Origin of the sequence: Psychromarinibacter halotolerans, from assembly GCF_029168315.1 — a bacterium.
GTDB lineage: Bacteria > Pseudomonadota > Alphaproteobacteria > Rhodobacterales > Rhodobacteraceae > Psychromarinibacter > Psychromarinibacter halotolerans.
This window is the reverse complement of sequence record NZ_JARGYD010000004.1, coordinates 451,615-507,269: the sequence shown is the minus strand read 5'-3', so window position 1 is coordinate 507,269 and position 55,655 is coordinate 451,615. Positions and strand designations below refer to the sequence as shown.

Below are 55,655 nucleotides of genomic sequence, written 5' to 3'. Positions count from 1 at the left end.
GCGGCGTTGATCAGGCGCAGCGTCGACAGGCGCGCGGCATCCTTGCTCTTCATCGCATCCTTCAGCGCAGAGCCGATCCTGGTGCGCATATCCATAGGTGCGGGTCCTCTCCCCTTGAGGTTTCGCAAAACCGTAACATACAGTGCCGCGCTGCGGCGCGCAACTGGCGGCATTTATTGCAAGTCATTGATTTTGCTAGATTACGCGAATCCCATCATGGGTTGATTCCCGCCACCGCTGGCCTTAGGTTCCGCGCGATCACGAACAAGGAGTCGCACATGCCCCTCTCGCGCGGACCGGACAATGCAACCGCGTGCCTTGCGCTCGCAGATGGCACGCTGTTCTACGGGCGCGGCTTCGGTGCCGCAGGCCAGACCACGGCAGAGCTGTGCTTCAACACCGCCATGACGGGCTATCAGGAGATCATGACCGATCCGTCCTATGCCGGTCAGATCGTCACCTTCACCTTCCCGCATATCGGCAACGTCGGGGTGAACCCCGAGGACGACGAAACGCAGGACCCGGTGGCCGAGGGCATGGTGGTCAAGTGGGACCCGACCGAGCCGTCGAACTGGCGCGCGACCGAGCGGCTGGGCGACTGGCTGGCCAAGCGCGGCCGCATCGCCATCGGCGGCATCGACACCCGGCGGCTGACCCGCGCGATCCGCCAGCAGGGCGCGCCGCATGTCGCGCTGGCGCACAGCCCGGACGGCGAGTTCGACCTGGAGGCTCTGGTCGCCGCCGCGCGGGACTTCCGCGGGCTGGTGGGGCTGGACCTTGCCAAGGACGTGACCTGCGCCCAGTCGTACCGCTGGGACCAGATGCGGTGGGCATGGCCCGACGGCTTCCCGACCCGCAGCACCCCGGGCCACAAGGTCATCGCCATCGACTATGGCGCGAAGCGCAACATCCTGCGCTGCCTTGCTTCGGCAGGCTGCGACGTGACCGTTCTGCCCGCGACCGCCACGGCGGAAGAGGTCATGGCTCACGAGCCGGCCGGTCTGTTCCTGTCGAACGGCCCCGGCGACCCGGCGGCGACCGGCGAATACGCCGTGCCGATGATCCGCGACGTGCTGGAAAAGTCCGACATGCCCGTGTTCGGCATCTGTCTTGGCCACCAGATGCTGGCCCGCGCCCTTGGCGCCAGCACGGTAAAGATGAACCACGGCCACCACGGCGCGAACCATCCCGTGAAGGATCTGGAGACCGGCAAGGTCGAGATCACCTCGATGAACCACGGCTTCACCGTGGACAGCCAGACGCTGCCCGCGGACGTGATCGAAAGCCATGTCTCGCTGTTCGACGGGTCGAACTGCGGCATCCGCCATCGCGACCGGCCGGTGTTCTCGGTCCAGTACCACCCCGAGGCGAGCCCGGGCCCCCAGGACAGCTATTACTTGTTCGAACGGTTCGTTGCGGCCATCGAAGGGCGCTGATCTGCCCGCAAACCGATACGGGTTAAGTCAAATTTAACGTAACGCCCGGATCTTCCGGCGAAGTCAGAACGAGGCTTCGCCGTGGAGAATCCATCCGGCCTTCGGTCTGTCCGGGGCGGCAGAGACCTGTCGCCGCGGACGCCGTTACCAGAAACCGAGCGCCCCCGTCTGGGGCAGATCCTGATCGACGCGGGCGCGCTTAGCCCCGCCGCGCGCGAGGACGCGCTGGCGCGGCAGGCGCGGGTCGACGCCCGGTTGGGCGACATCCTTGTGGCGGATGGCACGATCGACCGTCCGCTGCTGCACGCGGCGATCGCCGGACAGTTCGGCGCCGCGCTGGCCAACCTGACCGAAGAGCCGCCCGACCCGGTGCTGGTTGCGATGCTGGGGGCCGACACCTGCCTGTCGCTGGGCCTTTTGCCGTGGCGCCGCACGGCGTCCGATGTCGAGATCGCCAGCGCCCGCCCGGAAGAGTTCGAACGGCACCGCCCCCGGCTGGAACAGCTGTTCGGCCCGGTGCGGATGGCGATCACCGGCGAGCTTGAGATCCACGACGCGATCTGGCGGCTGCGCCCGGCAGAGCTGGTGACGCGGGCGGAGACGCGGGTGCCGGCGGTGGAAAGCTGCCGCACGCTGGCCTTCTCGCCGGCGCGGGCGCACCCGGTGACGCTGGCGGCGGTATTCGTGTGCATCGTGCTGGTGTTCTTCCACCCGATGCCGGCGCTTCGGTTCCTGACCTTCTGGGCGATCCTGACGCTGCTGGCCAACAGCCTGCTGAAGGGGGCCGCGCTGGCACGGCACCTTGTGCGCTTGCGCGCCGCATCCCGCGACGACGACCTGCCCATCGTCGCGCGACAGCCCCGAATCTCGCTGCTGGTGCCGCTGTTCCGCGAACGGCGCATCGCCGGGCGGCTGATCGCCCGACTGGACCGGCTGGATTACCCGCGCGAGCTACTGGACATCCTGCTGGTGGTCGAGGCCGACGACCGGGTCACGCGCGACACGCTGGCTGGGCTGGACCTGCCGCCGCATATGCGCTGCGTGACGGTGCCCGAGGGCAGCGTGAAGACGAAGCCGCGCGCGCTGAACTATGCGCTGGATTTCTGCCGCGGCAGCATCATCGGCGTCTACGACGCGGAAGACGCGCCCGACCCCGACCAACTGAACCGCGTGGTCGAAAGGTTCCACAGGCGCGGGCCGGACCTTGCCTGCGTGCAGGCCACGCTGGATTTCTACAACAGCCGGTCGAACTGGCTGGCCCGATGCTTCGCGGTGGAATACGCCGCGTGGTTCCGCGTGGTGCTGCCGGGGCTGACCGGGCTGGGACTGGTGGCGCCGCTGGGCGGGACCTCGTTGTTCTTCCGCCGACAGGTGCTGGAAGACCTCGGCGGCTGGGACGCCCACAACGTGACGGAGGACGCCGATCTTGGCGTCCGGCTGGCGCGGCACGGCTACCGGACCGAGTTCATCCTGTCCGTCACCTCGGAAGAAGCCAACTGCCGGGCGCTGCCGTGGATCCGGCAGCGGTCGCGCTGGCTGAAAGGGTACATGATGACATGGGCGGTGCACATGCGGCGGCCGCTGAAGCTGATGGCGCAGCTGGGGCCACGCCGGTTCCTTGGCTTCCAGATGCTGTTCCTCGGGACGATCTCGCAGTTCTTGCTGGCGCCGTTCCTGTGGCTGTTCTGGCTGCTGCCGTTCGGGATGCAGCATCCCTTCGCCCCCGCCTTCGGACCCATCATCATGGGCGGGCTTCTGGTCGCGTTCCTGCTGTCAGAGGCGATTTCGATCGCGGTGGGGCTTGTCGCGGTGCGCGGGCCCGACCACCGGCACCTGCTGCCGTGGGTGCTGACGCTGCACTTCTATTTCCCGCTGGCCGCGCTGGCCGCGTACAAGGGCCTGTTCGAGCTGCTGACGTGGCCGTTTTACTGGGACAAGACCGAACACGGCATATACCCGGAAACCGAACCGGGGGCGGATGCCGCGAAGACGGTGTCAGCCCCTGTGGAAAGGGCTTCTGAGACGGGCGGAGGACGCAGGAAAGCCGAGGACCGAAGCGTCCTTATGCGCCGTCGGCGTCGCGCCTGAGCCGGGTCTCGAACGCCTTCGAGATATGGGCCCGCAGGGCGGCGTAGGCCGCGTCGCCGTCCCCTGCCCCGATCGCATCCACGATCGCCTGATGTTCGCTGAGCGCGGTTTCGCCGCGCCCCTCCACCGCAAGCGACGTGGTCGCAAGCAACGCCATCGAGCGATGCACGAGGTCCAGTTGCTGCACCAGATAGCGGTTGTGCGACGCAAGGTGGATCTGCTTGTGGAACCGCTTGTTCGCCTGGCTCAGCGCCGCGGGATCGTTCAGCAGCGCGCGGTCATCGGCCACCATCTCGTTCAGCACCCGCACCTCTTCCGGAGTCGCATGCTTGGCGGCAAGGCGGGCGGCCAGACCTTCCAGTTCGGTCCGCACGACGTACAGTTCCGCCAGCTGGTTATGATCCAGCGACGCGACGATAAGCGACCGCCCGTCGCGGGTCAGCAGCGACTGGGTTTCCAACCGTTGCAGCGCCTCGCGGATCGGCGTGCGCGACACACCGAACCGTTCCGCAAGCTCGCTTTCGACCAGCCGGTCGCCGGGGCGGTACAGCCCAACGTCGATGGCTTCGAGGATCAGCGCATAGGCGTCCTTTTGCGGGGTCTTGGGGGCGGGCATGTCATTCCTTCCGGGTCGGTTCGATACGTTAGGCCCTGCCCGCAGGAATGTTCAAGCTTTCGCGGTGGACGCGCCCGCTTACCGCACCTAAATATCCCGCGATGGTAGCCGAACAGTTCTCTCATGTCCGTCACTGGGTGTTCGACCTCGACAACACCCTGTACGACCCCGCCGCCCGCCTCTTCGATCAGATCGAGGTGAAGATGAACGCCTACGTCATGCGCGAGCTTGGCGTGGACGCGACCGAGGCCAACCGGCTGCGCGGTGCCTACTGGCGCGACCACGGCACGACGCTGGCAGGTATGATGCTGCACCACGGGGTCGAACCGTGGCCCTACCTGCGCGAGGTGCACGACATCACGCTGGACCATCTCGATCCCGATCCGGTGCTGGCCGAGGCGATCGGCGCCCTGCCCGGACGTCGCATCGTCTATACCAACGGCGACGGCGAATACGCGGCGCGGGTGCTGGAACAGCGCGGGCTGTCGAAGGTGTTCGACGCGGTCTACGGCGTGGAACACGCGAACTGGCGCCCCAAGCCCGAACGCGCCGCCTTCGACCTTGTGTTCGCCGCCGAGAACCTGAATCCGAAGACCGCCGCGATGTTCGAGGACGACGTGCGCAACCTTGCGGTGCCGCACGCGCTTGGCATGAAGACGGTGCATGTCGCGCCCAAGGCGCTGCCCGACCCGCCAGAGCACGTCCATCACCACACCGCCGACCTGTCGGGTTTTCTGGGCCAACTGAAATGAGCGTGGTCCGGGCCGATGTGTTCGTCTCGGGCGGCGGCCTTGCCGGGCTTGCGGCCGCGGCTGCCTTCGGGCAGGCCGGGTTCTCGGTCCTGCTGGCCGATCCTGCCCCGCCCCCGGCCCCCGATGCCGCCACGCGCGACTTGCGCTCGACGGCGTTCCTTGGCCCGTCGCGCGACCTGCTCGACCGCATCGGCCTGTGGGACACCCTTGCGCCCCACGCCGTCCGGCTGGACGCCCTGCGCATCGTGGACACCGAAGGCTGGCCGCCCGAGATCCGTGAGACCCGCCTGTTCGAACCCGCCGAGCTTGGCGCCGAGACCTTCGGGTGGAACCTGCCCAACGCGCTGACCCGCCATCACATGATGGACGCCCTTGCGCGAATGCCCGAGGTCGAGATCGCGTGGGGCACCGGATTTCGCGGGCTGCTGACCCGGACGGGCGAGGCGCGCGTGACCCTGACCGACGGCCGAGTCGTCGCCGCCCGGCTTGCCGTGGCCGCCGATGGCCGCGACTCACCCCTGCGCGAAGCGGCGGGCATCACCGCCACGACGCGGCGCTATGGCCAACGCGCCTTCGCCTTTACCGCGACGCATCCCGTGCCGCACGCCGGCATCTCGACCGAGGTCTACAATCAGGGCGGCGCGTTCACGACCGTGCCGGTGCAGGATATCGACGGCGTGCCCGCCTCTGCCATCGTGTGGATGAACGACGGCCGCCGCGCCGCCGACCTTGCCGCGCTGGACGACGCGGAGTTCGCGCAGGAGATGACCGACCGCGCCTGCGGCATCCTTGGCCCGATGGAGCGCGCAAGCCCGATGGGTCAGTGGCCGGTGATCACCCGCACAGCCGACTGTCTGACAGCCGAGCGCGTGGCGCTGGTGGCCGAGTCCGCGCACGTCCTGCCGCCCATCGGCGCGCAGGGTCTGAACACGTCGCTGAACGACATCGCGCTTTTGGCCGGGCTTGCCGCGGACGATCCCGATGCGTTGGGAACCCCCGGCCAGCTGGACGCCTACGCCCGCCGCCGCCACGCCGACATCGCGGTCCGGGCACAGGTCATCGACCTGTACAACCGCGTCTGCCGCTCGGGCCAACCGCCGATCCAGGCCCTGCGCCGCGCCGGCCTGCGTCTGGTGCACGACACGCCGCTGCGGGGCCGGATCATGCAGGCCGGGCTGGGCGGCCGCTAGGCTTTGCGCGGCACATCAAGAACGCCCGACAACACACCCCACCACAACGAAAAACGCGCAAGGCCCAGCCCTGCGCGTTCCCGTGACCCGTATCTCTGGGCCGATCAGACTCAGTTGCGGTAGACGACCAGCTCGGGCTGTCCGTCCAGCGGGGCATCCAGCAGACGCAGCGCCGCCAGCGAGACCTGGCTGCCGCCGCCCGATGCGCCGCCCGACGGGATCAGCTGGACCTGCACGGTCCGGCCCGACGCCGGATAGAAAAGCCGGCCCGAGGCTTGCTCGCTGACCAGCGGGGTGCGGATCCAGAAGCCGGGCTCGTCCGCCGCGCCGATCGACGCCACCGTGGTGCCAAGCCGTCCGTCACCCGCCGCATCCGGGGCCGGCGCGGGGGCCGGTTCGGGCTCGGGCGTCGGTTCCGGCTCGGGGGCCGGCGCCGGTTCGGGCGTCGGGGCCGGAGTGGTCTCGGGCGTCGGAGCCGGCGCTTCGGGCGCGGGCGTCGTCGTCTCGGTGTCGTTCCCGGCGGCCGGATCGTCCAGCGTCGTGGTCTCGACGGTGTCGACCTCGGTATCCAGTCCAGTGGGATTCGCCGGGTCTGCGTCCGCTTCCGCAGCGGGCGGAGTGGTCTCGCCGCCAAGCGGGCCTGGCCCCTCGCCGGCACAGGCGGCCAGCAGCAGGAGCGTCAGTAGGGGGGTGATCTTTTTCATAGCTTGCAGGTTAGGCAGAACAACGGCGTTGATCAACACGATGCTGTGGCTTGCGGCAATGTTCTGCTGCCCTTAGGTGTGGGGAATGACACCGCGCCTGATTGACCCATTCCAACGCGCGATCACCTACCTTCGGGTCTCGGTGACCGACCGCTGCGACTTCCGCTGCACCTACTGCATGGCGGAGAACATGACCTTTCTGCCGAAGAAGGAACTTCTGACGCTGGAAGAGCTGGATCGGATGTGTTCCAGCTTCATCGGCCTAGGGGTCGAGAAGCTGCGGATCACCGGCGGCGAACCCTTGGTGCGCCGGGACATCATGACCTTCTTCCGGTCGATGACCCGCCATCTCGACACGGGCACGCTGAAGGAACTGACCCTGACCACCAACGGCAGCCAGCTTGCACGCTTCGCGGACGAGTTGTGGGACGCCGGCGTGCGCCGGGTGAACATCTCGCTCGACACGCTGGACGACGACCGCTTCGCGCAGATCACGCGCTGGGGGCGCCTGCCGCAGGTGATGAAGGGGATCGAGGCCGCGCAGAAGGCGGGCATGCGGATCAAGATCAACACCGTCGCGCTGAAGGGGTTCAACGAGGACGAACTGTTCACGCTGGTCGACTGGTGCGCGCGCGAAAACATGGACCTGACCTTCATCGAGGTCATGCCGATGGGCGACATGGGAGAGGTGGACCGCCTTGACCAGTACTGGCCCCTGTCGGATCTGCGCGCCCGGCTGGCAGAGCGGTTCACGCTGACCGACCTGCCCGAACGCACCGGCGGTCCGGCCCGCTATGTCCGGCTGGAAGAGACCGACCAGAAGATCGGCTTCATCACGCCGCTGACCCACAATTTCTGCGAAAGCTGCAACCGCGTGCGCCTGACCTGCACCGGCGACCTGTTCATGTGCCTCGGGCAGGAAGACATGGCCGACCTGCGCACCCCGCTGCGCAACTTCCCCGACACCGACGCGCCGCTGATCTCGGCCATCGAAAAGGCGATCGGGCGCAAGCCGGAAGGCCACGATTTCGACTATTCCCGCCAGCGGGCCGACGGTCAGGTCACCCGCCACATGAGCCACACCGGCGGCTAGGCGTCCCGCGCGGCCAGCGCCTTTCCTAGGCGCGGCAGCCGCGCCTTGCGCAACAGCTTGCGGATCTCCCACGGCTCGCCCGAAAGGCGTTCGGCTTCTTGCCGCACCGCTTCGGCGGCCGCTGCGACCGCCTCCGGGTGGTCGGCGTACAACCCCATCAGGAACGGATCGACGGCCTCGCGCCGCACCCCCTCTTCCGCCAGCACACCGCGCGGAAAGTCCTGCGCGTTCTCGGTCAGGATGATGTCGGCGCTGCCGGTCACCGCCGCCGCCAGAACGTGCACGTCCGCCGGATCGGGCAGCCACAGCCGCGCCTCCAGCCCCGCGCGCACCGGCACCTCGGCATCGGGCCAGTCGCGCCGCACCAGCGCCACCTCGGACCGCGCCTGCGCCTCGCCCTCGGGGCCCAGCTTGCGCGCGGCCCGCGCCCATTCCTCAAGGATGCGCGCCGACCACAGCGGCGTGAACAGCCCGGCCTTCGCGACGCCAAGGACGACCTGCCGCATCACCGTCGGATACAGCACGTTCGCGTCGATCAGGACCTTCATTCCGACAGCCGGAACACCAGCGATTTGAGATAGCCCGACTCGGCCAGCTGCGGCAGCTGCGGATGGTCCGGCCCGGCGAACCCGGTCCAGATGATCTGGCCGCGCCGCCCGCCCCTGCCGATCCCGCGCGCCGAGGCGTTGCGGAACTTCGTCAGGTCGGCGGCGTGCGAACACGAACACAGGCCAAGATAGCCGCCCTCGGCCACCAGCGGCGCCGCCAGCCGCGCGACCCGTTCATAGGCCCGCAAGCCCGCTTCCAGCGCCTGCCGGTTCGGTGCGAAGGCCGGCGGATCGCAGACCACCACGTCGAACCGCTCGCCTTCCTCGGCCAGCGCGGTCATCACGTCGAACGCGTCGCCCTTGCGAGTGGCGAACCGGTCGCCCGCGCCCATCGCGGCCGCGCCCTGCCCGGCCAGCTCCAGCGCGGGCGCCGAACTGTCGACCGCCAGCGCCTGCGACGCGTCGCCCGCCAGCGCAGCCAGCGAAAAGCCCCCTACATGGCTGAACACGTCCAGCACGCGCCGCCCCTGCACCAAACGCTGCACGAAAGCGTGGTTGTCGCGCTGGTCGAAGAACAGGCCGGTCTTCTGGCCGCCCGTCAGGTCCGCCATGTACGTCGCCCCGTTCATCGCCACCGGGACGGGCCCGTCCAGCGCGCCAGTCATCACCAGCGTCTCCTCGGGCAGTCCTTCCAGCCCCCGCGCCCGGCCGCTGCCGTTCTTCACGATGGTCGAGACGCCGGTCACATCGGCCAGCGCCGCGGCGAGGTCGTCCAGCAGCACCTCGGCCCACGCCGCGTTCGGCTGGATCACCGCCGCATCGCCGAACCGGTCGATCACCACGCCGGGCAGCCCGTCCGCCTCGGCATGGACCAGCCGGTAGAACGGCGCGTCGTACAGCGCCTCGCGATGCGCCAGCGCCGCGCGCAGCCGCGCCGCCAGCCAATCGCGGTCGATCACCGCCTCGGGGTCGCGGTCCAGCATCCGCGCGATGATCCGCGACTGCGGGTTCACCGCCACCACGCCCATCGGCGTGCGCGCGCTGTCTTCCAGCACGGCCAGCGCCCCGGGCGCCAAAGCCTTGGTGCGGCGGTCGGTGACGAGTTCGTTCGAATAGACCCAAGGAAACCCGTGACGGATCGCACGGGCCTCGGCTTTGGGCATGAGGCGTATGGTGGGCATGGTCATGCGCCTCTCCTATCCACTTGCGCCCCCCGGCGGAAGAGCCCACGACACACCCAACCGCCCTACCCCTTCTTCTCTTTCCAAATACCTCGGGGGAGTCGCGCACGGCGCGACGGGGGCAGAGCCCCCTCCGCCCTCCGACAAAGCGCACCTCCGGTGCGACGGGGGCAGAGCCCCCTCCGCGCTCCGACAAGGCGCACCTCCGCCCTCCGACAAGGCGCACCTCCGGTGCGACGGGGGCAAAGCCCCCACCACCCCCACCCGGCGCGTCAAACCTGTTGACCGCTGCCACCGCCCGGGCTAGCACATCCCCATGACCCGTCCGACGATCACCCTTCGCAATTTCTGGTGGCGCGCCTTCTGACAAGGCGGCCGGACGATTACCTTTCAGCATCATCCACCGGGCCGCCGCATGGGCGGCTCTTTTGGTTCTGCGTTCCCCCCGTGCGGTGTCCCATCACCCCGAAAAGGACCAGACCCATGACAGCTTCACCGAAACCCGTGATCCTCACCGGCGACCGCACCACCGGGCCGCTGCACCTTGGCCACTACGCAGGCTCGCTCAAAAGCCGCGTGACGCTGCAAGACAGCCACCGACAGTACCTTCTGCTGGCCGACACGCAGGCGCTGACCGACAACGCCCATGACATCGGGCGCATCCGTCGCAACGTGCTGGAAGTCGCCACCGACTATCTCGCCGTGGGCATCGACCCGGCCCGCAGCACGATCTGCCTGCAATCGCAGCTTCCGGCGCTGGCCGAGCTGTCGATGCTGTACCTGAACTTCGTCACCGTTTCGCGGCTGGAACGCAATCCGACCATCAAGGACGAAATCCGCGCCCGCGGGTTCGGGCGCGACATTCCGGCGGGCTTCCTGTGCTACCCGGCGGCGCAGGCCGCCGACATCACTGCCTTTCGCGCCACCATCGTGCCGGTGGGCGCCGACCAGGCGCCGCTGATCGAACAGACCAACGAGATTGTCCGCCGCATCAACACCACCGCCGGGCGCGACGTGCTGCCAGAGGCGACCGCGGTGATCCCCGCCACCGGCCGGCTGCCCGGCGTCGACGGCAAGGCCAAGATGTCGAAATCCGGCGGCAACGCCATCCCGCTTTCGGCCTCGCCCGACGAAATCCACGCGGCGGTCAACGCCATGTACACCGATCCCGGCCACCTGCGCGTCGAGGACCCCGGCCGGGTCGAGGGCAACGTGGTCTTCACCTACCTCGACGCCTTCGACCCCGACCGCAATCTGGTGGCCGAGTTCAAGGAACGCTACCGCTTCGGCGGGCTGGGCGACGCGGTGCTGAAACGGCGGCTGGACGACGTTCTGCAGGCGCTGGTGGCGCCGATCCGCAAACGCCGCGCCGAACTGGCGAAGGACCCGGGCTACGTGCTGGAAGCGGTGCGCGCCGGCACCGACCACGCCCGGTCGGTAACGCAGGAAACCAAGGAAGAGATCACCAGCGCGCTTGGCCTTTTCCGACTGGACCCGCTTGCGCTGGCCGAGGCCGGACCGGCCCTTCTGACCGCGTGACGGCGGCCTTTCGCGTTTTCTATCGGCAGGATCTTCCAGAAGATCCTGCCGTCCCGATCTTCTGAAAGGTCGGGACTACCGCGGCAAAGCCGCCGCGTCGCGGGCCAGCGCCTCGATGCCGGCCCAGTCGCCGGTTTTCACCTTGTCGCCCGGCGCCACCCACGAGCCGCCGACGCAGGCCACGTTGGACAACGACAGGTAATCCGCCGCGTTCGAGGGCGACACGCCCCCGGTGGGGCAGAAGGTGACCTGCGGCAGCGGCGCGCCGATCGCTTTCAGCGCCTTGGCCCCGCCCGCAGCTTCGGCCGGGAAGAACTTGCCGGTGGTATAGCCGCGCTCGATCAGGCCCATGACCTCGGTCGCGGTGGCCGCGCCGGGGAGCAGGGGCAGATCGTGTTTCTCGCACGCCGCGCACAGCGCGTCCGTTGCGCCGGGCGACACGGCGAATTGCGCGCCCGCCTCTTTCGCGGCGATCACGTCCGCCTCTGTCAGCACGGTGCCCGCGCCGACGACGCCGCCCGCGACGCCCGCCATGCCCCGGATCACGTCCAGCGCCTGCGGCGTGCGCAGCGTCACTTCCAGCACCGGAAGCCCGCCCGCCACCAGCGCCTCGGCCAGCGGCACCGCGACCGCCGCGTCATCGACCACCAACACCGGGATCACCGGCGCCAGACGGCACATCTCGAGCGTCTGAACGCTCATCTCTTTCGGTGTCATCATCTCGCATCTCCCCGAAACCCTGCAGGCTTCTTTGGTCTTCTAAATATCCCCGCCGGAGGCAAGAAGACTCTGGCGGGACATCAACTTTCAATGCCTCCGGCGGGGATATTTCCCGGACCAAAGAGGCATTTGTTCAAACCACGACCCCCGCGCCCGCCGAGGCGTCGCCAGCCGTTTGGCGGAACACCTCGAACAGGTCGCGGCCAAGGCCGAACTGGTTGGCCGTCAGGTCGGCTTCCGCCAGCGGGCGGGACGACAGGTCGACATCGACCGCCTCGAGCGTGCCGTTGGTCGCGTCCACGCGCACCATGTCACCGTCGCGCAGGCGGGCGATGGGGCCGCCGTTCGCCGCCTCGGGGCAGACGTGGATGCAGGCCGGAACCTTGCCGGACGCGCCAGACATGCGGCCGTCGGTGACCAGCGCGACCTTCAGGCCGCGGTCCTGCAGCACCGCCAGCACCGGGGTCAGCGAGTGCAGTTCCGGCATCCCGTTTGCCTTGGGACCCTGGAACCGGACCACGACGACGGTGTCCTCGGTGAACTCCCCCGCCTGAAACGCCTTTTTCACGTCGGCCTGGTCGTGGAAGATCCGGGCTTGCGCCTCGATCACGTGGCGCTCGGGCTTGACCGCCGAGACCTTCATGACGCCGCGGCCAAGGTTGCCTTGCAGGTCCTTCAGGCCGCCGGTCGCCTGAAACGGGTCCGACGCGGGGCGGAGGACCTTGTCGTTCAGCGTCTCGCCCGCGCCCTTGCGCCATGCCAGCGTGCCGTCCTGCAGCACGGGTTCTTCGGTGTAGCGGGCCAGACCCTCGCCCGCGACGGTCTTGGTGTCCGGGTGCAGAAGGCCCGCGTCCAGCAGTTCGCCGATCATGTAGCCAAGCCCGCCCGCCGCGTGGAAGTGGTTCACGTCGGCCAGACCGTTCGGATAGACCTTGGCCATCAGCGGCACGACCGAGCTGATCTCGTCGAAGTCCTCGGTATCGAGGATCACCCCCGCCGCCCTTGCCATCGCGGGCAGGTGCAGGACAAGGTTGGTGGAGCCGCCCGTGGCCATCAGGCCGACGATGCCGTTCACGAAGGCTTTCTCGTCCAGCACGTCGGACACTGGCGTGAACTCGTTGCCCAGCGCGGTGATCGCCAGCGCCCGCTGGGCGCCCGCCGTGGTCAGCGCATCGCGCAGCGGCGTGTTGGGGTTCACAAAGGACGCACCGGGCAGGTGCAGGCCCATGAACTCCATCAGCATCTGGTTGGTGTTCGCGGTGCCGTAGAAGGTGCAGGTGCCCGGGCCGTGGTAGGATGCCATCTCGGCTTCCATCAGCTTGTCGCGGCCGATCTCTCCGGCGGCGAACTGCTGGCGCACGCGGGCCTTCTCGTCGTTGGTCAGGCCGCTGGTCATCGGCCCCGCCGGAAGGAACACGCCCGGCAGGTGCCCGAACGAGGCGGCGGCGATGATCAGGCCCGGCACGATCTTGTCGCAGACGCCAAGATAGACCGCCGCGTCGAAGGTGTTGTGCGACAGCGCGACCCCCGCCGCCAGCGCGATGACATCGCGCGAGAACAGCGACAGTTCCATCCCCGGCTGGCCCTGCGTGACGCCATCGCACATCGCGGGGACGCCGCCCGCCACCTGCGCGGTGGCCCCGGCGGCGCGGGCCGCTTCGCGAATGATCTCGGGATAGGTTTCGAAAGGCTGATGCGCCGACAGCATGTCGTTGTAGGCGGTCACGATGCCAAGGTTCGGCGCCCTGCCCTCGGCCAGCGAAGACTTGTCCTCGCCCATCGCGGCATAGGCGTGGGCCTGATTGCCGCAAGCCAGGTGCGCGCGGCGCGGTCCGGCCTCGGCCAGCGCGGCCATCCGGTCGGTGTAGCGGCTTCGGCTGTCGCGGCTGCGGGCGCGGATGCGCTCTGTGACGGCTTCGATCCTTGCGTCGAGGGGCATGGCTGGGTTCGTCCTGTCTATGGCCGCGCGGCACGGCCGGTTCCGGGCTCGGCGAAAGGCTATCAGGTCTTGTTACCGCTAACAAGGTTGGCGCCGCGTCGTGCGGCGACCCTGACGCCCGCCCATTCTGCGTTGCAGCATGCGCATGGCGGAAATTCCGCATTGTCTGTGCAACTTCAATGTCGGGCGACTTAGGTTGTGGACCAAGGGAAAACAGGGGCCGCCCCAGCATTCGGCCGGAAATGCCCCGAAACCGAGCACAGGAAACGGTAAGATGAGCAAGTACGACGATCAGGGCCGCATCGACTTCGTGGAAATCGAACGCGAAGCACGCCGGATGCAAGCGCAGGCGATGGCCAGCGGCTTCCGCCAGATGGGCAGCTGGATCCGCGGTGGCTTCAAGCGCACCGAACGCGGCACCATCTGATCCACGGATGATGCAAGGTCGCCGAACTTTCGGCGGCCCGACGGGCCCGCGGCGTTGACCTTCCTTGCCGCCGGCCCCGTAACCAGCGGGTTTCGTTAACGAAATACACCCTATGGTTGTCCCCAAATCCCGGAAAGGCTCCGGGATTTTCTTTTTTTGGCCTCACTTGGTTAACAATGTCCGGTCCCGTCAGAGGACGGCCATTCCGGCCAAGGAGGTGGAAGATGATACTCGCCGCACTTCGTAACCCGCGTATCGTTCTGGCGCTTGGCGCCGTGTTAAGCCTGTCTGCCTGCGCGCAGGAAAGCGTGACCCGCGGACTGATGTCCGAAACCATGATCGAGCCGCCGTCGGTGGCCGCCAGCGCGCTGCCGCGGTTCGACATCGCGCAGATCAACGTGCAGGTCCCGCGCTCGCTCAAGGTCAGTGAAAAGAACACCTACAAGCCCGTGGCCGACATCGTCTGGCACGGCGACCCGCTGGGGGACCGGTACGAACAGGTCGCCGCCTTGGTGAAAGCCGGCTTTGCCGCCGGTACACACGCGATGAACAGTGGCCGCGCCGTCGTGATCGACGTGGTGGTTCAGCGGTTCCACGCGGTAACGCCCAAGACCTATTACACCGTCGGCGGCTGGCACGAGATCGAGCTGGTCATGATGGTGCGGGATGCCCGGACCGGGGCCGAACTGATGGCGCCGCACCCCGTATCGCTGAACTTCCGCTCGCTGAAAGGCGCGGATGCGGCGAATGCCGAGGCGACGGGCCGCACCCAGAAGTTGCGCATCGTCGACCACCTTGCCCGCGCGATCCGCGCCGAGATGAGCGTGCCCGCGAACTACTCGGGGTTCTGACCCCTTTCGTGACACCGCCAATCGCGTCTGCCGCCTCTGTGGGTCCGTCCCACGGGGGCGGTTGGCCGTCCGCGGCCTACCTGTGTTCCTCGGCGGCGGTAGCGGCCAGCGCCGAGTTGTACGCCTTCAGCGCATCAAGGTGGTGCAGCGCGCCCAACAGCTCGGGCGGGCGGCCGTCAGACCACAGCGTGACCACCGGCAGGAACGCGACGCCGCCCTTGTCGAACACCGGCATCGCGCTGGCCAGCGTCGCGGCGCCGTCGACATAGATCCCCTGCTCGATCAACTGCCAGCACGCCTGTTCCGTCGCCGGGCCTTTTTCCGTCGTGTCGCGGGTCAGGCTGGCCACCCGAACCATCGACAGAAGATAGGCTTGCGGGCCGGCGGCAAGGTGGATGTTCCGACGGTGCAGCTGGGTCAGGAAGAACGACCGCTGCACGATGCGGCTGGCCAGCGCGGTGGACATCGACACCGCGACCATCACCGCAAGGCCGGTCTGCCAGTCGCCCGTCAGTTCGAACACGATCAGCGTGGTCGAGATCGGCGCGCCCAGCACTGCCGCCGCCACCGCGCCCATCCCCGCCAGCGCATAGACCGTTTCCGACCCTGACACGTCCGGGAAGATCCCGGTGGCGATCAGCCCGAAGGCCAGCCCGGTCAGCGCCCCCAGCATCAGCGAGGGCGAGAACATGCCGCCCCCCATCCGCCCCGCCATCGTGACCGCGACAGCCGCCGTCTTGATGACCGCGAAGACCACCGCCTCCCACAGCAGAAGCTGCCCGGTCAGCGCGGCGGTCGTCGTCTCGTATCCAACGCCGATGATATGCGGGAAGAAGCAGGCGATGCCGCCCAGCAGCCCGCCCGCCAGCGCCGGGCGCAGGGCGCGCGGCAGGCGGATGCGCTGCTGGATCGCCGTACCGAAGCCATCGGCCCAGAAGATCGTCCGCATCAGCGTCACCGCGACCAGCCCGCACAGCAGGCCGAGGATCAGGTAGGCGGGAAGCTCGACGTAGAATTCCAGCGCGGTGTTGGTGGACAGGCTGAATTCCGTGACATCGCCGAAGGCCAGTCGGCTGACCACCGTTCCGGCGACCGAGGCGATGACGATGGGCGCGAAGGCGTTCACCGCGAAGTGGCGCAGGATGACCTCCATCGCGAACAGCGCCCCGGCGATCGGTGCGTTGAACGAGGCCGAGACCGCCGCCGCGACGGCACAGCCAAGCAGGTCGCGTCCGGTCACACCGTCCGCCGCGATCCGGTTCGACACCCACGTGGACAGCACCCCGGCCAAGTGGACCACCGGCCCTTCCCGGCCTGACGAGCCGCCCGACGACAGCGTGATCCACGAGGCGATGGCGGAAACCAGCCCCTCTTTCACCTCGACCCGCCCGTCGTTCAGCGCCGCGCCCTGGATCACGTCGGACACCGACCGGACCCGGGCGTCGCGGGTGAAGCGGTCCAGCAGCAGCCCGACGACAAGCCCGCCCGCAATCGGGATCAGGACGATCCAGTACCACGGCAGGGTCTGGGCGAAGGTGTGGATGTGCAGCGTATCGTCGGTGCCGTACAGCGCCGACTGCAGCGCGGTGATCGCCAGCCGGAACACCATCGCCACCAACCCGGCCGCGGTGCCCAGAACGAGCGCGATGAACCAGAATTGAACCTGCCCCGGCCCCTTCTCGCGCAGGACCCGGCCCGTCTCGCGGAGGCTGTCGCGCAACGCGGCAAGCCGTGTCGCCAGCCAGGGCGCGCTGTCGGCTTCGGCTTCGGCGCTTTCCCGTCCGCCCGCCGAACCCTGCGGATTTTGGGGCGTTGAGCGGTTCCGCAACGGTCCAACTTCCTTTATCTAGGGCCGGTCAAATGGGAGACCGGGGATTTATTATGCGTAACGCGGCGGCTGTGGATGAGTTGGCCACCTTACTAGGCAATCGGCTTAGCCGATCCAAGTCCGATCTGGACCTGCACGGGCGCTCGGAGTCGCACTTCCCGCTGACCCCGCCCGATGCGGTGGCCTATCCCGAGACGGCCGAGGAAGTGGCCGAGATCGTGAAGATCTGCGCCCGCCACGGCTGTCCGGTGGTGCCGTGGGGCGTCGGCACCTCGCTGGAGGGTCACGCGCTGGCGCTGACCGGCGGGGTGTCGGTCGATTTTGCTCGGATGAACAAGGTTCTGAAGGTCAATCAGGAAGACATGGACGCGGTCGTTCAGCCCGGTGTCACGCGCGAGGATCTGAACGTCGAACTGCGCGCGACGGGGCTGTTCTTTTCGGTCGATCCGGGCGCCAATGCGACGCTGGGCGGCATGGCGATGACCCGTGCGTCGGGCACCACCGCCGTGCGCTATGGCACGATGCGCGACAACGTGCTGGCGATGGAGGTCGTGCTGGCCGACGGCCGCATCATTCGCACCGGAACGCGGGCGCGGAAATCGTCGGCGGGCTACGACCTGACCGGGCTGATGGTCGGCTCGGAAGGCACGCTGGGCTTGGTCACCGAGATGACGGTGAAGCTGCACGGCCAGCCCGAGGCGGTGTCCTCGGCCGTCTGTTCCTTCGACGACATGGAAGCGGCGGTGAACGCGGTGATCGCGACGATCCAGATGGGCATCCCGATGGCACGGATCGAGTTCGTCGATCCCGCCGTCGCGGCGGCGTTCAACGCCTATGCCGGGTCCACCCTGCCAGAGACGCCGCACCTGATGGTGGAATTCCACGGCTCGGAACAGGGCGTGGCCGAGGATGCCGAACGGTTCCGCGAGATTGCCGACGACTTCGGCGCCACCGGCTTTGAGTGGGCGACCCAGCCCGAGGACCGCAAGGCGCTGTGGACGATGCGGCACAACGCGCATTTCGCCTGCCTTGCCTCGCGTCCCGGCGCCCGCGCGATCGTCACCGACATCTGCGTGCCGATCTCGAAGCTGGCGGAAGCGGTCGAAGAAACCCGCGCCGACGTCGCCGCCGCCTCGATCCCCGGCCCCATCGTGGGGCACGTCGGCGACGGCAATTTTCACTGCATCCTGCTGTTCATGGAGGACGATCCGAAAGAGCACGCCGAGGCGAAGGCCATCGCGCACCGCATGGTGGAACGCGCGCTGCGGCTGGGCGGCACCTCAACCGGGGAGCACGGGATCGGGGCCGGCAAGCTGGACTACATGGCCGAGGAACACGGCGAGGCCTGGGACGTGATGGGCACGCTGAAACAGGCGATGGATCCGCAGAACATCCTGAACCCCGGCAAGATGGTGAAACCAAGGTGAGCCTGACGTCGCCGGAGGACATGCCGGCGGCCTTTGCCCGCGCGTGGATGGCCCGCGACGCGGGTGCGCTGGCGGCTCTGTTCGCCGAAGACGCGGATTTCGTGAACGTGGTCGGCATCTGGTGGGAGGACCGCCCCGCCATCGAGGCGGCGCACGGCTATGCGCTGGGATCGTTCTTCGCGGACAGCCGGCTGGTGCCGGGGCGGGTGAAACTGCGGCGGCTGGGCGACAACGTGGCGGTGGTGCACTGCCGGTTCCTGCTGACCGGGCAACGCCGCCCTGGCGGGGGCGCCGCCGGGCGGCGGAGCACGATTATCTGCTTCGTAATGCAACGAACCGCCGAGGGCTGGCGTTGCGTCACCGCACAGAACACCGACATCGTCCCCGGCGCCGAGACCCAGCTTGCGGACGAGACAGGATTGAAACCGCAGGACTACAGATGATCCGCGAAAGACTGAGGCGGGCGCTGCGCATGGCACGGGCCATCGTGCTGCGCGGCCAGCGGTGGGCGCGCCGCCATCTGCCGCCGGGGATGCGGCTGGTGGTCGGCCTGCTGCTGATGATCGGCGGTGTGTTCGCCTTCCTTCCGGTCCTTGGGTTGTGGATGCTGCCGTTGGGCATCGCAGTGGCGGCGGTGGACGTCGCCGATTTTCGGGCATGGCTGGCGGCGCGGCGGACGCGGAAGCGGTGAATTGGGGGCGCTGCCCCCGCCGCTGCGCGGCTCCCCCGAGGTATTTTGGAAGAGAAGAAGACGCGGTCAGCGCCGGCGGCCGAGGGCGCCGCCGCGGCGGCGGGGCCTATGACCGGGACTGTGACCGGGGCCGTCCCCGGGGCCGAGCGCCTCTGACAGGATGGCGGTCATCGGGTGACCGGGTTCGCCGTACCGTTTCAGCATCTCGGCCGCCGCTGCCGCGACATCGGTGCGGTCGGGCAGCCGGAGCGCCCAGTCCATGAAGATCGCACGGCATTCGGGGGCGGTGATGCCCGCGATCCGGTAGGATTCGCGGATCAGCCCGGCCGGATCGAGATCGGGCGCGGTCATGGCGCGGGCTCAGCCGATCCGGTCGGGAGGCGTCCAAGGGCGTCCCCGATGATCCGGTCCGCCGCGTCGGCGCAGTCGGCGAGTTCCGCCGCGAGGGCGTCGATGCTTTCAGCCCCCGCCTGCCGCAGCAGGAAGCCCTGCGCGCCCTCGCCCAGTTCCTCGACCTTCAGCTGCGCGCCCGTCAGCAGACGCGACGCGGCCTGCACCCGCCAGAACAGACCGTGGGCACGGGTCAGGACCTCGACCTCGCCGGGGGTCAACCAGCCGATCCCGGGCCCGGCGGCAAGCTGATCCGGCGTGGTGCGGGCCGGGCTGCCGGACAACAGTGCGGATGCCTGCGCCAGAAGGTCGATGTCCTGCATCCGCCCGTGGCCGCGCTTGGTGGCGAAGGGGCCTTCGGCGGGGTGTGCCTCGGCCAGACGGCGGCGCATCTCGGCCACGTCTTCCAGCACTTTCGCGGGCGGGTGCTTTTCTTCCAGCAGGTCGGTGCGGAATGTCTCGATCTCGGACCGCAGGGTGGCGTTGCCCAACAGGACACGGGCGCGGGTCAGCGCCATGTGCTCCCATGTCCACGCCTCGGTCTGCTGGTAGCGGCGGAACCCTTCGAGCGACGTCGCGACCGGCCCTTGCCGCCCCGACGGGCGCAGGCGCATGTCGACCTCGTACAGCGTCCCCTCGGCGGTGGGGGCGGTCAGGGCGGTGACGAAGGCCTGCGTCAGCCGGGCGAAATAGGTCGGCGCGGTCAGGGGGCGCGGGCCGTCGGACGCGTCCTGGTCAAGCGGGTCGTAGATCACGATCACGTCCAGATCGGAGGTCACCGACAGCTGCCGCGCGCCCAGCGAGCCCATGCCCACAAGCGCAGCACCCCGGCCCGGTGCCGCCCCGTGCTTGCGCGCGAACTCGGCCGTCACCGGCCCCTGAAGCGCGCGCAGCACCGCCTCGGCGAGGTCGGCGTACTGGCGCCCGGCCTCGTCCGCGTCGATCACCCCGCGCAGGTGATGCACCCCGATGCGGAAGCGCCATTCCTTCTGCCAGCGCCGCGCCGCGTCGAGCTTGCGTTCATAGTCGTCCTCTGCCGCCAGCGCCGCCGCGAGCCCGTCGGTCAGCGCGTCCACCCCCGGCCATGCCGCGAAGAAGGCGCCTCCGATCACCGCGTCGAACACCTGCGCGTTGCGCCCGAGGTAGTGCGCCAGCCCCGGCGCGGTGGCGGCGATGTCGACGATCAAGTCGATCAGCTGCGGGTTCGCCTCGAACAAGGCAAAGACCTGCACCCCGGCGGGCAGCCCGCGGAGAAAACCGTCGAACTGTTCCAGCGCCTCGCGCGGGCGGTCGGCCTTGGACAGGCCGGACAGAAGGTCGGGCTTCAGCCGCTCGAAAATTTCCTGCGCGCGGGCCGACCGCAGCGCCGGGTAGCTGCGCCAGCGGTCGACGATCTCTTGTGCGCCCTCTCCCATGTCTGGGGCGTCGCCCGCCGCCTGCGGGGCGAAGAAGCCTTCGGTCAGGTCGTGCACGGTGGATAGACGGTCGTGCAGTTCAGCGCGCAGGTCGGCGGTGTCGCGATCCATGAAGGCGGCGAGCCGGTCGAAGCCCTCGGCGTCGCCGGGCAGGTTGTGGGTCTGGGCGTCGGCGATCATCTGCACCCGGTGTTCGACCTCGCGGTGGAAGCGGTAGCAGTCGGTCAGCGTGTCGCGCGCGTCTTCGGGGACCCAGCCCTTGTCGGTCAGCCGCGCCAGCCCCTCGACCGTGCCGCGCACCCGCAGCGACGGGTCGCGTCCGCCCGCGATGATCTGGCGGGTCTGGGTGAAGAACTCGATCTCGCGGATGCCGCCGCGCCCGAGCTTCATGTTGTGGCCTTCCAGCGTGATCGGCCCGTGCAGCCCCTTGTGCGCGCGGATACGCAGGCGCATGTCGTGCGCGTCCTGGATCGCCGCGAAGTCGAGGTGCTTGCGCCAGACGAAGGGGGTCAGCCGCCCGAGGAATGCGTCGCCCGCCGCGATGTCGCCGGCGCAGGGGCGTGCCTTGACGTAGGCCGCGCGTTCCCACGTCCGGCCCACGCTTTCGTAATAGGTTTCGGCCGCGTCCATCGACAGGCAGACCGGCGTCACGCTGGCATCCGGGCGCAGCCGCAGGTCTGTGCGGAACACGTAGCCCTCGGCGGTGATCTCGGACAGGGTCTGCGCCATGTCGCGGGTGGCGCGCACCAGCGCCGAGCGCGCCTCGTGATAGTCGGCGTCGCCGTAGCGGTCGCCGTCGAACAGGACGATCAGGTCGATGTCCGAGGAATAGTTCAGCTCGTGCGCGCCCATCTTGCCCATCGCCAGCGCGACCACGCCGCCTGCCGTGGCGATGTCGTCTTCGGTGGCGCCGGGAAGTTTCTTGCGGGCGATCTGCCGGGCGACGGCGGCTTTCAGGGCGCGGTCGGTGGCAAGGTCGGCATAATCGGTCAGCGCGCCAGTCACCCGTTCCAGCGGCCAGACGCCGCCCAGATCGGCCAGCGCCGCCAACAGGGCGACGCGGCGCTTGCCCCGCCGCAGTCCGGGGCCGACCTCGGCGTCGGACAGCGCGGCGGCATCGGACAGGATCACGGCCAGCGCGTCTTCGGGGCTGCCGGACAGGGCCTGTTCCAGCCATGCGCGTTCCTTGCCGATCAGGCCGCCAAGATAGGGGCTGCATCCAGCGGTCCCGGCCAGCAAAGCCTTCAGTTCGGGGGCAAGGTCGGGCAGCAGCGCCTCGGCCTCGCGGGCGCGGTCGGGCTCGAAAGGGCGCGGGGTTCGGGTCAGGCGGCTTGCGAAACTCATGTGCGATACCTGAGGCGCGGCGCGGGCCGGGTCAAGACGGCTTGGCGCCCTTAGACCGGTGCCGGGTCGGCGGCGTTGCTGTCCTGACTGAAGGTGTTCAGCCAAGCGTCGCCGCGCCGTTCCCAGATCGACGAGACGTACATCGCCTCGGGCACGGTCGCGCCGGTGCGGCGATAATCAGCGCGGTAGGCCAGCAGCACCCTGCCCTCGCCCAAAGCCACGGTGCGCGCCTGCGACAGCGCGAAGTCGGCGACGGTCGGGCCGCTCGACAGTTGGTCGACATGGCCGTCACGACCGTAAAAGCCGGTGGAGTAGACGCCAAGGAAATCGTCGGCCAGCAAGGCGGCGTCGGCAGCGGCGTCGCCATCGACCAGCGCCTGCCAGACGCGGGTTTCAAGGTCGGTGAAGAAGGCGGTGTCCGTCATGAGCCGCAGGTTGCACCCCGGAGCGTCGCGCGTAAAGTGCTCCGCCAAAGCACCGGAGGCAGGAATGAGCAAAAGCCTGAAGCGGGTCCGCGCCGCACTGGAAGCGGCAGGCGCCCCGATCGACATCCGCGAGGTGGACAAGGCCCGCACCGCCGCCGAGGCGGCGGAGGCGGTCGGCTGTCATCTTGACCAGATCGCCAAGTCGATCATCTTCCGCGCCGAGGACAGCGACGCGGCTGTCCTGTTCCTGACCGCGGGCGGCAACCGGGTGGACGGCGACAAGGCCAGCGCGCTGGCGGGGGAACCGCTGGGCAAGGCGGACGCAACGCTGATCCGGGCGCAAACCGGGTTCGCCATCGGGGGCGTGTCGCCGGTGGGACACCTGAACCCGATCCGGGCGTGGCTTGATCCCCGGTTCCTTGATTTCGACGTGGTGTGGGCGGCGGCGGGCACGCCCCGGCACCTGTTCCCGATCGCGCCGGACCTGCTGGTGCGTCTGACCGGCGCGGTTCAGGCGGATTTCGTCGGCTGACCGCAGGCGCGGTGCAGACGATTAAAAAGACCTGACGCCCTCTGTACCTTCAGAAAGGTCCTAACCGCCCGACTTCAACCGCGCCTCGACGCCCTTCAGCACGGCGCCCGCGCCCCAGTCCTGCTGCTTCAGCGCGTTCAGCAGGGCCACGAGGTTGCCGTCGCGGATCTTCTCCAACTCGGGGATCTCGTAGGCGCCGGATTGCGCGTCGGACTGGGTGGCGATGGTCTCGACCAGTTCCTCGTCCATCTCGGGAACGTCGGTCAGCTTGGTCCACGGCCACTGTAGTGCCGGGCCGAACTGGTGCAGGAACTGCCGCATCCCGCCTTCGCCGCCGCCGAGGCGGTACGTCTCGAACAGGCCCATCTGCGCCCAGCGCAGGCCGAACCCCATGCGGATCGCGTCGTCGACCTGTTCGGTCGTGGCGATGCCGTCCTTGACCAGCCACAGCGCCTCTCGCCAGACGGCTTCCAGCAGGCGGTCGGCGATGTGGGCGTCGATCTCTTGCGCCAGCCGCAGGGGATACATGCCGATGCCGGTCAGGAAGTCTTCGGCTGTGTCCAGAACCTCGGGAGGCGTAATGTCGGACCCGGCGATCTCGACCGCGGGCAGCAGATAGACCGGGACGAAGGGGTGCGCGACGATGATCTGCTCGGGCCGCCGCGACATGGCCTGAAGGTCCGACGGCTTAAAGCCCGACGTGGACGAGGCGATCACCGCCGCCGGGTCGACGTGGCTTTGCAGCGTCTGGTAGATCGTCTGCTTCAGCTCCAGCCGCTCGGGCACGCTTTCCTGAATCCAGCGGGCGCCGGTCACTGCCTCGGACATGGTGGTGGTGAACACCACCTCGCCCTCGGGCGGCAGCGGCGCATCCAGCACACGGGGCAGCGCCTCGCGCGCGCCGGCAAGCACCTCTTGCACGCGGCGCGCGGCTTCGGGCGCGGGGTCGAACACGCGGACCTCCCAGCCCATCAGCGCGAAACGGGCGGCCCAGCCGCCCCCGATCACACCTCCGCCGATAATCGCGACATGTCCGGCCATGATCAGTTCACGCACACGTTCTGAAGCGCCCCGGAGGACGACAGGATTTCATTGCAGCCGAACAGCGGCTTCACCGGCGCGCAGGTCTTCGACCGGGCAAGGCAGTAGCCTTCGCATTGCGTTGCTGCGGTGCAGGCCTTGTTGGCGTCCCGTGTCGGGAACACGCAGGCGTAGGCCGACGAATTGCCCGCGCGGCTCCAGCGGCCGCCCTTTTCCTCGCAGATCACCCTTTCGCTATCCAGCGCATCAAGGTTCGAGGGGTCGATCACCGGGTTGCGCGCAGGCGTCATCAGCGGCGCCTCGGGCGGCGGCGGCTCTGCCTGCACCTCGGGGCCGGGTTCACCGTCGCCCGGCATGTCGGGATCGGGAAGTTCGCTGTCAGGCTCGGCGGCGGCAGCGGGCGCGGTGTCGCGCATCCCGCCGAACGGGAACACCCGTTCGACCTGACCACAGGCGGCGGTCAGACCGAGCATCGCGAGAAGGATCAGAGTACGCGGCGTCATGGCTTCAATGGACCTTTCTACCGTTTCTTCAGGTTCAGCTTGCGGCGCACGTCTTCGGGGCCGATCACGGTCGCGCCGATCCCCTCGATCACGCCCACCGCGCGTTCGACCAGCTGGGCGTTGGTGGCCAGCACCCCGCGATCCAGCATCAGGTTGTCTTCCAGCCCGACCCGCACATTGCCGCCCGCCAGCACCGAGGCGGCGACGAACGGCATCTGGTGGCGCCCCAGCGCGAAGGCCGAGAAGGTCCAGCCGTCGGGGATCGCGTTCACCATCGCCATGAAGGTGTTCAGGTCGTCCGGCGCGCCCCACGGCACGCCCATGCACAGCTGCACCAGCGCGGGGTCGTTCAGCACGCCTTCGTCCACCAGCTGCTTGGCGAACCATAGGTGGCCGGTGTCGAACGCCTCGATCTCGGGCTTCACGCCAAGCTCGGTCATGATCGCGCCCATCGCCCGCAGCATTCCGGGGGTGTTGACCATCACGTAATCGGCTTCGGCGAAGTTCATCGTACCGCAGTCGAGGGTGCAGATCTCGGGCAGGCAATCGCGGATGTGGGCGACACGCGACTCGGCGCCGATCATGTCGGTCCCTGCCCCCGGCGGCAGCGGTGCATCGGTCGAGCCCAGCACCAGATCGCCGCCCATCCCGGCGGTGAGGTTCAGCACGACATCGACGTCCGAGGATCGGATGCGATCGGTCACTTCGCGGTACAACGCAGGATCGCGCGACGGCGCCCCGGTGTCGGGGTCGCGGACGTGGCAATGGACGACCGCCGCCCCGGCCTTGGCCGCATCGATGGCGCTGGACGCGATCTCTGCCGGTGACCGCGGGACATGCGGCGACCGGTCCTGCGTCGCACCGGACCCGGTCACGGCGCAGGTTATGAAAACCTCGCGGTTCATTGCCAATGGCATCGGTCGTGCCCCCTTTGTTCCACTCAAGCCCCAGAATCCACGACAATACAAGGCACTGCCTTGTGTGGCCCTCCGGATTAACGGGTGGGTGTGGCAGGATGGCGATGACCGCACGGGGCGTTTTCAACGCTGCGGTTCGCCCGGCGTCAGCGGCCACAACCGGGGGCTGTGGCGTGGGCGCTGAAGCTCTCGCGTCAGGCTGCCAGCGCGGCGGGGAGGCGTTCGCGTCCGGTCGTGCGGGACAGGCTGGCTGTCACGCCGACGAACAGGGCCAGCAGCACCAGCGCCCCCAGCGCGGCGCGGGGGAAGTCGCCCGCGACGTTCATGCCGACCAGCAGGAAGAACGGCCAGCTCAGGAACACCAACCCGCCGCCAAGGCAGTACAGCGCCGGGCGCAGCGGCAGAAGCCCCACCAACGCGGGCAGCAGGAAGATTTGCGGCAGGAAGTAGAACACCCAGCCAAGCGGACCGAACAGCCCCACCAGCAGGCCCAGCAGGAACAGCCGCGCCACCAGCCTTTGCCGGCGGTCCAGCGGCGCCGTGACGTGGTAACCCCACACCAGACCGGCCAGCATCGCCAGTTTGCCCAGCAGGCCGAACACCAGCGGCGTTTCCCCGATCCGCACGTTGCGGGCGGTCATGTCGATGGTCTCTGCCATGCCCAGCGCCGACGCGATGCCGTTCAGCACGACCTCGGCCGAAAAGGTCACGCCGGTGATCTGCGTGCCCGCCACAGCGTTCGTGACGCTGGCCAAGAAGGCGTGATGCAGGTCGGGGCCGGCCAGCACAAGGCTAAGCGCCGCGCAGCCCAGCGCCGCCGTCGCGAACCCGCCCAGCGCGCGCCAGTCGCGGTTGGCAAGGAAGATCAGGATCAGCGCGGCGGGCCCAAGCTTCAGCGCCGCCGCGATGCCCAGCAGCGCGCCGCCCAGCCATGACCGCCCGGCGCCGTAGCGTTCGAAGGCCAGCAGCGTCAGGAACACCACAAGGATATGCGGCTGCAATTGCACCATCGCCATGAAGCTTGTCAGCGATGTCAGAAGCGCCACGGCACTGACCGCGATCCATGCCCACAGCGGCATGGCCCAGCCGCGCGCCATCCGCCACGCGACAAGGCTGCTGGCGGCCAGAAGGCAGACCAGCACGATATCGGCGGCACGGAAGAACGTCTGCGGCTCCAGCGCGCCCGCCAGCGGCGAGACCAGCGCGGCCCACAGGGGCGGGTAGACGTAAGGCAGCACCTCGCCGCCATACAGGCCGATCTCTTGCAGCGCGGGCATCCATGCCGGGGGGGTGCCGCCGAAGAAGCCTTCAGGCGCGGCATAGACAAGGTCGAACCGGTCGTGTGCGAACAGCCAGCCGGCCATGTAGATCGCTGAAAGATCAGGGGGATGCGTATTCCACATAAAGCGGATGCCGATGGACATGACGGCGCCCAGAAGGATCAACGCCGCGCCAAGGCGAACGCGGGTGTCCGCGGTCTGCGTCGTGTCGTTCGAGAGTGCCACCACCGCCCCAGTTCCCACCCGGTCGTTTCCGTTCCCGATACAGTGGGAAGGGAAAAGGGCAGGAATGCGGCTTTTGCCTAGGCATTTAAGTGGTTTTTAGTCGATCCGAAGGGATCGGCCGGGGTCTGCTTTGGGCGATCAGGCGCTTTTCAGCTTGGGACGCGCGCCGCACGCGGCCCAGTCGCGAACCGCGTCGCCGAAGGCGCCGAACAGCTTTTGCGACACCGGGTCGTTCTCGGCGTTGTATTCCGGGTGCCATTGCACCGACAGCGTGAAGCCAGAGGCGCCCTTGACGTACAGCGCCTCGGGCGTGCCGTCGTCGGCCACACCGTCGATCACGATCCGGTCGCCGGTCTCGTCCACGCCCTGCCCGTGCAGGGTGTTGGTCATGACGACCGTGTCGCCCATCAGCGCCGCGAAGGGGCCGCCGTCCTGAAACGTCACCTTCTGGCGCAGGGCGAAGACCTCTTCCTCGGTGCCGTCGGGCGGCATCCGGTGGTTCATGCGGCCCGGAAGCTCGCGGATCTCGGGGTGCAGGGTCGAACCGTAGGCCACCGCGACCTCTTGGAACCCGCGGCAGACGCCAAGGTAGGGCTGCCCGCGTTCGGTCAGGGCGCGCACCAGCGGAAGCGCGATGCGGTCGCGATCCCGGTCGAAGGTGCCGTGCGCTTCGGTTTCGTCGTGGCCATATTCGTTCGGGTGGACATTGGGACGGCCGCCGGTGAACAGGAAGCCGTCGCACTGGTCCATCAGTTCCTCGACCGACACCAGGTCCGGGTCGGTGGGAACGATCAGCGGCGTACATTGCGACACCTTGGCCACGGCGCGGCTGCAGTGAAGCCCTGCCCCGTGCACCCGGTAGCGGTCATTGATCAGGTGGCTGTTGCCGATGATGCCGACGATGGGCCGTGCCATGTGTCTTCCTGCTCGCTGTGTCGCTGACAGACGATACATAAGCCCTGAACGGCCGATGGTCGAGAGCACAGGCGCACAGGCCGCCCGCCCCGTCAGCACATGCCTGCGAAACGGGCAGTCGGTGAGGGTTGGGTGGAGTGAGGCGTGCGGTGCGCGGGCGGTGCGCGGGTGGCGTGTTGTGTGGTGATCCACGGGGGCGGCGAACCCGAGGCGATCCGCAGGGTGCGCGGTCCACCGCGCACCGGATGCAAGCGGCAAGCCAACCCGTAGGGTGCGCGGTCTCCGCGCACCCCATGCATGCGGGGATCGCGCGCCCTACCCTTTGGCCTTCAATTGCAGGCGGCGGGCGTGCAGCACCGGCTCGGTGTAGCCCGAGGGCTGGTCGACCCCCTTGAACACCAGATCGCAGGCAGCCTGGAACGCGATGCCGTCGAAGTCAGGCGCCATCGGGCGGTAAGCCGCGTCGCCTTCGTTCTGACGATCCACGACCGCGGCCATCTTCTTCAGCGCGGCCATCACCTGTTCGCGGCTGACGACACCGTGGTGCAGCCAGTTCGCCAGCGCCTGACTGGAGATCCGGCAGGTGGCGCGGTCTTCCATCAGGCCGATGTCGTTGATGTCGGGCACCTTGGAACAGCCGACGCCCTGATCGACCCAGCGCACGACATAGCCAAGGATGCCTTGGGCGTTGTTCTCGATCTCGGCGGCGATGTCCTCGTCGGACAGGTTCTGACCCGTCATCACCGGCACCGTCAGCAGGTCCGACAGCGTGCCGCGCGGACCGCCGGCGGCGATGCCGTCCTGCACCGCGAACACGTCAACCTCGTGGTAGTGGGTGGCGTGCAGCGTCGCGGCGGTCGGCGACGGCACCCAAGCACAGGTCGCGCCCGCCTTCGGGTGGCCGATCTTGGCCTTCAGCATATCGGCCATCAGGTCCGGCATCGCCCACATGCCCTTGCCGATCTGCGCCTTGCCCTGAAGCCCGCAGGCCAGCCCGATATCGACGTTGCGATCCTCGTAGCTTGCGATCCACTTGGCGTTCTTCATCTCGCCCTTGCGGATCATCGGCCCCGCTTCCATTGCGGTGTGGATCTCGTCCCCGGTGCGGTCGAGGAAGCCGGTGTTGATGAAGGCCACCCGGTTTTTCGCGGCGCGGATGCATTCCTTGAGGTTCACGCTGGTGCGACGTTCCTCGTCCATGATGCCCAGTTTCACGGTATTGGCCGGAAGGCCCAGCATCTGCTCGACCCGCGTGAAAATCTCATCCGCGAAGGCGACCTCTTCGGGGCCATGCATCTTGGGCTTCACGACATAGACCGATCCGGCGACCGAGTTGCGCAGGCCGTCCGTCTTGGACAGGTCGTGCATCGCGATCAGCGTGGTGATGGCGGCGTCCATCAGCCCCTCGAACACCTCGTTGCCGTCGCGGTCGAGGATCGCGGGGTTGGTCATCAGGTGACCCACGTTCCGCACCAGCATCATGGCGCGGCCCTTCAGCACCAGCTTGCCGCCATCGGGCGAGACATAGGTGCGGTCGCCTTCCAGCTTGCGGGTGAAGGTGGTGCCGCCCTTGGACACCTCTTCGGTCAGATCGCCCTTCATCAGGCCCAGCCAGTTGGCATAGGCCAGCGTCTTGTCCTCACCGTCGACGCAAGCGACCGAGTCCTCGCAGTCCATGATCGCCGACACCGCCGATTCCAGCGCGATGTCCGAGATACCGGCCGGGTCCTGCTGGCCCACCGGGGTCGAGGGATCGACGGTGATCTGGATGTGCAGCCCGTTGACGCGCAGCAGGAACGCCGCCGGGTCGGCGGAATGACCCGCGAACTGCATCGGATCGGCCAGTCCGGTCTCTCCGGCGCCGTTCTCGACCAGCAGCGTGCCGCCCTCGGCCTTCAGCGACGTCACATCGGCCCACGATCCGCCCGCCAGCGGCGCGACCTTGTCCAGATGCGCCTTTGCCCATGCGATCACGCGGCCACCGCGTTCGGCGTCATAGCCCTTGCCCGCAGGCGTGTCGCCCAGCGCGTCTGTGCCGTACAGTGCGTCATACAGCGAGCCCCAGCGCGCGTTCGCGGCGTTCAGCGCATAGCGCGCGTTGGTGATCGGCACGACAAGCTGCGGGCCGGCGATGGTGGCGAACTCGGGGTCGATGCCGGTCGTCTCGATGGCGAAATCCTCGCCTTCCTCGACCAGATAGCCGATCTCGCGCAGGTAGGCTTCGTGTGCCTCCGGATCATGCCCGGCGCCCTTGCGGTCAGAAAACCACGCGTCCAGCTTCGCCTGCAGCGCGGCGCGCTTGTCCAGCAGGGCGCGGTTTTTCGGGCCAAGGTCGTGGATCAGGGCCGACAGCCCGTCCCAGAACGCATCGACCGACACGCCGGTGCCCGGCACCGCCTGCGTCTCGATGAACTCCGCCAGTTGCCCGTCGACCTGAAGCCCGGCTTTCGTCACTCGCGCCATGTGTTGTTCCATCCCTGTCCAGAAACGCGCGCCCGAAGGCGGCCCAGCCCTGAATAGGGCAGATGGGCGGACAGACGCAACACGGGCGGAGATCCCATGCCCGTCCGGCAGGGGCGACGGTCATTTCTGGAACGGCAAGGTCTGCTAAGTCAAAAGCCGCCCTACTACGGGGCGGCTGTCGCTTTCAGTGCAGGCACATGTTCGCAGTGTCGTCCCACCGCGCGCGCACGACGCTTGTCGACTCCCGCGTCTCTTCTTGGCGGACAAGGCAGCGGCGGCTGACCAGCCGCGACGACACCCGGAAGTTGCGGTCGATGCGTACCACCAGAAGCTTCTGGAACGTCCCGTCCAGCGTAACCGAAATCTCGTCCGCTTTGCTGAAGGGCGTGATCGTGCAGATCTTGACCGACTCGCCGTTCAGGCAGCCGTCTTCGCAATCGCACTGGTCATTGCCCAGCTTGGCCAGGCTGATGCCATAGGTGATTGCGCCGTGCAGTTCGCCGATCTGCGCATAGACGTTCAGGTGCCGCCCCGTATCGAGGTGGTAGTCCCGTGCCAGATAAAGCAGCTGGTAGAAATACGGCACCAAGGAAAGATCTGCCTCTGGGCAAAGATACCTGAGTGACGCTTCCAACTCTCGACGCGACATGGGCTTATCTTGCCCACCACCGTCTTGTCCAAGTTCAGAGTGTGTCCGGGTATCCTCCCAGCACACCCACTTCGAATCTTCCCAGAACCCATCGGGAAATTCATCATGATACATTTGTAGTGTCCCCATCCGACATTTCGGGAATCACACGCAAATGCGGAATTTCCAAGGCAAGGCGCCCGAAGAAGACGCCAAAGGCGCGGGGAGTCGCCGGGGAAAATCGCGTGCCGGCAAGTCATTGCCGATGTGACCGGCGTGGGCGGAATACCCGCTATGCGAAAATCGTAAAGAAATCATTACAACTTAAAGTGTTAAAGAGTGTTTTTAACCACTTAAATTTTTGGGTTTGCGGCGCGTCCCGCGCCATTTCGCTTTTGAAACGACCCGAGCGGCGCAGGGTCCGGTCGGACTGGCTGGAAGATCAGCCAGTCTCGACGCGGAACGCGCGGAAAATTTATTGAACTTCTTCCGCTTCGCCGGTGCGCCCGTCAATAATGACGTCTGGATTGTCGGGATTGTTTCCTTCTTCGGCAAGATTGCCCAAGTAATACGCGCCATAGCCAAGCGCGAATAGGACGACGACCGCCATGCCGATCAGCGGGCCTCGGTGCCAGCGGGTCTGTTTTTCGATGTTCGTGTCGGGTGCGGACATTGCATCCTCCTGTCGTTGACCTTCGGGAACCAACGACGGGACCGCGCCCACGGTTCGGTCACGAAACCGCGAGGTCAGGCGCGCCAGAACTTCGTGGTGAACAGGACGATCACGACCATCACCTCGAGCCGCCCGATCAGCATCGCGGCAGACAGAATCCACTTCGCGGTATCGGGCAGCGGCGCGAAATTGCCCGACGGCCCGATGATCGGACCAAGACCGGGGCCGATGTTCGCCAAAGTCGCCGCCGCGCCAGACACGGATGTGACTGTGTCCAGCCCCGTCGTGGCCAGCAGGACCGAGAACAGGCCCAGAAGCACCACGAAGGCCACAAAGAACGAGATGACCGAATCCATCACGTCCTTGCCAACCGGCCGGCCCTCGTACCTTGGGGTGAACACGCCATGGGGGGCGTGGATCTTGCCGACTTGGGCGCGGATGGAGGCGAACAAAAGCTGATAGCGGAAGATCTTGACCGAACAGGCGGTCGATCCGGCGCAGCCGCCGATCAGGCCGATGAAGAAGAAGGCCACCACCGGGAACCCGCCCCACAGCTGATAGTCGACGCTGGCAAAGCCGGTGCCCGAGATGATCGAGGTGACGTTGAACAGCCCTTCGCGCAGGGCATGTTCGGCGTGGTCGTCGTTGGCGATGACGCGGTACACGGCCATCACCCCCACAAGGATCGCGATGGTGCCAAGATAGGCGCGGATCTGGCTGTCGCGCATGATCGGCTGCGCGGTGCCGGCCATCATCTGCACGTAGCGAACGAACGGCAGGCTAGCCAGAACCATGAACACCGAGGCCACGTATTCCGCCGGCCCCTGAAAGGTGCCGAAGGACGCGTCGTAGGTGGAAAAGCCGCCCGTCGAAATCGTGGTCAGCGCATGGTTCAACGCATCGAACCCATCCATCCCGGTGGCAAGATAGGCCATCACGTTGGCCAAGGTCAGCAACAGGTAGATCACCGAGATGCGGCTGGCGATCTCTGCCGCGCGGGGCAGCACCTTGCCGCCGGTGTCGAACGCCTCGGACCGGAAGATCTGCATCCCGCCGACGCGCAGTTCGGGCAGGAATACCATCGCGACCACGATGATCCCGACGCCCCCGAACCATTGCAGCATGGATCGCCACAGAAGGATGCCCTCGGGCAGGTCGTCCAGCCCCGAGAAAACCGTGGCCCCCGTGGTGGTCATGCCGGACATCGCCTCGAAATAGGCGTCGACCATACGGGCGTCGGGCGGGCCAAGCATGAAGGGCAGCGCACCGAACACCGGCATGAACAGCCAGACGCTGGTGGCCAGAAGAAAGGTCTGCTGGATCGTCAGCCGCTCAGCGACGCCATTGGCGCAGGCGATCGCGATGGACCCGCCACAGACAAGGGTCAGCACCCCCGCCTCTAGGAAGATGTGCCAATGACCGTTGCTGTACAGCAGGTCCGCGAACATCGGGACGACCATCGTCACCCCGATGAAGGCGATGAGAAGGCCGGTCACATATCCTACGGGACGAAGGTCGAACATGGCCGGCAGGCTTGTCTCTGCACCGCGGCGCTGTCAAGCGGCCGGGTGATCGTGACGCCGGGCTGTGACCCCGGCGATCACGCCCCGCTACCCGACGTGGTACAGGCTTTCGAACAGCCGCGGGTCAAGACTGGCCGCCGCGAAGGTGTCGCCCTCGGTCAGGACCGACACCGCGTCGTGGCTGTGCAGGCTTTCCTGATGGCTGGCGACGACACGGAAATCGCCGACGCGCACGTCGGCTTGCAACTGCTCCGAGAACAGACGCGCCGCGTCCTCGACGAAAATCGGGTTGGCTGCGTTGAGTTCCGCAAAGGCCTGTTCGTCCTCGCGCTTGACCATCACCTGCGTCTCGGTCGGCACCGCGCGGCGGCACATCTCGACAAGATCCTCGAACCACAGGCAGCCCTGCCCCTCTTCCACCACGACCGACACCCGCGCCACCGACCGCTGCGAATGCGGCGTGGCCAGTTGACCGCGCTGCGCCCGCGCGTGTTCGCTGAGTTCCAGCGAACAGGGGCAGGTCGACGAATAGACGTAATCCAGATGGATCACCTTGCGCCGTTCTCCCGCCTGTTCGACCAGTTCCAGCGCGATGTCGTAATACTGATAGCCCGAGAGGCCGGACCGCAGGCTGTCCACCTTCATCGGGAACCGGAACCGCATCATGATCCGCGCGTCGAAGCTTTCGAGGTCGGACTTGTAGTCCTCTAGCGCGGCGGCGATCACCTCGAAGCTGAACGTCTCTTCGGCGTGCTTGTAGAACGACCGCATGATGCGGGACATGTTGATGCCCTTCTTCCCGGCGTCGAGGCTGACGGTACCGGTGATCGAGGTTTCAAGCGTCAGGTCGCCGTTGTCGCGGGTGTGATACCGGATCGGCAGGCGGAAGTTCGAAATCCCGACATGCTGGATCGCGCGCTTTGCGCCGCGGATCAGGCTTTCGGGCCCGTTCTGCAAATCGGGCAACGTGGCGCGATAGTTCGGCCCGGCCTCGAAATCCTCGGGATAGGCGCGGGCCAGCGCCGGATAGTCGGCGGGACCGGGCCGCGCCAGCAGCCGGGTCAGCGCCGGGTCGACGTCGCGGATCTCTTCCGGCGCGGCGGTCCCGGCCCAGCGGCGCAGCACGTCGAGAGCGCGTTCGGCGTCGGCGCGGTCAAGGCCGTCGCCCATTTTAGTGAAGACGTTCATGATGCATCCCCTTGCGGCATCGTCCGGCCAGCACCTAGTGCCGGCTGTTGCGGTTGCAATCAAAGCTGAAGGGGATACGTGCCGCTTGCCGCCACGGATCACCCATGCCGGACCTTGTCGCCACGCCGCGCCCCTTGTCGCGGAAACGGGGCAAGGCTACTGTCCGCGAAACTCCCAACACGGTGTTTCATGAAAATCGGAATACTCCAGACCGGGCACCTGCCCGACGCGCTTCAGTCCGAGTTCCCAGACTATCCAACCATGTTCCAGAACCTGCTTGCGGGACAGGGTTTCGAGTTCGAGACCTACCCGGTGCTTGAAATGGTGCTGCCCGGTTCGATCCACGCCGCCGATGGCTGGCTGATCACCGGCTCGCGCCACGGCGCCTATGAGGATCATCCGTGGATCCCGCCGCTGGAACAGTTCATCCGCGACGCCCACGCCGCCGACATCCCGTTGGTCGGTATCTGCTTCGGCCATCAGATCATCGCGCAGGCGCTGGGGGGCAAGGTCGAGAAATATTCCGGCGGCTGGACCGTCGGGCGTCAGTGCTATCACTTCGACGGGGTCGGCGACGTGTTCGTGAACGCGTGGCATCAGGACCAAGTGACGGAACGCCCGGATGGCGCCGAGGTCATCGCCACCGGCCCGCACAGCCCAAACGCCGGGCTGCTGTACGGACGCCACGCCTTTACCCTTCAACCCCACCCCGAGTTCGAGGCCCCCTATGTCGAAGGGCTGCTGGACAAGCGCGCCCCCGGTGTGGTGCCCGCCGACCTGATCGAGGCCGCCCGCACCCAGCTGGACGAAACGGTGGACCGCCCCGTGACCGCGGAAATGATCGCAAGGTTCTTCAAGGAGCGCCGCCATGTCTGACTGGAACTCTGCCCTGCCCGATGCCGCCCAAGCGTGGCTGGAAGGCCGACGGCTGGACGAGGTCGAGTGCATCGTCGCCGACCTTGCCGGCGTTGCGCGCGGCAAGGCGATGCCCGCCGCCAAATTCGCCAAGCAGCCGTATTTCTACCTGCCCAACTCGATCTTCCTGCAGACGATCACCGGGGACTGGGTCGATGACGGGTCGGACTTTACCGAGCCGGACATGATCCTGCGCCCGGATTTCGAGACCGCGACCGCCGCGCCGTGGACGGCCGACTGGACGCTACAGGTGATCCACGACATCGAAGATCGGGACGGCAACCCGATCCCCGTTGCCCCGCGCAACGTGCTTAAACGCGTCGTACAATTGTACAACGACCGCGGATGGGAGCCGATCGTCGCGCCCGAGATGGAATTCTTCCTTGTCGCGCGCAACATCGACCCGAACCAGCCGGTCGAGCCGCCGATGGGACGCTCGGGCCGCCGGGCCGCCGCGCGTCAGGCCTATTCCATGTCGGCTGTCGACGAATACGGCACCGTCATCGACGACATCTACGACTTCGCCGAGGCGCAGGGCTTCGAGATCGACGGCATCCTGCAGGAAGGCGGCGCCGGGCAGATCGAGATGAACCTGCGGCACGGCGATCCGGTGAAGCTGGCCGACGAGATCTTCTATTTCAAGCGCCTGATCCGCGAGGCCGCGTTGCGGCACGACTGCTTCGCGACCTTCATGGCCAAGCCGATTCAGGACGAGCCGGGCTCGGCGATGCACATCCACCATTCGGTGGTCGACGCGAAGACGGGCCAGAACATCTTCTCGAACCCCGACGGCAGCGAGACCCCGGCCTTTCGCCACTTCATCGGCGGGATGCAGCGGCACCTGCCCTCGGTCATCGCGGTGATGGCGCCTTACGTGAACAGCTATCGCCGGTACGTGCGCGACCATGCGGCACCGATCAACCTTGAATGGGCCAGCGACAACCGCACCACGGGCATCCGGGTGCCGGTGTCGGGCCCCACGGCGCGCCGGGTCGAGAACCGGATCGCCGGGATGGACTGCAACCCCTATCTTGGCATCGCGGCCTCGCTGGCGTGCGGCTATCTGGGGCTTGTCGAACAGATCGAACCGCGCCCGGCCTTCGCTGGCAACGCCTATGACCTCGAACCCGCGCTGCCCGACGGGCTTGGCGTTGCGCTGGACCAGTTCGCGGGCGCCGAGGCGATCCGCGAGGTCCTGCACCCCGAGTTCAGCCGCATCTACGAGGCGGTGAAACAGGTCGAGTATCAGGAGTTCCTGCAGGTGATCAGCCCGTGGGAACGCGAGCACCTTCTACTGAACGTCTGAGGCCATGAACCTTCTTCACGCCAACGACCGGCCCGGCACGTATCCCGGCAGCTGGTACGCCGCCAGTGCCGAGCCGCTGCCGCCCTTCCCCGCGCTGGACGGCGACACGCGCGCCGACATCGTTATCGTCGGCGGCGGTTTCACCGGCCTGTCGACCGCGCTGCACGCCGCTCGCCTTGGCTATGACGTCGCGGTGATCGAAGCGCATCGCGTCGGCTTCGGCGCGTCGGGCCGCAACGGCGGGCAAGTTCTGGTGGGCCAACGCAAGGATCAGGTCTGGCTGGAACAGACCTTCGGCAAGGACGACGCCCGCAAGCTTTGGGACATCGGCTGGGAATCGGTTGAACTGGTCAAATCGCTGATCGCGGACCACGGCATCTACGCGGAATGGCGGACCGGCGTGGCTGACGCTGCGTGGTCGGCCGAGGACGCCGCCCACGCCGCCGAATATGCCGCCAAGCTGCGCGACGACTATGGCCTTGCCTCGGCGCAGGCGCTGGACCGTGACGGCATTCGCGCGCTGATCGGGTCCGAGGCGTTTCACGGCGGCATGATCGAACGTGCCTCGGGTCACCTGCACCCGCTGCGGTATGCGTTCGGGCTGGCGAAGGCGGCGGTCGAGGCCGGCGTGCGCATCTACGAGCGGACCGAGGCGCAGTCGGTAAAAACCGGCATCGTGCGCACCGCGTCGGGCACAATCCGGGCCGATCAGGTCGTTCTGGCCTGCAATGGCTATCTCGGCGGGCTGGAGCGCAAGGTCGCGGCGCGGATCATGCCGATCAACAACTTCATCGTCGCGACCGAACCCCTTGGCGACCGCGCGCGCGAGGTTCTGGCCGAGGATATCGCGGTCGCCGACACCAAGTTCGTGGTGAATTACTGGCGCCTGTCGCATGACGGGCGGCTGCTGTTCGGCGGTGGCGAGAACTATGGCTACCGCTTTCCGAAGGACCTTGCCGCCGTCGCGCGCAAACCGATGTTAGAGATCTACCCGCAACTGGCCGACGTGAAGATCGACCACGCGTGGGGCGGCACGCTGGCGATCACCCGGTCGCGGATGCCCGACTTTGCCCGGCCCCGGCCCGGCATCTGGTCCGCCTCGGGCTATTCGGGCCACGGGGTCGCGATGGCGACGCTGGCGGGCAAGATCCTTGCGCAGGCAATGCACGGGGACATGAGCCGGTTCGACGTGATGGCCAAGGCCCGTCCGCCCGCCCTGCCCCCGCTGGGTCCGGCGCGCGGCACGCTGGTGGCTTTGGCGATGTCGTGGTTCGCCTTGCGCGACCGGCTGGGGATGTAACGCGGGCAGCGCCCGCTTTATGCAGACTGCCCGTCCCGGGCCGAGGGATGCACCGCCTCGGATGCGTCCGCCCCCACGACGCGGCGCTTGCGCAGCAGGAACACCTTGCCCCACCCCCGAAAGGTGCCCACCGACGGCGCCAACGGGTCGCACGGAAACCTGTCGCGCCAGTCGTCTGGAAGCGGCAGGCCCAGCGTTTCGGATTTTTCCAGCATCCAGACCAGCGGGATGTTCGCCAGCGGGCGCGCCGCTTCGAATCCCGACAACTGGCCGCCGATATCCCCGTGCGAGCCTCGGAACCACATCTGTTCCACCGTGCCGCTGTGGCCGGGCCGCGTCTTCCAGAGAACGGGCGAGAACGCCTCTCTCGTTTCGTGAAGCGCCAGCGCCTGAAAGCCGTGGCGGATATGCGGCCCAAGCTCGTGGTTGTGGAACAGGTGCGGGCGTTCGGTCCATTGCCAGACGATGGGCAGGCGCAGGCCCAGCGCCTTGACCGTGTCCCAGACGCCGACCATCTCGACCTCGACCAGCGGATGACAGCGTCGCTCGCGGAAGATCGAGGCGCCGGGGCTGTCGCCGTTGCGTTCGTAATATCGGTACGCCAGCCGGATGTTGCGTTCCGTCGCGTGTTCCGGAAGCAGCAGCCCCACACGGTCGATCAGCCCGGCCAGTGACCGAACCGCATAGCCGCCGCGCGAATAGCCGAACAGCCAGATGCGATCGCCCGGATGATAGCGCGAGGACAGAAAACCATAGACCCGGCGGATCTGCCGGTTGATGCCGCGTCCCTCGATCACATCGCGGGAACTGCGCCACCCGGTCCACTGGATGCCGGATTCATAGCGCACCGACAGCCGCCGGCCGGTCCCGTTCGAGGATCGCGCGACCTCTTGCAGCAGCTTGTACAGCAAACCGGCGTTGGTCTCGCGCCCCGCGTCCAGCGAGGACAGCGTGCCGTCAAGGATGATGACGTGATCGACCGCACCGCGCACCGGCGCGGGCGTCGTTTCGGCCCGCGGGCGCAGGCGCAGCCAGCCTAGAAGGCGGTCGCGCCAGCGCATGTTAGTTTCCTCCTGCCGTCACGCCTTTCACGCGGCGTTCAGCAGCTCCCAGACCCGCATGGGCGTGAAGGGCATCGCGACGTTCTGGATCCCGCGGTCCCACACGGCGTCCTGCACCGCGTTGGTCACGGCGGCCAGTGCGCCGACGGTCCCCGCCTCGCCACAGCCCTTCATGCCCATGATGTTGGCGGTCGAGGGCACGGGTTCCGAGTTGAACATGATCCACGGCGTGTCATAGGCGCGCGGCATTGAATAATCCATGAAGGTCGCGGTCAGAAGCTGGCCGTCCTCGTCATAGACCACGCGTTCGTTGATCGCCTGACCGATACCCTGCGCAACGCCGCCGTGGACCTGCCCTTCGGCCAGCATCGGGTTGATCAGGTTCCCGAGGTCGTCGACCACGGTGTACTTGACCACCGTCGTTTCGCCGGTGTCGGGGTCGATCTCGACCTCTGCGAAATGCGCGCCGTTCGGATAGGACCGGCCGGGGATCTTCGCCTTTTCGCGGAACGACAGCAGGTCGGTGCGGTTCTTCTCGCGCGCCATCGCGGCCACCTCAAGGAAGCTGGGCGTGGCGTTCGAGCCTTCGATCCGGAACCGTTCGTCGTCAAAGCTGACGTCGCTTTCGTCGACGCCGTTTTCTTCCGCAAGGAACTTGGTGAAGGCCTTGGTCATCACCTCGACCGTGTACAGCACGGCGTTGTTCTGCGTCGTGACAGAGCGCGAGCCGCCCGTGCCGCCACCGATGGCGATGCGGTCGCTGTCGCCCTGAACGAAGCTGATCTTGTCCACCGGAATCCCGGTCTGGTCGCTGAGGAACTGCGCGAACACGGTCTCGTGCCCCTGCCCGTTCGACTGGGTGCCGACGTAGATCGTGGCGGTGCCGTCCTCGTTGAAATCGACCTGCGTGTGCTCGGACGGATCGCCGAGGATCGATTCAATGTAATAGCACAGGCCAAGCCCGCGCAGCTTGCCCGCCTCGGCCGACTTGGCCTTGCGCGCCGCGAAGCCCGCAAGGTCGGCCTCGGCCTCGGCGCGGTTCAGCACCTTGTTGAAATCGCCCACGTCATAGTTCTCGCCCGTGACGGTCTTGTACGGGAACTTGTCGACCGGGATGAAGTTCTTGCGCCGCAATTCCAGCGGATCGACGCCCAGCACGCGGGCGGCGTTGTCCATCGAGCGCTCCAGCGCAAAGATCGCCTCGGGCCGGCCGGCGCCGCGATAGGCGTCGGTGGGGACGGTGTTGGTGAAGATGCCCTTCACCTCCAACAGCGCGTGCTGCACGTCGTAGACGCCCATCAGAACGCGGGCGAACAGGAAGCTTTGGATGAACTGGCCGAAGTTCGAGCTGTAGGCGCCCATGTCGGACATGGTCTGAACCCAGTAGCCGATCAGCTTGTTGTCGGCATCGAAGGCCATCTTGGTGGTCGAAACCAGCGCGCGGCCGCCGTTGTCGGTCAGCATCGCCTCGGTCCGGTCGGACATCCACAGCACCGGCTTTCCAGCGCGCTTGGACGCTTCGGCGATGACGAAATACTCGGGATACGGCGGGGCCTTCATGCCAAAGCCGCCGCCGACGTCGGGATGGGTCACGCGGACCTTTTCCTCGTCCATGCCGAAGCTTTTCGCGAGATGGGATTTCATACCCCAGACGCCCTGCCCGTTGAAGCACAGGTGCAGCTTGTCTCCGTCCCACTCGGCATAGGCGCCGCGCGGTTCCATCGAGTTCACGATGATCCGGTTGTCCACGACTTCCAGTTCGATGACCTTGTGGGCTTCTTCGAAGACCTTCTTGGTCGCCGCCTCGTCCCCGTCGCAGAAGTCGTAAACGATGTTGTCCTTGGTGTGGTCGGGGTGCAGTTCCTCGCCCCCCGGCACCGGGTCGATCTTGGCGGGCAGTTCGTCATAGTCGAATTCGATCAGCTCTGCCGCGTCCTTGGCTTGCGCCATCGTTTCGGCGATCACGCAGGCATAGGCTTCGCCGACATAGCGCACGCGATCCGTCGCCAGAACCGGGCGCGGCGCGGCGCAGCCTTCGGACCCATCGCGGTTCGGGACTTGGCTGAACTCGATGTTCATGTCGACGCCCGCGTCGATCAAGTCCTGCGCCGTCAGCACGGCGTGCACGCCATCCACGTCTTTCGCTTCTGCGGTGTCGATGCCCTTGATGACCGCATGTGCGACGGTCGAGCGGACGAAATAGGCCACCAGCGAGCCTTCCGGCGCGATATCCTCGACGTAACGGCCGTGGCCGGTCAGCAGACGCAGGTCCTCTACCCGCTTGACCGACTGGCTTTTCCCGAACTTCTCCATGCTGCGCTCCCTGATGCGTGGCCGTTTGCCGGGGAGCCTAGCCGTTCGCGCCCCGGTGTCCAGCCCCCGCGAACCGGAAGATCACGCAGATTCCGTGTCTTGCCGGGACGGCCCGACGTCCCCCTCCCAGCAGGCGTGGCGGCCAAGGCGGAAAACCACGATCTGGTCGCCGGGCCCGTAGGTCTTGCGCAGCCAGTCTGCGTCGTGGGGAAAGCTTTCTCCGGTCCGGCCATCCGGCTCGCGCCATGTCAGGCGGCCCTGCTGGGCGCCCCCGATCCGCAGCCGCAGGTCGCGCACCCCCATGACGTCCGCCATGCGACGATCGCCGTCGCGGCGGACCTTGATGGCGCGGTTCGCCCGCTGGCCGACGGCCCACAGGGCGGCAAGGCCCAGCAGCCCCAGCACAAGCGCACCCCAACGCAGGCGGGCGCCGATGCGGGCGTAGAAGCCCAGATCGGTCTCGACCGCGCCGGGCGTTTCGGGATCGTATCGTACCGGGCGTTCATCGCCTTCGGCCAGTGAATCGTAATACGAGGGATCGACGGTCACCGTCTCTGTCCGCCCACCGCCGCCGCGCGCCTTGAAGGTGAAGGTCACGAACCGCGTTTCGCCCTCGGCCCGCTTGTCGGTGACAGTGGCATAGGCCAGCGCCCCGTCCCGGTCGATCCGGTCCGCAAGAAACAGCGCCCCGGCGCTGAACAGCGTGGTCACCAGCAACGCGACCGCCAGCACGATTGCCGCCCAGCCGCCAAAGCGCAGGAACAGGCTGAACCAACTGCGCGGTTCCGTCCGATGATGCCTGCGCCGGTAGGTCGTCATTTGTCCCCTGCCTTGGTTCGTGCGCCAACCGTAAAAGAGTCCCCGCCCCGCGGGAAGCGGGATCGCGACACGAAGGAGGACGCCGTTGGATTAAGGATCGTCAAAGTATCTGATTTGTGAAATTCAAGCCGTAAAAATGCGCAATAATTTGCGGTTAATGTTCGCTTCGTACAGCAAGCCAATCGTCGATTTCGCCAATGTTGCGCAGCACGATGTCCGCGTGCGGGGCCAGCGTGTCGGCGTCGGCCATGCCCGTCAGCACGGCGACACAGTGCATACCAGCGGCGCGCCCGGCCTCTAGATCATGGGTGGAATCGCCGATCATCGCGATGGCACCCGGAGCCAGACCGACGGCTTCGGCAAAGGCAAGGCACATGCCTGGGTCCGGTTTGCCGCCATGCCCGGAATCGTAGCCAGCGATAAAGTCGAACATGCCGGACAGCCCCGCCGCTTCGATATGCGCGCGGGCGGGGACCTCGGCGTCGTTCGTGGCGATACCCAGCTTCAGGCCCGCATCGCGGAAGCCGGTGAACAGGGGAACCAGCGGCACCGCCTCGACCTGCGTCGCCTTGGCGGCGTTGGCATTCAGGCGGGCGACGATCTCTTCGCCTGACAGTTCGGGCACGCCCGGCCCCAGCAGCAGCACGATGTCGTCCGGTGTGCCCGCGATCACCGGGCTTCCCGGATCGAAGCGGCCCGCCGCGAAGTCGAAACCGATCCGCGCGCCCAGTTCCGATGCCCGTTCGATGTCACCCTGCGCGAAGTCGGTCAACGTCGCTGCGGCCCACGCATTCCACGTCGCTTCGAAATCGAACAGCGTGCCGTCCTTGTCGAACAAAAGCCCCTGTATTTTCGCCATCTGATCCCTCCTAGCGGTCGACCTTCCTTGCCACAGCCACGCGGCGTCCGACAGGCGGAACTCTGGTAGTTGACACAGACAATCAGTTTAGTTGACAATGCCAATCATGTACCGTCTTCGCGACTCCCTCGGCTATCGCCTTACCATCGCGTCCCGCGTTCAACAGCGGCGACTGGAAGAAAAGCTGCGCCCCCTTGGGCTGTCCCGTCTGGACTGGGTGATCCTTGTCGCCGTGGGGTACGAGGATCTGCGCCAGCCGTCCGACATCGCCGACCACGTCGGCGTCGACCGCACCGCAGTGTCCCGCGCCCTGCGCCGGATGGAAGAGGCCGGACTGATCGACCGCAACGACGGCAAGGGCGATGGCCGCACCCGGCATGTCGCCCTGACCGAGACTGGGCAGCGCACGCTAGCGGACGCCACCCCGCTTGCGCAGGCCAACGCCGAACTGATCGCCGACCGCCTGTCCGAGGGGGAACGGGAACTGCTGGCGCGGTTGCTGTCCAAGCTGATCACCGACGACGATTCACGTCCGTCCAAGTTCTGAGGTCCCGCATGGGCAAGCTGTTTTCCTACCGCAACCGCCCCGTCCACCTTGGCCCCTATCCGCTGGAGCGCCTGAAGCGCACCGACCGGGCCGAAGGGCTGGACGCGCTGCCGCCGATGCAGGGCCTGTCGTTCCGGCGCCCGGACGATCCGCTGTCCATCGTGAACGCGATGCAGGAATACCAGGCGATGCTGGACGCGACCCGCGACGGCACCGTGCGCGCCCGCGCCGAGATCCCGGACGACCCGGTCGAGCGGGCCAACCACCTGAAAGCGTTCGGCTATTACCTTGATAGCGGAATGGTCGGCACCTGCGAGATCCCGACAGGCGCTTGGCTGGACGCGCCGATTGCCAACCCCGACGTGGACCGGCTGGCCGAGAAGATCCGCACCATGCAGCCCAAGACGCTGGCTGCCGGGATCGACGTCATCATGGCGGGCCTGCGGGAATCGCTGGCCACACCCCCCGGCGATATCCGCCATCACACCCACGCGCTGGTGTTCCTGTGCGAGCACCCCCGCGACCCGCGCAAGGACGAGCCCGGCACCGACTGGATAAACGACGCACAGGATCACCGCGCCTGCCTGCGGACGATGGAAACCGCCGTGACGCTGGCGAACTATATCCGCCTGCTGGGGTTCGAGGCGCGCGCCCATTCCGCCGCGCAATCCGACGTGGACCTGACGCGGCTTGCCGTCGCCGCAGGGCTTGCCGCGGTCGAGGACGGTCGGGCCATGAACCCCTTCGTCCGCGCCCGCTATGGCCTGGCGGTGATCACCACCACGATGGACATGGCGCCGGACAAACCGATCCTGCCCGGCCAGCGCCCCGGCTTGGCCTATTCCGCCGGCCTTGGGCGGCAGGCGAAGACGGCGCGTACCGCCGACCCGTTCGCGCAGCGCGACTTCAAGGACGGCGCGCATCCGTTCGAGCGGCTGAAGCGGGTGGACGAACCCACCACTTATATCGACCGCGCCAACGTCGCCCGCGTGCCGAAACGCGCCAACATGTTCGCCCGCTCGCTGTTCGGCGATCTGGGCAAGGCGGCGCAGGAAGGCGCGAAGAACGGCAACTATGTGCGCAAGGCGGCGTCTGCGTTCGCCTTCCGGCCTTCGCTGGGCGCGCTGATCCTATTGCAGGACGGCGAAACGAAGGACGTGCATCCCTCGACCGCCGATCCGAAGCGCAACGCCGACAACATCAAGGGCGCGTTGTACTGGCTGGGACAGGACGCGGTCGGCGTTAGCGACTGCCCGGACTGGGCATGGTACAGCCACGACGCGGCGGGCAACCCGATCACGCCCTACCACAGCCAGGCGATCAGTATGATTGTCGATCAGGGCCACGAAACGATGGAGGGCGCGTCCGGCGACGACTGGATCAGCTGCGCCCAGTCGATGCGCGCCTATCTGCGGTTCAGCCTTGTGGGCGGCGTGCTGGCGCAGCACCTGCGCGACCTTGGCCACCCCGCGCGGACGCACACGGTGATGGACGACGAGGTCCTGCACCCGCCCCTGCTGCTGCTGTCCGGGCTGGGCGAGGTCAGCCGCATCGGCGAGGTCATTCTGAACCCGTACCTCGGCCCGCGTCTGAAGTCGGGCGTCGTGACCACCGACATGCCGGTGGCGCATGACAAGCCCATCGACTTTGGCCTGCAGCGGTTCTGCGAGGCGTGCAACAAGTGCGCCCGCGAATGTCCGTCCGGTGCGATCACTGCCGGGCCGAAGCTAATGTTCAACGGCTATGAGATCTGGAAGTCCGACAGCCAGAAATGCACCACCTACCGCGTCAGCCAGAAGAACGGCGCGATGTGCGGGCGGTGCATGAAGACCTGCCCGTGGAACCTTGAAGGCGTGCTGGCCGAAAGCCCGTTCCGCTGGGCGGCGATGACCCTGCCCGGCACTGCGCCGATGCTGGCGAAGTTCGACGACATCGTCGGCAACGGCGACATCAACCCGGTCAAGAAATGGTGGTGGGACCTCGAGATGACCGACGAGGGGCCCTATGGCCCGCCGTCCGAGCCGCCCAACGAACGCGGGCTGAATCGCGGGATCGACCTGAAGTACGAGGACCAGACGCTGGCGGTCTATCCCGCCCCGCTGGCGCCGCCGCCCTATCCGTGGCCCTTCCCGATGGACCGCGAGGCCGGGATCGCCGCCTACCGCGAGATGATCCCCGCCGCCGAACACCGACGCCGCCGCGCTGCGGGCCAACCGCTCGAACACGTCTATAGCGCCGGGACCGGCGAAAGCCCGGTGCTGCAAGTCGTGGTGTCGAAGGCCGAGCAAATGGCCGATGGCGTGACCAAGTACGAATTCTCGCGGCCCGACGGGTCCGACCTGCCCGCGTTCACGGCCGGGGCGCATATCGACGTGGTCGTCGCGCCCGAGTTCTTCCGTCAGTACTCGCTGTCCGGCGACCCGGCGGACCGGACGAAGTACCAGATCGCGGTGCTGCGCGAGGATGCGGGGCGCGGCGGGTCGAAGCTGATGCACCGGATTTTCACGCCGGGGCGGCGGGTCTTCATTTCGCACCCGATCAACCACTTTCCCTTGGCCGAGGATGCGTCCTTCACCTACCTGATGGGCGGCGGCATCGGGGTGACGCCGATGATCGCGATGGCGCACCGGCTGCACGCGCTGGGGGCAGAGTTCGCGCTGCATTACTCCTGTTCGCGCCGTGCCGATGCCGGGTTCCTTGAGGACCTGCGCGCCGTTCCTTGGGGCAACCGGGTTCATCTGCATTTCAGCGACGAGGGCAACCGCGCGGATTTCGCGCAGGTTCTGGCGTGGCGCGCGGGCGCGCATGTCTACACCTGTGGCGGCGACGCCTACATGGGCGCGGTGATGACGGCGGCCGAGGCGAACGGTTTCGCCGAAGACCAGCGGCACCTTGAATATTTCTCGGTCCCCGAAGAGCCGGACTATGTGAACCATCCGTTTACGCTGAAGCTGGCGTCGTCGGGGCGCGAGATCGCCGTGTCGGCGGAAGAATCGGCCAGCGACGCGCTGCTGCGGTCCGGCGTGGCAGTGGACGTGAAATGTTCGGACGGGCTGTGCGGCGTCTGCCAGTGCGGCGTCGTCGGGGGCGCGGTGGAACACCGCGATTTCGTGCTGTCGGCGAAGCAACGCGAAAGCCGGATGATCCTGTGCCGCAGCCGCGCCGCAGACCCGGATGGCGTGGTCGAGATCGACCTGTAGCTCAGGTCCAGTGCATCTGCTGCCCGCCGGGCAGCGCCGCGCGGGCGCGCATGACCGCGTCATACGGCTGACCGGCCGTGTCGCAAAAGCCGGTGATCCACGCGTCGTCCATTAACAGGAAGTCGAGCACCGAGGCGAGAAACTCGGGCTCGCTGGCACGGGCGCGGATATCGTCGATCGAGATTCCCGTCGCGCCCATGAACACCGGCATCAGATCGTCAGACCCGGCAATCCAGCCAAGTGCCTGCACCGCAAGGGTTTCTGCTTGTTCCTGCTTCATCGCCCTGCCCTTCGTTGCGACCGTCCATCAAGGTGAAAGCTTTTCTTAACCAATTTGAACGAGACCATAAGCCTGAAAGGGCGATTTGCATCAAATTGCGAGGAAATGATGTCTGGACGCATTCTGATTGCCGCGGCCGTGCCGGCCGAGCGCATCCTGCTTCGGGCAACGCTGGCCTCGCATGCCTACGACGTCCTTCTTGCCTCGTCCGCCAAGGCGGTTCTGGACCACACCCGCGGCAACCCGCCGGATGTCATCCTGCTGTCCGAAACGCTGGACGGCGGCTGCGGCATCGACCTGTGCCGCAGCCTGCGCGCCAATCCCGACACCAGCCGCCTGCCCCTGATCCTGCGGGTCCATGCCGGAGAACGCGGCGGCCGGCTTCGGGCTTTGGCCGCCGGGGCGGATGCGGTGATGGATGCCGACACGGCGCCTTCCATCGTGGCGGCACGTATCCGCAGCCTGATGCGCAGGGTCGCGTCGGGCGCCGAGCTGGACGAGGTGGTGCGCACGCCGGGTCTGGCAGAGCAGATCGACCTTGTGCCGCACACCGGGCGGGTGGCGCTGATCATTCCGGCGGGGACAACCGATATGCGCTGGCAGGTCGGGCTGCAGACGCGGGTGCGCGGGCCGGTGCGTGTCTACTCTGACGGCACGGCCCTGACCGAGCTTTGGCTTGGCGATCCGCCCGACGCCGTCGTCGTGGTCGAGAATCCGGCGGTTCCCGAGATGGCGCTACGGCTGGTGTCGGAACTGCGCTGCCGCAGCGCGACGATGCGGTCGGCGATCCTGCTGGTGCAGTCCGAACCGGGCTGGGACCGCGCGGTCATGGCGCTGGACGTCGGCGTCGATGACCTTATCGAGACCGGGTTCGACCCCGAAGAGGTTGCGCTGCGCGTCCGGCACGCGCTGGCGCGCAAGGCCTATGAAGACCGTTGCCGGGCGGCGCTGCGGGACGGGGCGCGGCTTGCGGTGACCGATCCGCTGACCGGGCTGGCCAACCGTCGCTTTGCAATGGACCGCCTGCGGCAGATCGCCGAGCGCAGCCGCACCGGCGCAGGCGCCTTCGCGGTGCTGGCGCTGGATCTCGACCGGTTCAAAAGCATCAACGACACCTACGGGCACCCGGCGGGCGACGCCGTGCTGGCCACCGTCGCGCGGCGCATGGAGGGCGCGTTGCGGCAAGGCGATCTGTTGGCGCGGATGGGCGGCGAAGAGTTCATGGCGGTGATTTTCGGGTGCGAACTGGATCAGGCGACCGGCGCCGCCGATCGTCTGCGCGAGGCGGTGTCCGGCACTCCGGTGCCATTGCCGGACGGAAACGAGATCACGGTGACGATCAGCATCGGCGTCGCAATCAGCGGTCGATCCGCCACCGAGCGGCCCGATCCCGTGGCGCTGATCGCGCAAGCGGATCGGGCGCTGTACGCCGCGAAGGCCGACGGTCGCAATCAAGTGACGGTCAGCTCGCACGCGGCCTGAACCGCGTGGCCCCTGCCCGCCTTCAGTCGTCGTCCCTTTTGTCGGGCCCGTCCCGGCGCCAGCGCTTCACATCGCTTTCCAGCTTGTCGGCATAGGCCGCGCGCTGCGCGTCCGACATCCCGGCAAGATGGTCCAGGAACAGCCGGCTGCCCACCCGCTGCGAGGCCAGCGCCTCTTCCTGTTGCGAGGTGATGATCGCCTGCACCGCGTCATGGTTATAGGGCGTTGCGCGAAGCGCCGTCAGAAGCTCTTCGAACTGTCGGCGCAGCGTCTCGCGCCGTTCGCGGAAGTTGCCTTCTTCGGCCTTGAACGCGGTTCCCAGCGCCTCGCGATCTTCCCGCGAAAGCGACCGCACATAGGGGCCGAACCCAAGGTCGGCGATGCGCGGCGGGCGGTCCGGAAGTTGGTGCCGGTGCAGCAGCGCGCCGGCCACAAGACCCACGACCAGCAGGTTCAGCGCCAGCGACAGGATCAGCACGATCCGGCCAACGCTCCACTTGCGTTTCGGCGTTTCGGTTTCGCTGGCCATGCTCAGCCCCCGCTTCCCATCAGCCCGGCATACGAGACCATCAGCTCCTCCATGCCGTAGCCGCTTGTGCTGGCGACATAGCCGCCGGACATCGTTTCGACCGCCGATGGCGCCGCCATGCCGATGTAGACGCCGATCGCCGCCGCAGCAGCCAGCCCGGTCGCCGCGGGCCAGCCGCCAACCTGCGACAGCAGGCGCGCCGCAAGACCGCGCCGGCGCGCGGGGCGCGCCGCCGGTGCGGGCATCGCGGGCAACGCCGCCTCGGCGTCCGTCAGCACGCGTTCGTACAGCGCGACGGACGGCTCTGCCGGTCGCGCCCGCGCCGCGTTGAACAGGGCGTCGAGATCGTCCTCGCCCAGCGGTGTCATTTCAGCCTTGTCAGCCATCTTCGTACCCCAGTTCTGCGCGCCGCCCGCCCAAACTGGCGGCCAGCGCGCGCTTTCCCCGAGCGGTCAGACTCTCGACCGCCTCGACACCGATGTCCATGACCTCGGCGATCTCGGGGTTCGTAAACCCCTCTAGATGCCGCAGGATCACGGCCTGCCGCTGCCGGTCGGGCAGCGCCCGCAGCGCGTCTTCCAGCGCCTGCGCCCGGGCCGCCTGTTGCAACCCTGCCTCTGCGCCCGGTGCGTCGTCTTCCGGCTCCGGTACGCTTTCAAGATCCTGTCCGCGCGCCTTCCGCAGCCGGTCGGTGCACAGGTTGGCCACGACGCGATACAGCCACGTCGTCACCTTCGCTTCCCCCTGCCGCCACTTCGGCGCCTGCCGCCAAAGGCGCAGCATCGCCTCTTGCGCGACGTCCTCCGCCTCGGCCCGGTCGCCAAGCACACGCGCGGCATAGCCCAGAACCCGCGGCGTCAGCCGCAGGGTCAGGGCCCGCGCCGCATCGCGGTCGCCGTTACCGTAGGCGATCAGCAATGCCTCGTCGGGCACATCGGAAAGTGCGTCGAGTGCCATGTCCATGAACCGGCGGCGTAGTCCTTTTGCGCCCGTCGGGCAATTGGCGGCGCGGTCTCAGGGACAGAGAGGCGCGCCGCCGCCGAGGGTCAGCCGTCAGGCTGTTCCGTCGGGTTCGGTGCAGGCTGCATCATCGGGTGATCGGCGTTGGGGCCGTGCATCGGGCCATAGCCGTACATCTGCATCGGATAGACGGGCACCATCATATAGCCCTGCATCATCGGCATCCCCTGCATCATGCCGGGGCCGCGTCCGTCGCCGTGGCCGCGCTTGTTAAAGCCCATGCGGTCGCCGTCACGGTGCTCGCCCTGCCCGTGGAACCGGCCCTCGCCGCGTCCCTCGCCCCGGCCACGGCCTTCGCCATCGCCGCGCGGGCCGAACCGGCCACGCATGTCCGACAGTTCCGCCGTGGTGATCGTGCCGTCACCGTCGGCGTCGAGCCGCGCGAAAAAGTCGCCACGGCCCATCTCGGCCAGTTCCTCGGCGCTCAGCAGGCCGTCGCCGTCAGTATCCAGCCGGTCGATCATCGCCTGCTGTCGGGCGGCCTGTTGTTCGGCGCGGCGCGCCTCCCAGAAGGCGGCAAGCTCTTCGGCGTTCAGAAGACCGTCGCCATCGGTATCGACCTCGGCCACGCGTTCCGCGCGGACCGCGTCGACCTCGGCTTGGGTGATCTCGCCGTCGCCGTTGGTATCGAACTGAGCGATCATGCCCATCATCGGGCCACGGGCGGGTGCGTCGGCCTCGGCCTGTGCGGGCGGAGGCGTCGGGGTGCCTTGCGCGGTTGCGATCACGCCGGTCGACGCGATCCCGATCATGGCGGTGGCGGCCAGAAGCGTTGTGCGTTTCATCGTCTACTCTCCTCGCAGTATCTGTCTGCTTGAACGCCGTGGGCATCATTGCCGCGCGTTCTGAACCTGAAACGGGGGGCCGCTGGGTTTCCGTCGCGCGGCACCCAAAAAAATTTCGGCGCCTCCCCGTCGGGATCGGCTGAAATCCGCACCACCGGCCGGGGATCGTCCCGCCGTGCGGCCCACAATGTCTTAACAATGCAAGGATTCCGGCCCATTGCGCGACAGACCGCCGCAAGGACAACCCGCCGGGTTCAATACACGCAAAAAAGTCGTATCTTTCGAGTGTCCCCGACATCCCTCTGCCCGCATCCCAGGTACGCCATGAGAGACACCGCGACATTCGAAGACGCCGATCCGCTTGCAGAGCGCCCGGTGAAGCCGGCGATGATGCGCGGCTGGCGCCGCCGTTGCCCAAGCTGCGGGTCCGGCTCGATGATGCGTTCCTATCTCAAGGTGCGCGACGAGTGCCCCGTCTGCGGAGAGGAACTGCACCACCACCGCGCCGACGACGGCCCGGCCTATCTGACGATCCTGATCGTCGGGCACCTGTTGGCGCCGCTGATCCTTGCCGTTTACACGCACTGGCGCCCCGAGCCGCTGGTGCTGGCGGTCGTGTTCTCTGTTGGGTGCGTGGCGCTTTCGCTGTATCTTCTGCCAAGGCTGAAAGGCATGATCGTCGGCCTGCAATGGGCCAAGCGGATGCACGGGTTCGGCGGCGTCCGCTGATCCCCGCCACGTGCGGTCCGGCGGTATCGTGGGGAGGAACGACTGCATGGACAAGACGGCGCTTCGCGACGCGGCGACGGTTATCCTTGTGCGCGACCCCGGCGGCTCGCCCAGTGTGCTGATGGGCCAGCGGGGCGAAACCGCTGCCTTCATGCCAAGCCGGTTCGTCTTTCCCGGCGGCGCGATGGACCCCGGCGACCACCACGTTCCCTTCGGGTCCGACCTAAGCCCGCGTTGCCTGTCCCGGATGGACGACCACAGCACCCCCGGCCTAGGGCGCGCGCTGGCTGCGACCGCGATCCGGGAATTGTGGGAGGAAACCGGCCTGCGTCTGGCCATGCCCGGCGTCTGGCCCGGCGAGCCGCCCGAAGACTGGCAGGCCTTCGCCGCGCCGGGCTGCGTTCCCGCCGCCGAGCGCCTGTCGTTCGTGTTTCGCGCGATCACGCCGAAAGGCCGCCCGCGCCGTTTCGACGCCCGGTTCTTCGTCGCAGATGCCGACGCGCTTTTGGGCGACATCGACGATTTCTCGCGCGCCTCGGACGAACTGAGCCACCTGCAATGGATCCCGCTTGAAAAGGTGCGCGACTTTCACCTGCCCTTCGTGACCGAGGTAGTGCTGGCCGAGGTCGCGGCCGCCCTGCCCTCGCTCGACCCGCCTGAGACGGTGCCGTTCTTCGACAACGGGGCCGAGGAAAGTCTGTTCCGCCGGTTGGGCGGCGTGGGACCGATGCAGGCGTTGGGCGCGAAGGCCTAGAGAAACAAGACCAGCATCGCGACGCTTAGGCCCAGCAGAATGCCACCGCCAATCTCGCGCGCCGACAGACGCTCGCGGAACACCAGCACGGTGACCATAAAGCCGAAGATCAGCTCGACCTGCCCCAGCGCCCGGACGTAGGCTGCGTTTTGCAGGGTGAAGGCGGTGAACCAACCGAACGACCCCAGCATTCCGGTGACGCCAACCGGCAAGGTCGAGCGCCACGACCGCAGAACCTTTGTCAGCTCTCCGGGTTCGCGCAGGCGAAGCCAGACCGACATCGCGACCGATTGCAGCAGAGTCACCATCGACAGGGTCAGCGCGGCGCGAAACAGGTAGTTTCCGTCGCCCACCTCTAGCGTCGCGCCGCGATAGCCGATGGCAGAGATCCCGAACATGGCGCCCCCCAGCAGCCCCAGCGCCACAGCGCGGCTGCCGACGCCGCCCTCGGTGCCCGCGGGTTTCAGAGAGATCAGGATCACCCCCGCAAGCCCCACGACGATGGCCAGAAGGCCCATGCCGGTGACCGCCTCGCCCAGAAAAATCAGCGAAAACAACGCGACCTGCACGGTCTCGGTCTTGGTGAAGGCGATGCCCACGGCAAAGTTCCGCAGGCTGAACAGGGTCACGGTGCAATACGTGCCAATGATCTGCCCAAGCCCGCCGACGGCCGCATAGATCCAGAAGATCGGCGTGAAGCCCGGCCACGGTTCGGCATACATCTGCGCCAGCGCCACAGCGGCCAACGCCGCAAGCGGGACCGCGAACAAAAAGCGCGAAACGGTGGCGCCGCCGGTCGACAGACCCGCGGCCTTCACCTGCTTTTGCAGCATGAACCGCATCGTTTGCACGGCGGCGGCAAACAGGGTGGCGATGATCCAGATGTCCATGCCGCGCTATGGCATGCGGGCCGCGGCCTCGCCAGACGGGAAAGCGCGGCAGGTACGATGGCGGTCAGGCGATCCGGTCACGGCGGTTCATCCCCACCGCCCCCATTGGACTGCTGCCCAGATGCGTTCGTAGATCACGTAGCACACCAGACCCACGACCGTGTTGACCGAGGCCATCGTGCCGCCCGCGGCCAGCGATCCGGTGAACGCAAGGCCGACAAGCCCCATCGTCACCCATCCCAGCGCCGCCCACAGGACAGCCTTCACCACGGTTCTGCGCCGCGTTTCCATCATGTCTTTGAATCCCTTGCCGATTGCCAGCAAGCCGTACTCTGGATGACAGCCAAGGCGAATTCCGTATATGATTAACGAAATCCCGCACTTGTTCATAAAAATCACCAATCATGACAAAATTCGACAAAAGAGATCGTGCCGAGTTGTTCCGCCGACGGCTTCTGCACGCGATGCGGATCAACGACATCACCCAAAGCGCGCTGGCCCGCGCGATATCCGTCGACCGCTCGACGGTGTCGCAACTGCTGTCCGGTGAAGGCGCGCGGTTGCCCAACGCGCAGGTGGTCGGGGAATGCGCCGCCTCTCTTGGCGTATCGGCGGACTGGCTGCTGGGCCTGAGCGAGCGCCCGGAAAGCGCCGACGACGTCGTCGCCAACGCGCTGGCGGTGACGCAGGCGCCAAGGGCGCTGGTGGACGAGCAGATCTTTGACTGGCACCGCGAGGCGGCGGGCTACAAGATCCGTCACGTTCCGGCCGGGATGCCCGATCTGCTGAAGACGCCCGCGATGCTGGAATGGGAATACAGTCCCCACCTTGGCCGCACCACGGAACAGGCCATCGGCGCGTCCGAGGACCGGCTGAACCTGATGCTGACGTCGAAGTCGGACTATGAGATCGCCCTGCCCCTGCACGAGATCGAGTCGTTCCTGAACGCCGAAAGCTATTATCGCGGGCTGCCACTGGAAACGCGGTTTGCACAGGTCGAGCATATGCGTGTGCTGTATCGCCGCTTGTATCCCCGCCTGCGGATCTACCTGTTCGATGCCCGGCGTCTGTATTCATCGCCGATCACGGTGTTCGGCCCGTTGCTGGCGGTGATCTATGTCGGACGGCACTATCTTGCGTTTCGCGACACTGGACGGGTCCAGACGATCCTGGATCACTTCGACCAACTGGTCCGCGAGTCGACCGTTTCGGACCGCGAATTCCCCGCATTCCTCGACGAAAACGCGCCTGCCGCCCTGGCAGACTGAAGAATTTTGTGCCGCGAATACCAATCAAGGTACTGTTTTCAAACGATTTAAAAAGTAAATGTAAAAAACATTCACATGAGGGCTTGATTGAAGGGGCGACAATCCCGATCTTGGGGATGTGAAAGACATTCACATACACACGAACCGAAAGGAAGGACCGAATGAGTTCCGTCGCAACCTGGCCTTCGCAGGCCGAAAACTGGCTCGATGCGCGCGGAAAAGGCGCCTGGATCGTCGCTATGATCCTCGGCTTCATTTTCTTCTGGCCCGTGGGCCTGGCATTGCTGGCCTACATGATCTGGAGCAAACGTATGTTCAACGGCAGCTGCAAAAAACGTGACGCCAATTTCCGGCACATGGGTCATGGGCTTCGCCCGACCGGCAACCAGGCCTTCGACAGCTACAAGGCCGAAACGCTGCGCCGGCTGGAAGAGGAACAGGATGCTTTCGAATCCTTCCTGCAGCGGCTGCGCGAGGCAAAGGACAAGGCAGAGTTCGACCAGTTCATGGACGAACGCGCCCGGCGCTCGGACCCCGAGCCCAAAAACGACGACCCCGTCACCATCTGATCCGACTGCCCCTGCGGATCAGAAAGACGGAGTTGCAGCCGGCCCTTAGCGGGGCCGGCGATCTGCTGTCTGCCTCCCCGTAAAAAGCGAGGTTGTTTGCCCTTGGCGGATGGGCAAGTCCGGGTTACGTTTCATTACAGTTCCGGAATGTCTGCAGAATGCGCCACACCCTACCCATTGCGCCACAGTTTTACGTGACGGCTCCGCAACCTTGCCCTTATCTCGAGGGCAGGATGGAGCGGAAACTGTTTACGGCGTTGCAGGGTGAATATGCCGAAAAGCTGAACGACTCTTTGTCGAAGCAAGGCTTCCGCCGCAGCCAGAACGTGCTTTATCGCCCCTCTTGCGCGGAATGCTCGGCCTGTTTGTCGGCCCGTGTGCGGGTTGCCGACTTCAAACCGTCGAAAAGCCAGCGCCGCGCCGACAAGCGCAATTCCGACCTGCACCGCGAAGCGACCTCGCCTTGGGCGACCGAGGATCAGTATGCGCTGTTCCGCGAATACCTCGACACGCGGCACGCCGACGGCGGTATGGCCG

At 67.1% G+C, this 55,655-nt stretch carries 54 protein-coding genes and 1 pseudogene (2 of these 55 only partly in view); 23 read left to right on the top strand and 32 right to left on the bottom strand.

The features are described from left to right. Window positions 1-95, bottom strand: the beginning of a protein-coding gene (locus tag P1K30_RS13570) for a GatB/YqeY domain-containing protein (RefSeq protein ID WP_275633280.1). The gene continues 373 nt to the left of window position 1, outside the view; 95 of the gene's 468 nt are visible here — the first part of the coding sequence; the start codon lies at window positions 93-95; its stop codon lies off the left edge, out of view. Between the two features lie 183 nt (window positions 96-278). Here P1K30_RS13570 and carA point away from each other — a divergent pair, with 183 nt between their 5' ends. Further along, window positions 279-1,436: a glutamine-hydrolyzing carbamoyl-phosphate synthase small subunit gene (carA, locus tag P1K30_RS13565; protein WP_275633279.1), complete on the top strand. Its 1,158-nt coding sequence runs from the start codon at window positions 279-281 to the stop codon at window positions 1,434-1,436. 81 nt (window positions 1,437-1,517) lie between these two features. Beyond that, window positions 1,518-3,524 carry a glycosyltransferase gene (locus P1K30_RS13560; RefSeq protein WP_275633278.1) on the top strand — a complete coding sequence of 669 codons (2,007 nt, stop codon included), beginning with the start codon at window positions 1,518-1,520 and terminating at the stop codon, window positions 3,522-3,524. Here P1K30_RS13560 and P1K30_RS13555 read toward each other — a convergent pair. Then, a complete protein-coding gene (locus tag P1K30_RS13555) occupies window positions 3,499-4,140 on the bottom strand; it encodes a GntR family transcriptional regulator (RefSeq protein ID WP_275633277.1) in 642 nt (213 codons plus the stop codon). The two genes, P1K30_RS13560 and P1K30_RS13555, sit on opposite strands and share 26 nt — an antisense overlap. Window positions 4,141-4,241: 101 nt before the next feature. Here P1K30_RS13555 and P1K30_RS13550 point away from each other — a divergent pair, with 101 nt between their 5' ends. Together P1K30_RS13550 and P1K30_RS13545 are read left to right on the top strand one after the other, a co-directional pair. Beyond that, entirely contained in the window at window positions 4,242-4,892 is a 651-nt protein-coding gene (locus P1K30_RS13550; RefSeq protein WP_275633276.1) for a pyrimidine 5'-nucleotidase, read from the top strand. Further along, entirely contained in the window at window positions 4,889-6,082 is a 1,194-nt protein-coding gene (locus P1K30_RS13545; protein WP_275633275.1) for an FAD-dependent monooxygenase, read from the top strand. Before P1K30_RS13550 ends, P1K30_RS13545 begins: the two co-directional genes overlap by 4 nt. A 110-nt stretch (window positions 6,083-6,192) precedes the next feature. Here P1K30_RS13545 and P1K30_RS13540 read toward each other — a convergent pair whose 3' ends face one another. Further along, window positions 6,193-6,786, bottom strand: a complete 594-nt coding sequence (locus P1K30_RS13540; RefSeq protein WP_275633274.1) for a hypothetical protein — start codon at window positions 6,784-6,786, stop codon at window positions 6,193-6,195. 85 nt (window positions 6,787-6,871) lie between these two features. Here P1K30_RS13540 and moaA point away from each other — a divergent pair, with 85 nt between their 5' ends. Then, entirely contained in the window at window positions 6,872-7,879 is a 1,008-nt protein-coding gene (gene moaA, locus P1K30_RS13535; RefSeq protein WP_275633273.1) for a GTP 3',8-cyclase MoaA, read from the top strand. Here the strand turns inward: moaA and P1K30_RS13530 are convergent. Then, the gene (locus P1K30_RS13530; protein ID WP_275633272.1) at window positions 7,876-8,427 is read right to left on the bottom strand and encodes an RSP_2648 family PIN domain-containing protein; all 552 of its coding nucleotides are present in this window, start codon (window positions 8,425-8,427) and stop codon (window positions 7,876-7,878) included. The genes moaA and P1K30_RS13530 overlap by 4 nt on opposite strands. Further along, complete coding sequence (locus P1K30_RS13525) at window positions 8,424-9,614, bottom strand: RSP_2647 family RNA methyltransferase (RefSeq protein WP_275633271.1); 1,191 nt, start codon at window positions 9,612-9,614, stop codon at window positions 8,424-8,426. Before P1K30_RS13525 ends, P1K30_RS13530 begins: the two co-directional genes overlap by 4 nt. Window positions 9,615-10,091: 477 nt before the next feature. Between P1K30_RS13525 and trpS the strand changes: the two genes are divergently transcribed. Continuing rightward, window positions 10,092-11,147: a tryptophan--tRNA ligase gene (gene trpS / locus P1K30_RS13520; protein WP_275633270.1), complete on the top strand. Its 1,056-nt coding sequence runs from the start codon at window positions 10,092-10,094 to the stop codon at window positions 11,145-11,147. Window positions 11,148-11,222: 75 nt separating this feature from the next. On the opposite strand, the gene eda is transcribed toward trpS, so the two are convergent. Beyond that, window positions 11,223-11,864: a bifunctional 4-hydroxy-2-oxoglutarate aldolase/2-dehydro-3-deoxy-phosphogluconate aldolase gene (eda, locus tag P1K30_RS13515; protein ID WP_275633305.1), complete on the bottom strand. Its 642-nt coding sequence runs from the start codon at window positions 11,862-11,864 to the stop codon at window positions 11,223-11,225. Window positions 11,865-12,000: 136 nt separating this feature from the next. Beyond that, on the bottom strand, window positions 12,001-13,806 hold the full coding sequence (edd, locus tag P1K30_RS13510; protein WP_275633269.1) for a phosphogluconate dehydratase: 1,806 nt from the start codon (window positions 13,804-13,806) through the stop codon (window positions 12,001-12,003). A 274-nt stretch (window positions 13,807-14,080) separates the two neighbouring features. On the opposite strand from edd, the gene P1K30_RS13505 reads away from it, so the two are divergent. Next, window positions 14,081-14,233, top strand: coding sequence for an RSP_7527 family protein (locus P1K30_RS13505; RefSeq protein WP_275633268.1), 153 nt, complete (start codon window positions 14,081-14,083; stop codon window positions 14,231-14,233). A gap of 224 nt (window positions 14,234-14,457) precedes the next feature. Beyond that, complete coding sequence (locus P1K30_RS13500; protein ID WP_275633267.1) at window positions 14,458-15,084, top strand: DUF6778 family protein; 627 nt, start codon at window positions 14,458-14,460, stop codon at window positions 15,082-15,084. Window positions 15,085-15,160: 76 nt separating this feature from the next. Here P1K30_RS13500 and P1K30_RS13495 read toward each other — a convergent pair whose 3' ends face one another. After that, window positions 15,161-16,825 carry a chloride channel protein gene (locus P1K30_RS13495; RefSeq protein WP_275633304.1) on the bottom strand — a complete coding sequence of 555 codons (1,665 nt, stop codon included), beginning with the start codon at window positions 16,823-16,825 and terminating at the stop codon, window positions 15,161-15,163. 140 nt (window positions 16,826-16,965) lie between these two features. Here P1K30_RS13495 and P1K30_RS13490 point away from each other — a divergent pair, with 140 nt between their 5' ends. From P1K30_RS13490 to P1K30_RS13480, 3 genes are read left to right on the top strand one after another with little or no spacing between them, the layout of a single operon-like run. Further along, on the top strand, window positions 16,966-18,339 hold the full coding sequence (locus tag P1K30_RS13490) for an FAD-binding oxidoreductase (RefSeq protein WP_275633266.1): 1,374 nt from the start codon (window positions 16,966-16,968) through the stop codon (window positions 18,337-18,339). Next, a complete protein-coding gene (locus P1K30_RS13485; RefSeq protein WP_275633265.1) occupies window positions 18,336-18,782 on the top strand; it encodes a YybH family protein in 447 nt (148 codons plus the stop codon). The genes P1K30_RS13490 and P1K30_RS13485 overlap by 4 nt, the downstream gene beginning before the upstream one ends. Continuing rightward, entirely contained in the window at window positions 18,779-19,030 is a 252-nt protein-coding gene (locus P1K30_RS13480; protein WP_275633264.1) for a hypothetical protein, read from the top strand. The genes P1K30_RS13485 and P1K30_RS13480 overlap by 4 nt, the downstream gene beginning before the upstream one ends. A 66-nt stretch (window positions 19,031-19,096) precedes the next feature. On the opposite strand, the gene P1K30_RS13475 is transcribed toward P1K30_RS13480, so the two are convergent. Genes P1K30_RS13475 through P1K30_RS13465 form a run of 3 tightly spaced genes read right to left on the bottom strand, consistent with a single transcriptional unit; the run spans window position 19,097 to window position 22,604 of the window. Further along, window positions 19,097-19,381: a hypothetical protein gene (locus tag P1K30_RS13475; RefSeq protein WP_275633263.1), complete on the bottom strand. Its 285-nt coding sequence runs from the start codon at window positions 19,379-19,381 to the stop codon at window positions 19,097-19,099. Then, a complete protein-coding gene (locus P1K30_RS13470) occupies window positions 19,378-22,179 on the bottom strand; it encodes a [protein-PII] uridylyltransferase family protein (RefSeq protein WP_275633262.1) in 2,802 nt (933 codons plus the stop codon). The genes P1K30_RS13475 and P1K30_RS13470 overlap by 4 nt, the downstream gene beginning before the upstream one ends. 50 nt (window positions 22,180-22,229) lie before the next feature. Next, window positions 22,230-22,604, bottom strand: a complete 375-nt coding sequence (locus P1K30_RS13465; RefSeq protein WP_275633261.1) for a DUF4440 domain-containing protein — start codon at window positions 22,602-22,604, stop codon at window positions 22,230-22,232. Between the two features lie 64 nt (window positions 22,605-22,668). On the opposite strand from P1K30_RS13465, the gene P1K30_RS13460 reads away from it, so the two are divergent. After that, window positions 22,669-23,136 (top strand): YbaK/EbsC family protein, encoded by a 468-nt coding sequence (locus tag P1K30_RS13460; protein WP_275633260.1) that lies wholly within the window; start codon window positions 22,669-22,671, stop codon window positions 23,134-23,136. A gap of 66 nt (window positions 23,137-23,202) precedes the next feature. On the opposite strand, the pseudogene P1K30_RS13455 reads toward P1K30_RS13460, so the two are convergent. The 10 genes and pseudogenes from P1K30_RS13455 to folE2 all read right to left on the bottom strand — a co-directional run. After that, window positions 23,203-24,177: pseudogene (locus tag P1K30_RS13455) on the bottom strand (3-hydroxyacyl-CoA dehydrogenase NAD-binding domain-containing protein); the annotation flags it as partial. Between the two features lie 2 nt (window positions 24,178-24,179). Beyond that, window positions 24,180-24,680, bottom strand: a complete 501-nt coding sequence (locus P1K30_RS13450; RefSeq protein WP_275633259.1) for a hypothetical protein — start codon at window positions 24,678-24,680, stop codon at window positions 24,180-24,182. Between the two features lie 17 nt (window positions 24,681-24,697). Next, window positions 24,698-25,597: a 3-dehydrocarnitine:acetyl-CoA trimethylamine transferase BcoG gene (gene bcoG, locus P1K30_RS13445; RefSeq protein ID WP_275633258.1), complete on the bottom strand. Its 900-nt coding sequence runs from the start codon at window positions 25,595-25,597 to the stop codon at window positions 24,698-24,700. Between the two features lie 194 nt (window positions 25,598-25,791). Continuing rightward, the gene (locus P1K30_RS13440) at window positions 25,792-27,102 is read right to left on the bottom strand and encodes a glycosyltransferase family 87 protein (RefSeq protein WP_275633257.1); all 1,311 of its coding nucleotides are present in this window, start codon (window positions 27,100-27,102) and stop codon (window positions 25,792-25,794) included. 138 nt (window positions 27,103-27,240) lie between these two features. Beyond that, on the bottom strand, window positions 27,241-28,017 hold the full coding sequence (locus tag P1K30_RS13435) for a gamma-glutamyl-gamma-aminobutyrate hydrolase family protein (protein WP_275633256.1): 777 nt from the start codon (window positions 28,015-28,017) through the stop codon (window positions 27,241-27,243). A 315-nt stretch (window positions 28,018-28,332) separates the two neighbouring features. Continuing rightward, on the bottom strand, window positions 28,333-30,480 hold the full coding sequence (locus P1K30_RS13430; RefSeq protein WP_275633255.1) for a malate synthase G: 2,148 nt from the start codon (window positions 30,478-30,480) through the stop codon (window positions 28,333-28,335). Window positions 30,481-30,664: 184 nt separating this feature from the next. Continuing rightward, complete coding sequence (locus P1K30_RS13425; protein ID WP_275633254.1) at window positions 30,665-31,066, bottom strand: hypothetical protein; 402 nt, start codon at window positions 31,064-31,066, stop codon at window positions 30,665-30,667. A 517-nt stretch (window positions 31,067-31,583) separates the two neighbouring features. Continuing rightward, window positions 31,584-31,781 (bottom strand): hypothetical protein, encoded by a 198-nt coding sequence (locus P1K30_RS13420; RefSeq protein WP_275633253.1) that lies wholly within the window; start codon window positions 31,779-31,781, stop codon window positions 31,584-31,586. A gap of 74 nt (window positions 31,782-31,855) precedes the next feature. Continuing rightward, a complete protein-coding gene (locus tag P1K30_RS13415) occupies window positions 31,856-33,304 on the bottom strand; it encodes a TrkH family potassium uptake protein (RefSeq protein WP_275633252.1) in 1,449 nt (482 codons plus the stop codon). Between the two features lie 87 nt (window positions 33,305-33,391). Continuing rightward, window positions 33,392-34,492, bottom strand: coding sequence for a GTP cyclohydrolase FolE2 (gene folE2 / locus P1K30_RS13410; protein WP_275633251.1), 1,101 nt, complete (start codon window positions 34,490-34,492; stop codon window positions 33,392-33,394). Window positions 34,493-34,681: 189 nt separating this feature from the next. Here folE2 and P1K30_RS13405 point away from each other — a divergent pair, with 189 nt between their 5' ends. Genes P1K30_RS13405 through P1K30_RS13395 form a run of 3 tightly spaced genes read left to right on the top strand, consistent with a single transcriptional unit; the run spans window position 34,682 to window position 38,013 of the window. Beyond that, window positions 34,682-35,368: a type 1 glutamine amidotransferase gene (locus P1K30_RS13405; protein ID WP_275633250.1), complete on the top strand. Its 687-nt coding sequence runs from the start codon at window positions 34,682-34,684 to the stop codon at window positions 35,366-35,368. Continuing rightward, on the top strand, window positions 35,361-36,713 hold the full coding sequence (locus tag P1K30_RS13400; protein ID WP_275633249.1) for a glutamine synthetase family protein: 1,353 nt from the start codon (window positions 35,361-35,363) through the stop codon (window positions 36,711-36,713). Before P1K30_RS13405 ends, P1K30_RS13400 begins: the two co-directional genes overlap by 8 nt. Window positions 36,714-36,717: 4 nt before the next feature. Beyond that, a complete protein-coding gene (locus P1K30_RS13395) occupies window positions 36,718-38,013 on the top strand; it encodes an NAD(P)/FAD-dependent oxidoreductase (RefSeq protein WP_275633248.1) in 1,296 nt (431 codons plus the stop codon). A 17-nt stretch (window positions 38,014-38,030) separates the two neighbouring features. Here P1K30_RS13395 and P1K30_RS13390 read toward each other — a convergent pair whose 3' ends face one another. From P1K30_RS13390 to P1K30_RS13375, 4 genes are all read right to left on the bottom strand, one after another. Next, on the bottom strand, window positions 38,031-39,074 hold the full coding sequence (locus P1K30_RS13390; RefSeq protein WP_275633247.1) for a DUF2235 domain-containing protein: 1,044 nt from the start codon (window positions 39,072-39,074) through the stop codon (window positions 38,031-38,033). Window positions 39,075-39,101: 27 nt separating this feature from the next. Further along, window positions 39,102-41,387, bottom strand: coding sequence for a xanthine dehydrogenase family protein molybdopterin-binding subunit (locus P1K30_RS13385; RefSeq protein ID WP_275633246.1), 2,286 nt, complete (start codon window positions 41,385-41,387; stop codon window positions 39,102-39,104). An 81-nt stretch (window positions 41,388-41,468) separates the two neighbouring features. Continuing rightward, window positions 41,469-42,206 (bottom strand): DUF3592 domain-containing protein, encoded by a 738-nt coding sequence (locus P1K30_RS13380; protein ID WP_275633245.1) that lies wholly within the window; start codon window positions 42,204-42,206, stop codon window positions 41,469-41,471. 154 nt (window positions 42,207-42,360) lie between these two features. Beyond that, window positions 42,361-43,065, bottom strand: coding sequence for an HAD family hydrolase (locus tag P1K30_RS13375; protein ID WP_275633244.1), 705 nt, complete (start codon window positions 43,063-43,065; stop codon window positions 42,361-42,363). 106 nt (window positions 43,066-43,171) lie between these two features. Between P1K30_RS13375 and P1K30_RS13370 the strand changes: the two genes are divergently transcribed. Both P1K30_RS13370 and P1K30_RS13365 read left to right on the top strand, forming a co-directional pair. Continuing rightward, on the top strand, window positions 43,172-43,612 hold the full coding sequence (locus tag P1K30_RS13370) for a MarR family winged helix-turn-helix transcriptional regulator (protein WP_275633243.1): 441 nt from the start codon (window positions 43,172-43,174) through the stop codon (window positions 43,610-43,612). 8 nt (window positions 43,613-43,620) lie between these two features. Beyond that, on the top strand, window positions 43,621-46,812 hold the full coding sequence (locus P1K30_RS13365; RefSeq protein WP_275633242.1) for a 4Fe-4S dicluster domain-containing protein: 3,192 nt from the start codon (window positions 43,621-43,623) through the stop codon (window positions 46,810-46,812). Between the two features lies 1 nt (window position 46,813). Here the strand turns inward: P1K30_RS13365 and P1K30_RS13360 are convergent, their stop codons facing one another. Beyond that, window positions 46,814-47,092 carry a DUF3572 domain-containing protein gene (locus P1K30_RS13360; protein ID WP_275633241.1) on the bottom strand — a complete coding sequence of 93 codons (279 nt, stop codon included), beginning with the start codon at window positions 47,090-47,092 and terminating at the stop codon, window positions 46,814-46,816. 108 nt (window positions 47,093-47,200) lie between these two features. On the opposite strand from P1K30_RS13360, the gene P1K30_RS13355 reads away from it, so the two are divergent. Continuing rightward, window positions 47,201-48,574: a diguanylate cyclase gene (locus P1K30_RS13355; RefSeq protein ID WP_275633240.1), complete on the top strand. Its 1,374-nt coding sequence runs from the start codon at window positions 47,201-47,203 to the stop codon at window positions 48,572-48,574. 22 nt (window positions 48,575-48,596) lie between these two features. Here P1K30_RS13355 and P1K30_RS13350 read toward each other — a convergent pair whose 3' ends face one another. The 4 genes from P1K30_RS13350 to P1K30_RS13335 all read right to left on the bottom strand — a co-directional run bounded on the left by P1K30_RS13350 (window position 48,597) and on the right by P1K30_RS13335 (window position 50,908). Further along, window positions 48,597-49,103 (bottom strand): periplasmic heavy metal sensor, encoded by a 507-nt coding sequence (locus tag P1K30_RS13350; protein ID WP_275633239.1) that lies wholly within the window; start codon window positions 49,101-49,103, stop codon window positions 48,597-48,599. Window positions 49,104-49,105: 2 nt separating this feature from the next. Then, the gene (locus P1K30_RS13345; RefSeq protein WP_275633238.1) at window positions 49,106-49,489 is read right to left on the bottom strand and encodes a hypothetical protein; all 384 of its coding nucleotides are present in this window, start codon (window positions 49,487-49,489) and stop codon (window positions 49,106-49,108) included. After that, on the bottom strand, window positions 49,482-50,066 hold the full coding sequence (locus P1K30_RS13340; protein WP_275633237.1) for an RNA polymerase sigma factor: 585 nt from the start codon (window positions 50,064-50,066) through the stop codon (window positions 49,482-49,484). The genes P1K30_RS13345 and P1K30_RS13340 overlap by 8 nt, the downstream gene beginning before the upstream one ends. A gap of 83 nt (window positions 50,067-50,149) precedes the next feature. Further along, window positions 50,150-50,908 (bottom strand): EF-hand domain-containing protein, encoded by a 759-nt coding sequence (locus P1K30_RS13335; RefSeq protein WP_275633236.1) that lies wholly within the window; start codon window positions 50,906-50,908, stop codon window positions 50,150-50,152. Between the two features lie 324 nt (window positions 50,909-51,232). Here P1K30_RS13335 and P1K30_RS13330 point away from each other — a divergent pair, with 324 nt between their 5' ends. Further along, window positions 51,233-51,637 carry a DUF983 domain-containing protein gene (locus P1K30_RS13330; protein ID WP_275633235.1) on the top strand — a complete coding sequence of 135 codons (405 nt, stop codon included), beginning with the start codon at window positions 51,233-51,235 and terminating at the stop codon, window positions 51,635-51,637. A 46-nt stretch (window positions 51,638-51,683) separates the two neighbouring features. Next, window positions 51,684-52,391 carry an NUDIX hydrolase gene (locus P1K30_RS13325; RefSeq protein ID WP_275633234.1) on the top strand — a complete coding sequence of 236 codons (708 nt, stop codon included), beginning with the start codon at window positions 51,684-51,686 and terminating at the stop codon, window positions 52,389-52,391. On the opposite strand, the gene P1K30_RS13320 is transcribed toward P1K30_RS13325, so the two are convergent. Continuing rightward, the gene (locus P1K30_RS13320) at window positions 52,388-53,281 is read right to left on the bottom strand and encodes a DMT family transporter (protein WP_275633233.1); all 894 of its coding nucleotides are present in this window, start codon (window positions 53,279-53,281) and stop codon (window positions 52,388-52,390) included. The genes P1K30_RS13325 and P1K30_RS13320 overlap by 4 nt on opposite strands. A gap of 87 nt (window positions 53,282-53,368) precedes the next feature. Next, window positions 53,369-53,572 (bottom strand): DUF2061 domain-containing protein, encoded by a 204-nt coding sequence (locus P1K30_RS13315; RefSeq protein WP_275633303.1) that lies wholly within the window; start codon window positions 53,570-53,572, stop codon window positions 53,369-53,371. A gap of 110 nt (window positions 53,573-53,682) precedes the next feature. On the opposite strand from P1K30_RS13315, the gene P1K30_RS13310 reads away from it, so the two are divergent. The 3 genes from P1K30_RS13310 to P1K30_RS13300 all read left to right on the top strand — a co-directional run. Further along, window positions 53,683-54,549 carry a helix-turn-helix domain-containing protein gene (locus P1K30_RS13310; protein WP_275633302.1) on the top strand — a complete coding sequence of 289 codons (867 nt, stop codon included), beginning with the start codon at window positions 53,683-53,685 and terminating at the stop codon, window positions 54,547-54,549. Between the two features lie 161 nt (window positions 54,550-54,710). Continuing rightward, entirely contained in the window at window positions 54,711-55,118 is a 408-nt protein-coding gene (locus P1K30_RS13305) for a DUF2852 domain-containing protein (protein WP_275633232.1), read from the top strand. A gap of 158 nt (window positions 55,119-55,276) precedes the next feature. Further along, window positions 55,277-55,655, top strand: partial view of an arginyltransferase gene (locus P1K30_RS13300; protein ID WP_275633231.1) — the beginning only. The gene runs 452 nt beyond the window's last position; 379 of the gene's 831 nt are visible here — the first part of the coding sequence; the start codon lies at window positions 55,277-55,279; its stop codon lies off the right edge, out of view.

Coding starts and splice junctions, on each gene's coding strand:
- P1K30_RS13370 (WP_275633243.1), top strand. CDS start 43,172: ATGTACCGTCTTCGCGACTCCCTCGGCTATCGCCTTACCATCGCGTCC.
- P1K30_RS13305 (WP_275633232.1), top strand. CDS start 54,711: ATGAGTTCCGTCGCAACCTGGCCTTCGCAGGCCGAAAACTGGCTCGAT.
- P1K30_RS13340 (WP_275633237.1), bottom strand. CDS start 50,066: ATGGACATGGCACTCGACGCACTTTCCGATGTGCCCGACGAGGCATTG.
- P1K30_RS13320 (WP_275633233.1), bottom strand. CDS start 53,281: ATGGACATCTGGATCATCGCCACCCTGTTTGCCGCCGCCGTGCAAACG.
- P1K30_RS13345 (WP_275633238.1), bottom strand. CDS start 49,489: ATGGCTGACAAGGCTGAAATGACACCGCTGGGCGAGGACGATCTCGAC.
- P1K30_RS13435 (WP_275633256.1), bottom strand. CDS start 28,017: ATGGCACGGCCCATCGTCGGCATCATCGGCAACAGCCACCTGATCAAT.
- P1K30_RS13480 (WP_275633264.1), top strand. CDS start 18,779: ATGATCCGCGAAAGACTGAGGCGGGCGCTGCGCATGGCACGGGCCATC.
- P1K30_RS13315 (WP_275633303.1), bottom strand. CDS start 53,572: ATGGAAACGCGGCGCAGAACCGTGGTGAAGGCTGTCCTGTGGGCGGCG.
- P1K30_RS13505 (WP_275633268.1), top strand. CDS start 14,081: ATGAGCAAGTACGACGATCAGGGCCGCATCGACTTCGTGGAAATCGAA.
- P1K30_RS13465 (WP_275633261.1), bottom strand. CDS start 22,604: ATGACGGACACCGCCTTCTTCACCGACCTTGAAACCCGCGTCTGGCAG.
- eda (WP_275633305.1), bottom strand. CDS start 11,864: ATGACACCGAAAGAGATGAGCGTTCAGACGCTCGAGATGTGCCGTCTG.
- carA (WP_275633279.1), top strand. CDS start 279: ATGCCCCTCTCGCGCGGACCGGACAATGCAACCGCGTGCCTTGCGCTC.
- P1K30_RS13530 (WP_275633272.1), bottom strand. CDS start 8,427: ATGAAGGTCCTGATCGACGCGAACGTGCTGTATCCGACGGTGATGCGG.
- P1K30_RS13420 (WP_275633253.1), bottom strand. CDS start 31,781: ATGTCCGCACCCGACACGAACATCGAAAAACAGACCCGCTGGCACCGA.
- P1K30_RS13430 (WP_275633255.1), bottom strand. CDS start 30,480: ATGGCGCGAGTGACGAAAGCCGGGCTTCAGGTCGACGGGCAACTGGCG.
- P1K30_RS13395 (WP_275633248.1), top strand. CDS start 36,718: ATGAACCTTCTTCACGCCAACGACCGGCCCGGCACGTATCCCGGCAGC.
- P1K30_RS13540 (WP_275633274.1), bottom strand. CDS start 6,786: ATGAAAAAGATCACCCCCCTACTGACGCTCCTGCTGCTGGCCGCCTGT.
- P1K30_RS13350 (WP_275633239.1), bottom strand. CDS start 49,103: ATGGCCAGCGAAACCGAAACGCCGAAACGCAAGTGGAGCGTTGGCCGG.
- P1K30_RS13330 (WP_275633235.1), top strand. CDS start 51,233: ATGAGAGACACCGCGACATTCGAAGACGCCGATCCGCTTGCAGAGCGC.
- P1K30_RS13390 (WP_275633247.1), bottom strand. CDS start 39,074: ATGCGCTGGCGCGACCGCCTTCTAGGCTGGCTGCGCCTGCGCCCGCGG.
- P1K30_RS13355 (WP_275633240.1), top strand. CDS start 47,201: ATGTCTGGACGCATTCTGATTGCCGCGGCCGTGCCGGCCGAGCGCATC.
- bcoG (WP_275633258.1), bottom strand. CDS start 25,597: ATGCCATTGGCAATGAACCGCGAGGTTTTCATAACCTGCGCCGTGACC.
- P1K30_RS13545 (WP_275633275.1), top strand. CDS start 4,889: ATGAGCGTGGTCCGGGCCGATGTGTTCGTCTCGGGCGGCGGCCTTGCC.
- P1K30_RS13555 (WP_275633277.1), bottom strand. CDS start 4,140: ATGCCCGCCCCCAAGACCCCGCAAAAGGACGCCTATGCGCTGATCCTC.
- folE2 (WP_275633251.1), bottom strand. CDS start 34,492: ATGAACGTCTTCACTAAAATGGGCGACGGCCTTGACCGCGCCGACGCC.
- P1K30_RS13475 (WP_275633263.1), bottom strand. CDS start 19,381: ATGACCGCGCCCGATCTCGATCCGGCCGGGCTGATCCGCGAATCCTAC.
- P1K30_RS13385 (WP_275633246.1), bottom strand. CDS start 41,387: ATGGAGAAGTTCGGGAAAAGCCAGTCGGTCAAGCGGGTAGAGGACCTG.
- trpS (WP_275633270.1), top strand. CDS start 10,092: ATGACAGCTTCACCGAAACCCGTGATCCTCACCGGCGACCGCACCACC.
- P1K30_RS13365 (WP_275633242.1), top strand. CDS start 43,621: ATGGGCAAGCTGTTTTCCTACCGCAACCGCCCCGTCCACCTTGGCCCC.
- P1K30_RS13450 (WP_275633259.1), bottom strand. CDS start 24,680: ATGACGCCGCGTACTCTGATCCTTCTCGCGATGCTCGGTCTGACCGCC.
- P1K30_RS13550 (WP_275633276.1), top strand. CDS start 4,242: ATGGTAGCCGAACAGTTCTCTCATGTCCGTCACTGGGTGTTCGACCTC.
- edd (WP_275633269.1), bottom strand. CDS start 13,806: ATGCCCCTCGACGCAAGGATCGAAGCCGTCACAGAGCGCATCCGCGCC.
- P1K30_RS13360 (WP_275633241.1), bottom strand. CDS start 47,092: ATGAAGCAGGAACAAGCAGAAACCCTTGCGGTGCAGGCACTTGGCTGG.
- P1K30_RS13500 (WP_275633267.1), top strand. CDS start 14,458: ATGATACTCGCCGCACTTCGTAACCCGCGTATCGTTCTGGCGCTTGGC.
- P1K30_RS13325 (WP_275633234.1), top strand. CDS start 51,684: ATGGACAAGACGGCGCTTCGCGACGCGGCGACGGTTATCCTTGTGCGC.
- moaA (WP_275633273.1), top strand. CDS start 6,872: ATGACACCGCGCCTGATTGACCCATTCCAACGCGCGATCACCTACCTT.
- P1K30_RS13470 (WP_275633262.1), bottom strand. CDS start 22,179: ATGAGTTTCGCAAGCCGCCTGACCCGAACCCCGCGCCCTTTCGAGCCC.
- P1K30_RS13335 (WP_275633236.1), bottom strand. CDS start 50,908: ATGAAACGCACAACGCTTCTGGCCGCCACCGCCATGATCGGGATCGCG.
- P1K30_RS13405 (WP_275633250.1), top strand. CDS start 34,682: ATGAAAATCGGAATACTCCAGACCGGGCACCTGCCCGACGCGCTTCAG.
- P1K30_RS13400 (WP_275633249.1), top strand. CDS start 35,361: ATGTCTGACTGGAACTCTGCCCTGCCCGATGCCGCCCAAGCGTGGCTG.
- P1K30_RS13490 (WP_275633266.1), top strand. CDS start 16,966: ATGCGTAACGCGGCGGCTGTGGATGAGTTGGCCACCTTACTAGGCAAT.
- P1K30_RS13525 (WP_275633271.1), bottom strand. CDS start 9,614: ATGACCATGCCCACCATACGCCTCATGCCCAAAGCCGAGGCCCGTGCG.
- P1K30_RS13460 (WP_275633260.1), top strand. CDS start 22,669: ATGAGCAAAAGCCTGAAGCGGGTCCGCGCCGCACTGGAAGCGGCAGGC.
- P1K30_RS13375 (WP_275633244.1), bottom strand. CDS start 43,065: ATGGCGAAAATACAGGGGCTTTTGTTCGACAAGGACGGCACGCTGTTC.
- P1K30_RS13380 (WP_275633245.1), bottom strand. CDS start 42,206: ATGACGACCTACCGGCGCAGGCATCATCGGACGGAACCGCGCAGTTGG.
- P1K30_RS13415 (WP_275633252.1), bottom strand. CDS start 33,304: ATGTTCGACCTTCGTCCCGTAGGATATGTGACCGGCCTTCTCATCGCC.